Genomic DNA, 57,671 nt, shown 5'->3' with positions numbered 1-57,671 from the left:
CTCAGAATCGCAACAAGGTGCTGGAACTTGCCGAAGGGCTGACTACCTATACGCTGAATCCAACAACCAACATCCGGGGCATGGGCGTTGAAGCCCGCATCGGACAACCGTACGGAACGTTCTTCGGTCAAGGCTTCCTGCGCGATCCAAACGGCAATATCGTTTACAGTGGTGGCGTCCCGCAAATTGACCCCGTTCGTCGTATTCTAGGAAATTTCACCCCCAAATGGATTGGCGGCATCCAGAACACCTTCTCGTACAAATCACTCTCGTTGAGCACCTTGATCGACATCAAACAGGGTGGCGATATTTTCTCGCAGTCGATTAACATCGGTCGGTATACCGGGGTCCTGAAAGAAACAACTTTGGGCCGTGAAGAAGGCATCATTGGCGAAGGCGTGAAAAACATCGGAACCGCCACCGAACCAAACTACGTCCCGAACGACGTGCGGGTTTCATCAGAAGAGTGGCACCACAAATACTACTCCCTCACCAACAACGAGGGCACAATTTTCGACGGAAGCTTTGTCAAGCTGCGGGAAGTCAAACTGACCTACGTGCTTTCCGGCCAGGTATTCAAACGCCTGCCGTTCCGCGACATTGCGATTTCGGTGGTTGGTCGTAACCTGGCGCTGCTACACAGCAACGTTCCGCATATCGATCCGGAAACCAGCTTCTACAACGACGGAAACCTGCAAGGAATTGAAAACGGCCAGATTCCCACCACCCGGACCGTCGGCTTTAACATTGGCTTCAACTTATAAAATGGCTTCGATATACGGTTTTTCGTATTCGGTGGCTCACGCATCTACCCATCCTGCGTAGCCCACCGTAAGCCGAAAACAAAAAACCGTATACCGAATACCGTAAACCATCAACTTGCATGAACCGTACTTATTTTTCTTTCCGATATAAAGCCGTTGTAGCCGCGCTCTTTCTGAGTATGTCGTCCTGCACGGAGAATTTTGACGAGATCAATACCAACCCCAACAATCCGACTACGGCTTCGGCGGACCTGTTTATGCCCCACGGCATCCAGAGTGCCGTGGATGTGTACTGGGGCGGGGCGCTGGGTCAGGATATTGGCTCCGGCATCTCGCAGCACTGGGCCCGCATTCAGTACACGGACGTCGATCAATACACGATTTCGAACGATATCATCAGCAACAGCTGGCGGGATTTTTACATCGAGTCGCTGGCCGACTACCAACGGATTTACAAGATTGGCGGAGAAACCGGTAATACCAATTACCAGGCCGTGGCCGTCATTCTGCGCTCCTGGGTATTTTCACTGCTGACGGATACGTATGGTGATATTCCGTACAAAGAAGCCATTCTGGGGCTGGAAGGCACGCTTCAGCCCAAATACGACGCCCAGAAAGACGTGTATGCCGGTTTGATAGCCGAACTGAAAGGAGCCAGCGACCTGATCGATGTAACCGACAAAAGCAAAGCCATCGCTGGTGATATCCTGTTCAACGGTGACCTGACCAAATGGAAGAAATTTGCCAACTCGCTCAGTTTACGACTATTGCTCCGGATGGCAAACAAAACCGATGCCCCCATCGACGTAAAAACAGAAGCCAGCCGCATTCTCAGCGACCCGGCGAAATACCCGGTTCTGGCGTCCAATGCCGATAACGTTCAGTTGAATTACCTGGCTGCGGTTCCCAACAACAACCCAATCAATGAAAACCGTAAAACCCGTGACGACCACCGGATTGGGGCAACGTTGGTGAACAAAATGCTGGCGCTGAGCGACGCCCGATTGCCGGTATTTGCCGACCGCCCCGCCGACGGTGGGGAGTACAAAGGCGTTCCGAACGGCTTGTCTGCTTCGGATGCCAACGCCTTGGGATTGTCGAAAACATCCAAAGTAGGCACGTTCTTTACCAGCGCAACCGCCCCGGGCGTCATCATGAGTTACGCTGAATTGCTGTTCATTAAAGCAGAATTTGCTTACAATGGCCTGACCTCCGCCGGAACAACCGCCACGCTTTACGCCAACGCCATCACGGCTTCCCACGAGCAGCACAAGGTAACGGTTTCGCCCGCTTACCTGACGGCCAACGCCCTGAAAGAAGGTACCGCAGGGTACACGCAACTCATGGAGCAGAAGTGGATTGCGCTTTACGGCCAAGGGCTGGAAGCCTGGACCGAATACCGCCGGACCGGTATTCCCGCCCTGTTGCCGCCCGCACTAAACACCAACAATGGCGTAGTACCAACGCGATTGCCGTATCCGGGCTCGGAAGAATCCCTGAACTTTACCAACTTCGACGCGGCTCTGAAGCGGCAGGGGGGGCAAAACGATAAAAAACTAAAACTCTGGTTTGCTAAGAAATAATGAAAACCTGGCTATTTCCAACCCTCCTGGCCTGCCTGGCCACGGGCTTCGCGCCGGTATCGGCACAGAGTGATGACACTGCGTTGCTCAAAAAAGCCAAAAAGATCCACGAAAAAGCCTTCACGGTGGACACCCACGCCGATACGCCTATGTTGCTCTCCCGCGGTGGATTCGACGTTACGAAGGAAAACGACGCCCGCAGCACCAACAGCAAAGTGGATTATCCGCGCATGCGGAAAGGCGGTTTAGACGCGATCTTCTGGGCCGTCTACCTCGGACAAGGGCCCCGCACGCCGGAAGGTCATGAATCCGCCAAACAAAAAGCACTCGGCATTTTTGATGCGGTTCATACCACGCTGAAAAATACCGGTTCCGAAGCCGAACTCGCCATGACGCCACAAGATGCGCTGCGTATTGGAAAAACCGGAAAACGGGTCATCTTTATCGGAGTGGAAAACGGCTACCCGATGGGCCACGACCTGACAATGCTGAAAAAGTTTTACGACCTGGGTGCCCGGTACATGACCCTGTGCCATTCAAGCAACAACGACATCTGCGATTCTTCCACCGACCCTAAGGGTCCGGAGTACCAGGGATTGAGTCCGCTGGGTGAGCAGGTGGTGGGCGAAATGAACCGGCTGGGCATGATGATCGACGTGTCGCACGTTTCGGATTCGACGTTTTACGACGTAGTGCGTTTATCGAAAGTCCCCATCATCGCGTCGCATTCCGGGGCCAAGGCCGTTTGCGACCACCCGCGCAACCTCACCGATGAGATGTTGAAGGCACTGGCAAAAAATGGTGGTGTGGTTCAGCTAAACCTGCTGAGCGATTACGTCAAAACCATCCCGCCGAGCCCGGAGCGCGAAGCGGCCCTCAAAACGATGTTTGAAAAATGGGGCGTCAAAGATCGGCGGGCGATGATGGGTGCCATGAGCAAGTTGTCGGAAGAGGATCAGAAGAAAGCCCGGGCCGAGTTCATGGAAGTGAATAAAAAATACCCGGTTCAACTGGCCACTGTGAAAGATGCCGTTGACCACATTGACCACATCGTCAAGCTGATCGGAATCGATCACGTGGGCATGGGAGCCGACTTTGACGGCGGTGGGGCGCTGGCCGATTGCTTCGATGTAAGTGAGTACGCGAATTTCACCGTTGAGTTTGTTCGCCGGGGTTATTCCAAAAAAGACATCGAGAAAATCTGGAGTGGTAATTTCTTTCGGGTTATGAAAGCCGTTGAGAAGGGGGTACCGGTGGAAATGATCGGCAAATAACCCGACCGTTTCGTTCGAAGGTAACGTTTATCTAATGTTTAAAACTGAAAAGGCCCTGCTTTTGGCGGGGCTTTTTTTATGGGGATCAACGGGCTTTAAAATGCTTGAAATGTCCGCAAAAATGGTTAAGCTTGCCAGCATAGAATACCGCAATTGAATAAGCCTTGTGCCATTTACTCCATTATTCGAAAGGCTGCACCCAATGAAAGACGCGGTAAATAAACCGCCAAAGCCATGAATCAGATCGAAAACCAAGGAAGACGGAAATTTGTAGGAACGCTGACCAAAGCATCACTGCTGCTGAATGTACCGGGCTTGAACGCGCCCGCACGGTTCTGGCCGCCCGCTGCGTCGGTCACGGTGGGTCAGGTGATGGACCTGATTCTGAAAACCATTCCGAATGCGCCCTTTCCCAAAACCGTTGACACGCTGAAATCGGGGAGCCGGGATCAGAACGTGACCGGTATCGTTTCGACCATGTTTGCCACGATGGACGTGATCGAAAAAGCGGCTCAGTCAGGTGCCAATTTTATCATTGTCCACGAGCCGACGTTTTACAACCACGCTGATGAAACCGATTGGCTTAAAAACGACGAGGTTTTCCGGAAAAAACATAATTTACTAGAAAAACACGGGATTGCCGTCTGGCGGTTTCACGACTACTGGCACTCCCACCGCCCCGACGGCATTTACAAAGGGGTTGTTTCGGCGCTGGGCTGGGAGAACTATCAGGATACTCAAAAACCCAGAATCATTACCCTACCCGCCCCCATGTCGCTGAAACAGCTCATCGCCCACGCGAAAGAAAAATTAGGCATTCCGACGATGCGGGTCGTGGGCGATCCAACCCAATCCTGCCAGCGGGTATTGCTGATGCCGGGCGCGTCGGGGGGCCGCAGCCACATTCTGGCGCTCGGGCAGGATAAACCGGATGTGATTTTGTGCGGAGAAATCAGCGAATGGGAAACCGCCGAGTATGTCCGTGATGCCCGCCAGCAGGGTCAGAAACTGGCACTGGGCGTTTTGGGCCACATCATGAGTGAAGCCCCCGGGATGCAGTGGCTGGTACCCTGGCTCCAGCCCAAACTGCCCGGTGTAAAAATTTCGTACATCGACTCCCGAAATCCGTTTACGTATTTATGAAACTCGACTAGATGAAGCTGTCGTCGAAATCTTCGATGACGGTCAGGTCCGCTACATTGTACCATTCTTCCGAATCGTCATCCCGGCGGCAAAGCGCCTGAGTTTCTTCTTCATTCATGCTCGAAACCGTCATGGGATGGCCGTTGTTGACCGATTGATCTGCGTGTTTCACCGAATCGCCGTAGTGCATATGCCTTAAGGTTAGAGTTGCCGGGAGGTTATTTCCTACAAGATAACGTTCCGCTGAAGCGAAGGTTTGAATAGGACGCGATTCTAAAAGCCCCGGCGGAGCGGAATTGATTTCTCCTCCGGGGCAAATGGCACTGGGGCTTTGGCAGGATTTGAGACGCCCTACTCGATTTCAACAACCATTTCCACTTCGACCGCGTAATCCGACGGCAGTGCGGCAACTCCCACCGCCGAACGGGCATGTTTGCCTTTGTCGCCAAAAACTTTGACCAGCAAGTCGGAACAGCCATTGACCACTTTGGGATGATCGACAAAATCCGGGGTGGAGTTGACCATGCCCAGGACTTTTACAACGCGTTTCACTTTGTTCAAATCGCCAATTTCAGCCTTCAACGACGAGAGCAACCCAATGGCGGAGAGTTTGGCGGCTTCGTAGCCCTGGTCCACCGACAGGTCTTTGCCCAGTTTGCCTTTGATCCCGGAACCGTCGGCGCGGTTGGAAACGTGCCCCGACAGAAAAACGAGATTGCCACTCCGGACGGCTTTCACGTAGTTGGCCAGCGAAGCCGTGGGTTTGTCGAGAACAACGCCTGCCTCTTTCAATTTCGTTTCAACAGACTGGGCCGAAGCCGCACTGGCATAAAGGGTTAAACCAAGAATCAGCGTAACGATTTTTTTCACAAACGGTAACGGTTTTAGGGAATTAAAAGATTAATATTCAATTAGTTTACTAACTCCTCATGTCTTTCATGACCTGCTGGATGATGTCCACCCATTCCTGCGTGTATTCCCGCTTCGGGGTCGTGTCCCAGTTACCGACCAACCCATTCCCGCCGAGGTAAATACCGTCTTTGCGGGCAATGATGTTGGCCCCTTTGGTAATCAGCTTGTACGTCACCTCAGACTGCGGAATCAGACAGGCGAGCTGCCCCGAAATGGGCGTTAACTCAGGATCGTTGAATACTTCTTTAGCACCCAGGCCCATGCAATTGACTACACATTGTTCGGGCAGGGCATCAATGTCTTCCGGGCGTTTGATTTCCTGCACGGTCAGTTTTCCGCCCAGCATCATAAACATACTGAGCTGATGATGCAGGTAACTGGGAATGTTGAACATCATGTTTGAACGCCAGGTAACGTAGTTGGCCCCGAATCGATGCTCGTTCCGGTTCAGCTCTTTTCGCTCCGGAACCAGTCCGTCGAGGTGATACACCTCACTACCCATTAACGGGTTCATCGGACCGTTGGGTTTTTCGGGAAAAACGTTGTATTCATCGACCCAGGCGGCAATATCGTCGAATCCGAGCATAAATTGAAACCGTCGGAACGAAAACCGGGTAGCATTTTCCCAAATGTTGTAAAATTCGGTCGATGCAACTTTGGGGTCGCAAACCCGGGAAGCCGGTGACCAGGTGCCCGTAGCCAGGTTACTCGTCACATTGGGGGGCAGGTCTTTCGTGTAAATGGTCACTGTGCAGCCCTTTTCCTGAAGCAGCCGGGCCGTGGCCAGACCGACCGTTCCGGCACCCAGTACGGCTACTTTTTTTTCGCCGGTGCTCAAGACCAGCTCCCGCGCCAGGTTGCCGGTGCCCCAGGAGAGCGACCAGCCACTACCGCCGTGGCCGTAATTGTGCACAATCGTTTTGCTACCCAGCGATTCTTTGGCAATGCGTGGACCGGATGCCCGAAAAGGTCGCAAACCGACGGTTTCTTTCACAATCCGATCCAGCGACAGCTTCAGTTTCGGAACGTGGTGCATGGGTTGGTGGGCGAAGGCGCTGTAGCGGGGAGCGCAGGAAGTCAGACCGGAGGCAAAAGCCAGTGAACCAACGCCGGCCGTTTGCAGAAAATTTCGACGATTCATAGTCACTTACCGAATACGACAATCCGGTTTTTTGAGTTTGGTGGTTATTGAACGATAGCTGGAAAAACAAATCGAAACAAATTGCAAGCGGCCGGAATAAATCTACCATTGATTTTTAAAATGCAAAATATAGTATTGAGTATTTATGATATATATCCTAAAGATTTTAAATTAAGAACAATTTTCAATCAATGACGCTTCTGGATTTTTCAAATAGATACTGAGTGGAGAGCGCTCCAAATCAACTTTCGGACGGAGTAAGGGGTTATGAATGGAGCAGCAATGCGCTGCATCGCGTAGATACAACCTCATTAAGTCATGAATAAGCGACGTATTGGAAACTCGGGCTTGCAAGTAGCCCCGCTTGCCTTTGGCGGCAACGTATTCGGCTGGACCATTGACGAACCGACTTCATTTCAACTCCTGGATGCTTTTGTGGATGCCGGATTCAACCTTATCGACACCGCCGATTCTTACTCCCGCTGGCTACCGGGCAATCAGGGCGGGGAATCGGAAACCATCATTGGTAACTGGCTGAAACAACGCGGCAACCGCAGCCAGCTGGTGATTGCCACGAAAGTGGGCTCAGACATGGGTTCCGGCAAAAAAGATCTTTCCAAAGCCCATATCCGGAAGTCGGTGGAAGATTCGCTGCGCCGGTTGCAGACGGACTACATCGACCTCTATCAGTCGCATTACGATGATCTGGAGACGCCCATTGAGGAAACGCTGGGCACCTACGCTGAACTGGTCAAAGAAGGTAAAGTGCGCGTGATCGGCGCATCCAACCTGTCCAGCGAACGGATTATCCAGTCCTTGGAAAGCAGTCAGCAAAACGGTTTTCCGCGCTACGAAAGCCTGCAACCGGAGTACAATCTGTACGACCGCGCCGGATACGAACAGGAGTACGAAGCAATTGCCCGCGAAAATGGGTTGGCCGTGCTGCCGTATTTCTCGCTGGCCAGCGGTTTTCTGAGCGGAAAATACCGTTCCGAAGCCGATTTTTCCAAAAGCCAGCGCGGACAGGGCATGAAAAAGTACCTCAACGACCGGGGCATTGCCATTCTGGATGCGTTGGATGAAGTTGCGAAGCGGCATCAAGCCAACCCGACCCAGATAGCCATCGCCTGGCTGATTGCCCAGCCGACCGTCACCGCGCCAATTGCCAGCGCCACCCGCACGGAACAATTGCAGGACCTGATCAACGCCACGAAACTGACGCTGGATCAGGCGGATTTACAAACGCTGAACACGGCCAGTGCCGCCTGATTAGTGCAGCAGGGCTATTACAGCTTCGTTGCCCACGGCCGCGTTGGCCGGGCGAGGATGTGCGTCATTGAATACCTGTAAGTCCGTGGCTTTCAGCAGCACATTCGAGCTTTCATCAACCTGACCGTTCTTCGTGATGCGGTTCAGGTCGAGCTTCAGGTGTTTGGCCAGAAACCGGTACGCAGCTGCGCGTTTAGACGGGCCATAATCGTGCTTTTCGTTGGCCAGATGGACGTTTTCAAGCCGATCCTGGGCACCGTAAAAACCGTAGATACGCCGGATGTGGGGATATTCTACATTCGGCGTGTTTAGGGTCCAGTCACCCCCGTCCGAGATCATGATCATGGGGCGGGGAGCCGCCAAAGCCGCAATTTCAACGTTATTCGTTTCGTGCGTCGGGCGCTTGTGAATAGGCATTCCGCTTTCGCAGACACAGCCACCGAAGAAGTGCGCCGACACCATCACGACCGGAACCGACACCTTCACCCGCGAATCCAGGGCCGCTAGCAGAAACGTTTGCGTCCCCCCACCCGACTCACCCGAAACCGCCACACGGGCAGGATCTACTTCCGGCAAACTGGTGAGGAAGTCTAGCGCCCGGATGCTATTGAGCGTCTGGAGTTTAGCCGCTTCTGGAATCTTATGATCACACTGTTTCGAATCGCCGTAACCGAGCATATCGTACACAAACACCACGGCGCCCATGCGCGCCATTGAGATGCAACGCTGCTGGGTTTGCTCCACAAACCGGGCGTCCTGGTTCGCTACGTGACCGTGCGGACACAAAACCGCTGCGGTTTTGCCGGAAATGCCGGTCGGTTTGTAAAGATTCCCCGTGATGTAAAAACCGGGCAGGCTCTCAAACGCTACATTTTCAACGGTATAACCGTCCATTTTCCGAAGGCTGTGCCGGATCGGTTTGAGGAGAGCAAAGTTCGGTTTGGCGGGGAGCTTCATGCCATCCCGAATGCCCTGCCGAATCTGGGCGGCCCGTTTTTCCCAGGATGCCTGATCCGTATAAAGTTCTCCACACTGCTGGAGCGCTTTCGCGCCATCGGGCTCACTGAAGTATTTTCCCTGGCGCAGGTCGGGTCGGTCGGGATTGGGTTGGGCCAAAACGGCCAGCGGGAAGAGGGCGCAAATCAGGTAAGCAGGAACGAGAGCAAGGCGCATCACAAAATAAAGGTTTAGGGTAATGCTAAAGTAACAAAAAAATGGTGTGATTTGCCGTAAAGCCGTTTATTTGCAGCTCTCAACCAAAACCGTATCACTCATGATATTGCACCGAAGACTTCCGCAACTATTTTTCCTACTATTTCTATCGGCTTCCTATTTATCCATAGCGCAACCGGCACGTCAACCAAATTTTATCGTTATTCTGGCTGATGACCTGGGCTATGGCGACTTGAGTTGTTACGGCCATCCGACGATTCGAACGCCGTTTCTGGATCAGATGGCGACGGAAGGTACGCGGTTTACGCAGTTTTACGTCGGGGCTAACGTATGTACGCCCAGCCGGTCGGCGCTGCTGACGGGCCGATTACCGGTGCGGAACGGCATTTTTGGAAAACGGGTGGTGTTCTTTACCAATTCTGCCAACGGGTTGCCGCACAGTGAGATCACCATCGCGAAGGCGCTGAAAACGAAAGGGTACCAAACGGGTTTGGTGGGTAAATGGCACCTGGGGTCACAACCGGAATACCTACCGTTGAAGTACGGTTTCGATTCATACTTTGGCCTGCCTTATTCCAACGACATGGGCAAGGTAGGGTCTTTTGCGGGGGCTGCTTCTACCCAGGCTGTGCCCGCCAATACGAATCCACCCCTGCCACTGTATCGGGACAACAAGGTCGTGGAAACCGAACCCGATCAGCGGCAACTGACCAAACGCTACACCGACGAGGTGCTGAAATTCATCACAGCCAACAAAACCAAACCGTTCTTTATGTATTACGCCAGCCCGTTTCCGCACGTGCCCTTGTATGCTTCCGAGCGGTTTCTGGGAAAAAGCAAGCGCGGGTTATACGGCGATGTGGTGGAGGAACTCGATTGGAGCGTCGGGCAGATTCTGAAAAAACTCAAAGAACTGAAGCTGGACAAAAATACCGTTGTTGTTTTTCTGAGCGATAACGGCCCGTGGCTGATCAAAAACCGTCTGGAAGAAGTCGGTGGTTCGGCGGGTCCGCTTTTTGAAGCCAAAGGCTCGACTTACGAAGGCGGGATGCGGGTTCCGGCGATTTTCTGGGGGCCGGGTACTGTGAAAGCCAACACGGTTTCAACGGCCGTCGCAACCTCAATGGATATTTTGCCCACGATCCTGAACCTGGCCGGGGTTCCACTGCCGAACGATCGGGTCCTGGATGGACAGGACATTACGAATGTGTTGAATGGAAAGAAAGAAAAGGGCGCCGAACTGGTGTTTTATTACGATTCGGACCGGTTGTATGCCATTCGGAAAGGCCCTTGGAAAGCTCATTTTACCACGCACCCTTCTTATTCTCCCGACGCACCCGTTCCGCACGATCCGCCGTTGCTGTACAACCTGGAAGTGGATCCGGGCGAACGGTATGAGGTGGGCAAAAAGCATCCGGAAGTGATCGAGGACCTGAAAAGAGAAGTTGAGAAACACCGGGCGGGTGTTGTGGCAGTGGAACCGTTGCTGGATGCCATCGTTGAAAAGTAAGCAGAATTTCCGATTTTTGGGATTTGTCCGCAATCTGGTTTGTCCGACTTTCGCCAATGCGGATGAATCCCAAACTTTCTACTTCATGAAGAAAATACTTTTTCTGCTCTTTTGTTCGGTTACGGCGTATGCCAACGTTTCGCTGCCAGCGGTTCTGAATTCGAACATGGTACTACAGCAGCAGACCGAGCTGACCCTCTGGGGGTGGGCCGACCCCACGGAAAAAGTGACGGTTTCGGCCAGCTGGACCAGTCAGCCGGTGAGCACAACCTGCGCCGATGATGCGGTCTGGAAGGTCAGTCTGCGGACGCCCAAGGCGGGCGGGCCGTACACCATTACCATCAACGGTCACAACAAAATCGAGTTGACAAACATTCTGATTGGCGAAGTCTGGCTCTGCTCCGGCCAGTCGAATATGGAAATGAGCGCGGGTTGGGGCGCGAAAGATGCTCAGGCGGAATTGCCAACGGCTTACAACACCAACATCCGGTTTTTCAAGGTGCCGAAGCGGGCGGCCAATGCACCACAAATGGATGTGCGGGCCAGTTGGGCGGTCTGCGATTCGGTGACGCTAAAAAACTTCAGTGCGGTGGGCTACTTTTTCGGGAAGAAATTGCAGCATACCCTGAACGTCCCCATCGGGCTGATTGATGCTTCGTGGGGCGGCTCGTTCATGGATTCGTGGGTACCCGAAACCGTTGCGATGCTGTACCCCGAAACCCGACGTTCGGCGCAGACGATGCCGAAAGTGCCCTGGGCACCCAATAAACCCGGTGTACTGTACAACGGCATGATTGCGCCCCTGACAGCATTTCCAGTTGCGGGAGCCATCTGGTACCAGGGTGAAGCCAACCGGCACGATGCTCCGGCTTATTACAAACTGACACACGCCCTGGTTGATGCCTGGCGCGGCATGTGGCAACGGGAAATTCCGTTTTATTACGTGCAGATTGCGCCGTATACCTACGGCGACAAATACCAGACCGCAGCCACTCGTGAGAGTCAGGCCAAAGCGATGGATATCCCAAAATCCGGCATGATTGTAACAACCGATTTGGTTGACAACATTAAAGATATTCACCCGGCGTATAAAAAGGAAGTAGGAGGACGCCTGGCCAACTGGGCACTGGCAGAAACCTACGGCCAGAAAGTTGGGCTGTACAAAAGCCCACAATACCACTCGATGCAGGTGGATGGAACCAAAATCCGACTAACGTTCGACCACGCGCCGAACGGCTTGGTGTCGAAAGGCACTGCCGTTTCTGAACTGGAGATTGCCGGGGCCGATCAGGTTTTTTCGAAAGCGCAGGGCCGAATCCAAGGCAATATGCTGGAGGTTTGGTCGGATGCGGTGAAGAATCCGGTAGCGGTGCGGTTTGCGTTCCGCGATGCGCCAGAGCCGAATCTGTTCAGCAAAGAAGGCTTGCCGGTCATCCCATTTCGGACGGATACCTGGGATTTGGAATTGGGGGTTAAACCGTAGGCTGCTGCACAGATCAGCAGTGGTTGATACAAATACATTACTGCACATCTACCTGATTGCTGCGATTAAGGGGCGTCAGAATCGGGGTAGCAATTGTTTTGGAAGAAGCTTGAAAAGTAGAGTTGATTGGCCTGAATCCGGCGAAGGCTCTTTCACACGGGTACGGGATACCAAAGCCAATACTCCCAGTTCATTAGCGAAAAGCGCTAAGTACGCGGACGATTTAGGCTGCCCTTACCACGCCAGGGCATCATTTGGGTAGAGGTAAATCGAAACCAAAGAAGCCGAAGCTCCGGTGAATCAGCCACCGATCAATCAAAATAAATCATTATTGATCATTTTTGATCAAAATTTAACTTACTTTTGCTTTTGAATTGTAAACAACGAAAGCAAATGATGAAGAAGATGATTCTGGTTGCGGGCCCTTATCGCTCCGGCACCAACGATGACCCCGAGAAGATTGCCGCGAATGTTCAGCAAATGACCGATGTCGCCCTGCAGCTTTTTGAAAAAGGCTATCTGCCCATGCTGGGCGAATGGGTTGCGCTACCCTTGCTGGAAACGGCGGGTTCCCAACACATTGGCGATACGGTTTTCAACCGGATTTTTCACCCGGTTGCCATTGATTTGCTGGCCCACTGCGATGGCGTTCTCCGAACTGGTGGTCCCTCCCAGGGTGCCGATGAAATGATGGCGCAAGGTCATCGACTCGGAAAAGCCGTTTTCACCTGCATCGACCAAATTCAGTTCGAAACGGTTTAAGACCAGGAGCAGCATTGGTGGTCGATGCTAAAACTTCTTAGCTTTGTCGGGTTAACCAATGCTGCTCATGAAACTTTTTTGCGTCCTGGCTATTCTTGCCAGTTTGTCCTTTTTTCAGGTTGCTGGCGCGCCGGGCGACTCCCATATTGTCATCGAAACCGAACGAACGGCGTTGGTGATTCGGGTCAGTAAAGAAGGCGACCCCACCGTCGTTCATCTTGGCAAGCGCCTGCAGAATGCGACCGAATATGGTTCGTTACCAGCCAACGCCCGGCGCGGTGAAGACTACACCCAGCTTTACAACTCCGCCTACACGCCAGCCGGTGGCCGCAACTTGCTGGAACCGGCCCTTCAGGTGACCCACGCCGACGGCAATCCGTCTTCGGACCTGAAATACGTTCGGCACGAGTTGCAAAACGTAGCCGACGGCATTACCCTGACGACGGTTTTCCTGAAAGACCCGCAGTATCCGTTCGAGGTCAAGCTGTTTTACAAAGCGTACCAGAAAGAAGACGTGATCGAGCAATGGTCGAGCATTCGGCACACCGAGAAAAAAACCGTTCGGTTGCAGAAATACGCATCGGCCAACCTCTACATTCCGGCGCAAAACTATTACCTGACTCATTTTCACGGCGACTGGGCGAAAGAGATGAATCCGGAAGAAATCCAGTTATCCGCCGGCTTGAAGGTCCTCGACACCAAATTGGGTACGCGAGCCAATTTATTCCAGCCTCCCTCCTTTTTGCTGTCGCTCAACCAGCCCGCCGAAGAGGAGACCGGCGAAGTGCTGGCCGGAACGCTGGCCTGGTCGGGCAATTACAAAATCGAGTTTGAGGTGGATCCGCTCCGAAATCTCCGGCTGGTTGCGGGCATCAATCCGTATGCATCCGAGTACCACTTGGCACCCGGCAAAGAGTTGATCACCCCCGCCCTGCTGTATACCTATTCTATGAATGGGAAAGGACAAGCCAGCCGGAATCTGCACCGCTGGGCGCGAAAGCACCGCATTCCGCAGGGTGAAGGAAACCGCCTGACTTTATTGAACAACTGGGAAGCCACGTATTTCGACTTTAACGAAGATAAATTAACGGCCTTGTTCAAAGATGGCAAAAAGCTGGGCGTCGATCTGTTTCTGCTCGACGACGGCTGGTTTGCCAACAAATACCCGCGCAACGACGATCATACGGGTTTGGGCGACTGGCAGGAAAACAAACAGAAATTGCCGCACGGTTTGGGCTACCTGGTGAAAGAAGCCGAAAGCGCGGGCATTAAGTTTGGAATTTGGCTGGAACCGGAAATGGTTAGCCCCAAAAGTGAGTTGTACGAAAAACACCCGGACTGGGTAATCAAACTCCCGAACCGGAGCGAATACTACTTCCGAAACCAGTTGGTTCTGGATTTATCGAATCCGAAAGTGCAGGATTTTGTCTACAGTGTCGTTGACGGCCTTATGACCAAAAACCCAACGCTGGGCTACATCAAATGGGATTGTAACGCCGTCATTTACAACTCCTTTTCGGCCAGTAACCCCAATCAATCGCACCTGTTTGTTGAGTATGTCCAGGGGCTATACAAGGTGCTGGATCGGTTGCGGGCGAAATACCCCAACCTGCCGCTGATGCTGTGTTCGGGCGGAGGTGGCCGGGTCGATTACGGGGCCTTGAAATACTTCACCGAGTTCTGGCCGAGCGACAACACCGACGGTTTGGAACGGGTCTTCATCCAGTGGAATTATTCGTATTTCTTCCCCGCCATTGCCACCTGCAACCACATTACCGACTGGGGTAAACAACCCATCAAGTTCCGGACGGACGTGGCGATGATGGGCAAGATGGGGTACGACATTGTGGTGAGCAAACTGGACGAAAAAGAACTGGAATTCAGTCAGGAAGCCCTGAAAACGTACAGCCGCATCAAAGATGTGATCTGGCAGGGGGATTTGTTCCGGCTGGTATCGCCCCAAACAGGCGACCTGGCGTCACTGGTTTACGTCAGCGAAAAGCAGGATCGGGCGATCTGGTTTAACTACCTGGTCGGCAACCGGTACCGCGAAGGGAGTCAAGCTTCGATCCGGCTGAAGGGTCTGAATCCGATGAAGAAGTATAAAATTCAGGAATTGAACGTGTATCCGGGTACCACGTCCTCCATCAACCGCAATCCGGCGGTGTTCTCAGGCGATTACCTGATGACGGTGGGTTTCAATCCGGGTGTAGACGCCCGGCGCGCCAGTGTCGTGCTGGAAATAACCGAAAGCAAGTAACCAATAAAGCAAACACCCCGGGCTGAAGCCGGGGTGTTTGCTCTTCTATAAAACCGCTCCCCATTCGGTTAGAATGGAAAGTGAAGACCGGTAGCCTGCTCGGCATACACCCAGAGTTGTCTGGCTGCCGTTTCATTCTGAGCAGCTTCCGTAATCTGAGCCGGAGCCGGATAACCATCTAGTTCATTTTCTCCATCCGGACCATAGTAATCTCCTCCTTTCACTTCCGGGGCTGTAGCGGCATACAAAATCGGCAAAGCCCCCTGCCAGGGCTGCATCACTACTTTGTATGCCGACAGCGCCACTTGCAAAGTCTCATCCGGAATATGCCGTTGCAAATCCGTCCGGGTCACACCCGGGTGTGCAGCCGTAGAAAGACAGGCATTTCCAACCCGCTGCAACCTCCGTTGCAATTCGAGTGCAACGAGCAGGTTAGCCAGTTTACTAACCGCATACTCACGGTTCGGGTCGTACGGTTTTTCCCGTTTCAGGTTCTCATAATCGATAGCGTCTACCAATTTATGCGCTCCGCTGCTTACCGTAACCACCCGCGCCCCGCGTGTCTGCTTCAGCAAAGGATACAGCCGGCCCGTCAGCGCAAAGTGGCCGATAACATTCACCCCGAACTGGTATTCAAAACCATCTTCAGTCTGCCCGGCCGGGGGCATCATCACCCCGGCATTGTTGATCTGAACATGCAACTGCTGATGCTTTTCAACCAATGAATCCGCAAACCGCTGAATGTCGGCCAGGCTGGCCAGGTTTACGATTCCGGCTTCCAGCGAACCGGTTCCGCCAACGGTTTTTATGCGCTCCATTGCATCGTTCACTTTTTGAACATCCCGACCCGCCACAATTACGTGCGCACCGGCTTCATAAAAGGCAAGGGCCACTTCGTAGCCAATTCCGGTGTTCGCACCAGTAACCAAAACCGTCTTTCCGGATTGATCCGACATTTCTCTCTTTGTCCACATAGCTGATTTTTGGGGACAAATTTCCGGATTACGTATCCAACCGGCCTACCAAAATGAAAGCTGTATCTACAAAAATCAATCAATTCTGGCTTTTCTGAAAGCGGTGGGCGTTACGCGACTGTGTTTTTTAAAAAAGCTGGAAAAGTGCTGGGGTTCGTCAAAACCCAGGCTCCACGCAATTTCATTGACAGGCCAGTCGGTACTTTTCAATAAAATGCGGGCTTCCTGGTAAATCCGCTGGTTGATCAGTTGCGAAGTGCGCAGACCGGTGATTTCTTTCAGGGATTTGTTGAGGTGATTGACGTGGATATTCAACTGCGTTGCAAAGGCCGCGGGGGTTCGCAATACGATAGCCTGAAGGCTCAAATCAATGGGAAATTGCCGTTCCAGCAAGTCGACAAACAAAGCAGCGATCCGCTCGGAAGCTTTGGAAGCTGTCAGGGAGTTGCCCGGTGCGGGCTGTCTTTTCTGCGCTTCATGAATCACCTCCATCAACAGATTGCGCAGCAAATCGTATTTATAGGCATAATTCCCCTGAATCTCCCGCAACATCCGTCCAAAAAGATCCAGAAACCACTGAAAATCACCCTCCGAAAGCGGTACGACGGCGGCATCTGCTGACTGAAAAACCGGGTACTCCCGGATTGATCCAAACCGACTGAAGAACGCTTCCGTGAATACGCAGACAAAACCGTGGTGATTTTCGCCAATCCGCTCCCAGAAATACGGAATCATGGGATTGGTGAAAATCAGTGCCTTATCGGTTACCTCCAGACTGCGGTCGGCGTAATGAATTTTACTGGGTCCGATCAGTAAACTAACCTTGAAATAATTTCGACGGCTGTGCGCTGGTTGCTGGATCGTCTTCATATCCTCAATACGAAACAGGTTGAACTGTCCGAACTCAGGAGGCTCTGCGCCCAAAGCCTGCCCAAATAAGGTATAGAACGTTTCCAGATTTACAACGGATGCCATAGCCACAAGGTACAAAAATCAAATATACTGCGCACATAATTCCAGCGACTATTCCTGTAAGTGTACCATTCATGAGAGGTATCCTGTAAATTAATTTTACATACATAGCATGAATTTATAAACTCATTTTACATACATTTGATGAATTAATACCAAACTGCGCGGATCTATTCATGAAAGGAACTAACCTGGGCGAATTTGAAGAACTGGTGCTGCTGACCATTGCGGCCCTGGTAAACGATGCCTACAGCGTCGCCATCTGTGACGAGCTGGAAAAGCATACGGGTCGGGCGGCCAAACTGGGTGTGGTGCACGCGGTTCTGAACCGGCTGGAGGAAAAAAGCTTGGTGAAAAGCCGCATGGGCGAAGCAACGAATGCACGCGGTGGAAAACGCAAACGGTATTATGAGGTGACGCAGGCCGGGAAAGTCGCACTCATGCACGCCCGGGAAATACGCGAATCCCTCTGGCGCATCATTCCCGGCTTTAATCTGGAAGGCTCGCTATGAAAACCGTTCCCAAACCCCGTTCGGCCAGCCCCCCCCGCTGGGCGCAAAAACTGCTCCACTGGTACTGCCGTCCTGAACTGCTCGAAGATCTGGAAGGTGACTTCAACGAGTTTTTTGAACGCAACCTGAAAACCAAAGGCTCCCGGCGTGCCCGGTTGATCTATGCACTGGATGTACTGAAATTTTTCCGACCGTATACCGTCCGCAAACCATCCTACCTAACCCTCTTTGTCCATTGGCTTATGCTTGGCAGCTATTTCAAAACCTCCCGGCGCAGTCTGGTGCGCAACAAACTGTTTTCGGCCATCAACATCATCGGCCTGGCCATCAGTATGTCGGTGGGACTCCTGGTGATTTCCATTCTGACGGACCTGTTTTCCTACGACCAGTTCCACCAGAAGAAGCACCGCATTTACCGCCTGCTAACCCGAAACGAGTCGAGTGACAAGACCGTCATGAATTTTGCGTCTACATCGCTGAAAGCGGGTTATAAGCTTCGGGAAAAGGTTGCGGGCATTGAAGACGTAGCCCTTATCCGCCAGGGCTTTTACAGTGATGCGAAAGTGAACGACGAAACCATCATTCCGCTCGAAGCTACCTGGGCGGATGATTCCTTTTTTAAGGTATTCACATTTCCGATGCTCAAAGGCAATCCGGCCACAGCGCTGAAAGAACCGCATTCGCTGGTCGTCACGGAAAAAACCGCCCGGAAACTATTCGGGAATGCGGAAGCATTGGGAAAAACCGTCCGGTTCGACACCCTAAATTACACGGTTACCGGTGTGCTCCAGGATGTTCCCAAGCTGTCGCACTTTCGGTTTGAAGCCCTGATCTCGCTGCCGTCGGTGCTCGGGCAAAAAGCCATTACCGACGACGGAATCCTGGACTGGGATAACATCTACCAAAACTACGTGTACCTGACGCTCCCCGAAAACGCCAACCTTCAAGCTATCCAGGCTGGTCTCGACAAACTGAGTGAACCCGAAAACAGCCAGCTTGATGGTCAGAAAATAACGCTTTCGCTGCAACCAATGGACGACATCATCTTCGGAGAGCAATTGTCAAACGAAATTGGGGTTACAGTGCCCAAAACCGTAGCCTGGGTGCTGGTTGGGCTGGCCCTCGTTGTCATCGTATCGGCCTGTTTCAATTATACCAACCTGTCGATTGCCCGCTCCATGCGACGCTCGCGCGAGGTGGGTATTCGCAAAGTAGTTGGTGCGCTAAAAAACCACGTGCTGGGTCAGTTCATGGCCGAGTCAGTCATCATTTCAGTGCTGGCACTGGTGCTATCGTTTCCGCTGTTTCTGGTGCTACGCACCCAGTTTCTGGCGCTGGCTCCCCAATTAGCCAATGTTGCGTCCCTCAAATTGTCAACCTCGCTGTTTTTGTACTTCCTGCTGCTGGCCGTTTTGGTGGGGCTGGCCGCCGGTTTTTTACCCGCCCTGTTTCTGTCCCGCATTCAGGCTATTCAGGTCCTGAAAGATGCGTCTACCATCCAGGTTTTTCGGCACGTAAACATGCGCAAAGCGCTCATCTTCATCCAGTATACGTTTTCATTAATTTTCATCACCACCACCCTGGTGGGATACAAGCAGTACCGGGGTTTGCTTTCGTACGATCTGGGTTTTACCACCGAAAACATCCTGAACATCCGGATGCAGGGCAACAAAAGCAAGTTGCTGAAAAAGGAACTGGCCGAAATTCCGGCGGTGCGCCAGATCGCGACCTCCCGGATGATCACCAGCCTGGGAAGCTTATACGGTAGTAACCTCAAATACAAGCAGAAGAATGGGCTGGATTCGGCCCTGGCCTGGATTAATTTCGTCGATGAAAACTACGTTCCGCTGCACCGTCACCGTTTTTTGGCCGGAACCAATTTCAAAAACCGGCCAACCAGCGGTAACGAAACGGAGGTCATTGTGAACGAACAGGTGATAAAACGCTTCAACATCGCGGACCGCAACCCGGCCAATGCCATCGGCAAACAGGTAATTGTGGACAACATACCGTTGACGATCACGGGTGTTTTGAAAGACTTTCACTACGGAACGATGGATAAAAAGATTGAGCCAACGGTTTTTCGGTATTCTGCTGAAGAACCCGGTGGCTACCTGAACATTGGCATTAAATCCGAAGATTACCCGGCAGCTATAGCCAGCATCGAAGAAGCCTGGCGGAAAATTGACAAAGTCCATCCGCTCAAAGCCAAATTCTACAACGATCAGCTTGAAGAAGCCTATCGCCAGTTTGAAATTATGGTGAAAGTGATTGGATTCATTACGTTTCTGGCCATCTGCATCGCATCAATGGGCCTATTCGGCATGGTCGTATTCACCACCGAAACCCGTTTGAAAGAAATCAGCATCCGCAAAGTGATGGGAGCCAGCGAAAGCAGTTTGATTTTTCAATTGAGCAAAGGTTTTCTGCTGTTGCTCGCGATTGCCGCGCTGGTGGCCTTACCGGTGACGTACTTCTTCTTCGACCAGTTTGTCCTGACCAAATTTGTGTACCACCTGCCGCTGGGTTTCGGTGAGCTGTTCGCCAGCGTCCTGATCGTCATGGCTCTTGCCTGCCTGCTGATCGGTTCGCAGACGCTGAAAGCTGCGAGAAGGAACCCGGCGAAGGTATTGAAGAACGAGTGAGGTGATGGGTATTTCGCAGAGTTCAGCGGAGCTTCTCTGCTCAACTCTGCGAAATAGCTCACTTCTTGTACTTGCATTTCGAGTTATCGGCCACCCGGTAATACGACTTATAGTTTAAGGCACTGGGCACCATACAGCCTTTCAGGTTCAACACCTCAACATTCCGGAAGTCGATGGCGTGGCTCTCGCTTTGCAGGGCGATGTAGCCTTCTTTCAACGGCGTGTTGTCCAGTTTCTGCCAGTAATCGGCATTGTCGACATGGCCCGAAGCAAAACCGTTTTGCGGACTGATGTACCCCCCGCCGATTTTTGGTTTTTCGTAAGTCAATACCGTATCGCCCTCGATGATGTGGTGAATGATCGAGTCGCCAAGCACCACGGCGGTTATGCTCACCCACTGATCACCGTCGTAGGTTTTGGACTGCGAATCGATGCAGTGCGCCGGATTCACCTTGCCGCCCATTTCCACAATGGTGCCCGGTGTACAGAGGTTTGCCGTATGCCGCATGCCCTTGCCCAAACCACCGAGCGTCTGAATCTCCAACGAAATCGGAAAATCCTGGTCTTTTGTCAAGCTCTGGGCCGACTGCGAATGAATCATCACTCCACTATTGCGCACATTCCACGACGCTCCACCCGGCACCTGGTCGCCCAAGAACCGGTAATCAAACTTCAGAATGTAATACGAAAACGGTTCTTTGTAATAAATATGGCCGTACTTATTATCGAAGGTTTTGTACTGATCGTACATGATCCGGAGCATTCCGTCCTGCACCCGGAAGGTGTTTTTGTAATTGCTGTTCAGCTCCTCCCCGGCAATCTTAATGTCCCAGCCGCTGAGATCCTTGCCGTTGAAGAGCTTGATCCACTCCTCCTTTTTTGGGTCGTTCTTCTGGGCGAACGCGGGTTGAAGACTAAAGAGTAAAAGGGTGCAACACAGGGTCAATCGGAGAACATCAGAGGTTATCAGGGAGACTCTGCTTAACCGCCGGGCGGCCCCGTCGGCTATTCTCTGCTTAAACCGGTGCACTAATTTCTTCCTAAAAAACGCCATGAGTTTACATCTTTGAGTTGACCCAATCATAAGAATAAACGGGGTTGAGTCTACTCACCGTGGCTCTTTCGCAGCAGCTTGGTCGGCCCCAGGTCCTCAACGGCGGGCAGTCCGTTGCGGTAACTGCGGTGCATCGTGTTTTCCACCAGCGTTGGATAGGGCTTGAAGGTGATCCAGCGCAACGGTATTTTCCGCAGCCAGAACGCCCCCTCCAGCAGGCTACAAAACCAGCCCGGCGGCCGCTTGTAGCCAAACGCTTCCCGCAGCCGGTCGTTGATCAGGGCGGCAAAGACGGGTTGAACGGCAAACCGCAACGGTTTGGGCAGCCAGCCTTCCACAATCCGAACGGTGGCATCGGCCAGGCGTCGATTGACCTCGTCGTACCGAAAATGCTCGGCTTCGTAAGCATCCGTAAAGCGCCGTAGCGCTTCCAGACTCTGCGGAATGTCCGTCAGGTTCATGCGCTGGCCCACTTCCCGGAAAAACAGAAAAAAAGCCCGTTCTTCCGCCGGGCTGAGTTTGCGCCAGCCGTAGCGGTTTATCCAGTTGATCGGATAAAAAATGAAAGTGGAAAGCACAATCAGAAAATCGTCGTTCAGAATCCGGTAATGGCCGTGAATCCGGTTCATTTGTGTAATGGCCCGCAAGCCAGTATCGGTATTCAACCCGTACTGCATAAACCAGGCAATCAGAATAGCCGTATCGTCGTAACGCTTCTGGCCGTGCTTTTCAAACTCGCCGGTTCGCACGAGCAGGGCCGACGTTCTTGGATTGGCATAAGTATGAAAAAGAGCCAGTTCAAGCGCCCGCTGGGTATCAAACGGAAATTCATAACCCACCAGCAGTTGAACCATCCGCTGGTAATCCTGCTCCGGATCAAGTTGTTCCAACTCGCGCCGAACCGCCGGATTGCGGAACAATCCCGCTTTTTTTGAATAGACGTTCGGAGTCATTTTTTGACGGTTTTTCGGTGTACGATTTACTAACGCTTTCTTACTGCTTCTGCGAAGCCTCTGCACCGTTACAGCGGCCCGGCGAAAACATTAAACCGTAAACACTGAACTGATTTCAATCCAGCAATTTTTCCATACAAACGCTGGCTGATAAACCAACGTACGGACCGTAGTTTTCAATTCGACAGTAGCCCACTTTTTCGTATAAGGCAATGGCTTCGGGTTGTTTGTTACCGGTTTCGAGTTTTAGAGTGGTATAGCCCTGTTCTTTTGCCCAATTTTCCAGTTCTTGCAACACGCGCTTGGCAAAGCCCCGTCCCCGGAAAGCCGGGTCGACAAACATCCGCTTGATTTCCGCGCACCCCATGTCCGTCATCGGCCGGAAGCACCCGCAACCCACGGGCTGATCGTCTGCTGAGGCTACTACCACCCGGGCCGACGCATCCACTTGGTTAAAACCGTCGTATTGAGCCTGGTACGGCTGGTAGCGGTTCCACAAGTCTTTATCCAGCTCCACGATTAAGTTCCGAAAATCCGAATCGGCGGCTGTGGTTCTTTTCAAAATCAATGTATTCATGAATAGGCTATCAATCGTAGAAATACTGCTGTATTAATCCGATAAATGTACTTCTAAAGCGGTTATTTTTTGTAATTTAGCTCTTATTCCAAACTCACTTCTTCACTATGGCCTTATTCAAACTGCTCATCAATGGCAAAAGCTACCAGACCGAAGCCGAAGCCGACACCCCGCTTTTGTGGATTCTCCGCGATAATCTGGGGCTGTTCGGTACCAAATACGGCTGCGGCATTGCCCAATGCGGAGCGTGTACCGTACACCTGAATGGCGAAGCGACGCGGTCCTGCATCCTACCGGTTTCAGCGGTTGGCACATCCAAAGTGACTACGATTGAAGGGTTATCCAAAAACGGTGACCATCCGGTGCAGCAAGCCTGGGATGAAGTCGACGTAGCCCAGTGCGGCTATTGCCAGGCTGGCCAGATCATGACGGCGGCTGCCCTGCTCAAACGCAAACCCAAGCCAACCGACGACGAAATTGAAGCCACCATGTCCGGCAACATTTGCCGGTGCGGCACGTACCACCGCATTCGCGAAGCGGTGAAAGTGGCGGCTACTAAAAAATAATGTTTCAAGTTTGAAGTTCAATGTTTGAAGGTAGCCACACCCTAAGGTAGCGAACCCGTTAAACGTTGGACCTTAAGCCTAAAACCTCCCCTTTTCATGACTACTCACCCCAATCATAGCCGCCGGAATTTTCTGAAAATTGCCGCTGCCACCAGTGGAGGTCTGCTGCTGGGCTTCAACTGGACCGAGTCAGATGCCGCCGTTGCCAGCACACCCTTGAAAGGTGTTGCTGCCCCCGGCGTGGACTTTAACAGCTATTTATCGATCAACCCGCAGGGGATGATCACCATTTTGTCGCCCAACCCAGAAGTAGGACAGGGCATCAAAACCGCCTTTCCGATCATCGTAGCGGAAGAACTCGATGCCGACTGGAAAAACGTCGTTGTGGAACAGGCTCCGCTTGATACCGTTAAATTTGAGCGGCAGGTTGCGGGTGGTAGTGGGTCCATTCCGCACTCCTGGAAACGCCTGCGCGTGGCGGGTGCCACCGCCCGTCAGATGCTGATGGAAGCGGCCGCTAAACGCTGGAACGTTCCGGTTATGGAGTGTTCGACCAGCAAAGGCTTTGTGCTGCATACGGGAAGTAACCGAAAACTAGGTTACGGTGAACTGGCAGGCGATGCCGCAAAAATCCCCGTTCCGGCGGATGTTAAATTAAAGGAAATCAATGATTTCAAGCTGATTGGCCAAACCATCCGGAACGTCGACAACCCCGGCATCATCACCGGCAAACCGTTGTTCGGCCTGGATTTTCACCGCGAAGGGATGCTGATCGGGATGATGCAACGCCCGGCGTTCGGTTACAAATTGAAATCGGTAGACTCCTCAGCCGCCAAAGCGATGCCCGGTATTGTCAACGTGGTGACAATCGAAAACAGTGTGGCCGTGGTTGGTAAGTCAACCTGGCAGGTGAAAAAAGCCAAGGACGCACTCAAAATCGAGTGGGAAAAAGCCGACGCCCTGGAAAGTACCGCCGACCACAATCGGCTGTTCAAGGAAATGCTGGACAGTAAGAATACCACGATCCGGCGAAAAGACGGTGATGTCGAAACAGCGTTTAAAAATGCCGCCAAGGTAATAAAAGCCGAGTACCAGTGTCCTTTCCTGCCACACAGCCCCCTGGAACCGATGAACTTCTTTGCGCACGTCAAAGCCGATAGCGTGGAACTGGTCGGCCCAAGCCAGCGCCCGGAAGCCGTCCGCAGCCAGACGGCCGAACTGCTGAAACTGCCACCCGAAAAAGTAACCGTGGAGCTGACGCGCATGGGTGGTGGTTTTGGTCGGCGGCTGAACACCGATTTCGCCATCGAAGCCGTCAAAGTATCGAAAGCCGTCAATGCACCGGTGAAATTGATGTGGACCCGCGAGGACGACATGACCGGCGGTATTTACCGGCCAGCGGTGCGCTACCGCTTCGAAGCAGCTCTGGACGACAAAGGTAACCTGATTGGCTACAAACTGCGGGGTGCCAGCATCAACGCCGGGAATGCCACCCGTGAGGACAATTTTCCGTCGGGTGCTGTGGATAACCTTTTGATTGACAGCATCGACCATAAATCCCCGATCACGACCGGCCCCTGGCGCGCGCCGATCACCAACTTCCTGGCGTTTGCCGAACAAGCTTTTCTGGACGAAGTATCCCAGGCTGCCGGAAAAGACCCGGTGCAATTCCGGCTCGAACTGCTCGACAAAGCCAAGAAAAACCCGGTGGGCAAAATCACGTACGACATCGACCGGATGCGCGGGGTGATCGAACTGGCCGCCGAGAAATCGGGCTGGGGCAAAAACAAGAACGTCGCGCAGGGATTCAGCGTCTATTTCTCCCACCGCTCCTACGTGGCCCAGGTTGGCGAGGTAGTGATGGAAAAAGGCAAACCGGTCCTGAAAAAAGTGTATTCGGCAGCCGACTGCGGGATTGTTATCAACCAGAGCGGGGCGCAGCAGCAGGTGCGTGGCTGCGTGGTCGATGGCATCGGTCACGCCATGTACGGAAATATCACGTTCAAGGACGGGATTCCCGAACAGAAAAACTTCAACGACTACCGCCTGATCCGCCTAAACGAGATTCCGGAAATCGACGTCCATTTTGTCAAGAATGAGATCGAACCAACCGGCTTGGGCGAACCCTCGCTCCCACCGGCGGGCGCAGCAGTGGCCAATGCTATTTTCAAAGCCACCGGAAAACGGCTGTATAACCAGCCATTTGTACAGACGGAGGTGTTCAAAAGCGTATAACCAATTCGGCCCCTTATTTCTCCAGCCCACGGTTCAGACCGTGGGCTTTTTTAGTCCTCCATCACAACCGGATCTTCCTTTGATTCGGAGACGGTTACCCGAACAATCCATTTTCCGAATAGTTTTAATGAAAATAACCGTTCCCAATCATGAGCAGTGCTTTTTTGAAAAATGAAACCGCCGACGCTCCGGTGGTCATTCCGGCCCGCGCTCCTTTGCCGCCCGGCATGCCGAATTACGTGACGCCCCGCGGCCTGGCGCTATTGCGCACCGAGCTGGCTGACCTGGAAGCAGAACACGCTCAATTGCAGGCCACAGAAACGAGCGATGAAAACGACCGGACCCGGCAACTCGCTCTTTTGAACGGTCGGATTGCCAATTTAAACCAGCGAATTTCGAGTGCCAAAGTGGTTGATTCACAAAACTTGGGCGAGGTCCGTTTTGGAGCGACCGTTCTTCTAAAAAATCGACAGGGAACCCTGGCTGGGGCAACCCGGCAATTGACCATCGTGGGCGTCGATGAAGCCAATGCTACCCAGGGGCTAATCGCGTTTACGGCCCCCATTGCCCGGGTTGTGCAGGGGAAACGTATAGGTGACAGGGTCTCTTTCCGAACAAGGCAGGGCGAAGAAGAGCTCGAAATCCTGAACATTACGTACGAAAATCAATCGTAGGAGCTTGGTGAATAGGCTATGACAACAGGGAATTAATTAAAATCGGCCTGAAACTCCCTCAAACGCAAACATCCGTAAACCGTCGGGGGTTATGCCTTTAGCCCCCTCAAATACGGCATCTCGTTGAATGACCACATCCTATCTACTTCGATTAACGGCTGGCCTGGCGTTACTTCTATCTTTAACCAATTGCCAGAAAACACAACCCAAAATTCCGCAGGCTACCGGTTTCGACCCTGTCATTCCTCCCGACACATCCTACCTGGCGGGACCCATCACCTTTACAATTCAGGAATTACAGGAAAAAATCAACGAAGAGCTGGGAACCGTGCTGATTGGCAAAGGCTCTTCCAGCGGCAAAAAAACCGGTTTCTTCCCGTTTCGGGTTGTTCGTTCAGGGTCGGTCCGGATCCAATACACCAATAATCAGGTCAACTTTTCGGCCCCGCTGAGCCTGTTCGTCAGCACCCCTTTCGGTGACGCCGAAAAGACTACCGAAAAGCCGTTTTGTTCCCTGCACGTCAATTTTCAAAGTCCGCTGACCGTGACACCCAACTGGCGGCTGGCCAGCCAGGTGCAGTTTACCAATTACAGCTGGATCGTAGAACCCGAGATCCGGCTGCTCGGCAAAGAGATTTCATTGACCAATTTTGCCAAAAAAATTCTCGACAATCATCAATCCGCCATTGAATCTGCCATCGATTCGGCGGTGTATAAGGAACTACGGCTCGACCAAATGGTAATGCCCATCTGGCAGGATATTCAGCAACCGCTGCTCATCGACCGAACTTACGGCCTGTGGCTGCTCCCCAAACCCATCGGCGTAGAAGCCAGCGCAATTAATGGAAACGCAAAACAGATAACGACGCATTTGCGGATTGCCTTCGAAACCCAAACTAAACTGCAACCGCAGAAACCGTCGCCATCGACCGTGCCATTACCGCAGTTACAGAAACGCGATCAAGTGCCGCAAACATCGGATTTGCGGATTGTGAGTTTTATCCCGTATGCCGACATCAACCGAATGCTCGCCCGCTCGCTGAAAGAAGAAAAAAAACTATTGCTGGGGGCGCTGAAAATCAAAAAAGCTTCGGTGTACGGCGGGCAGCGGGCGCTAATCGTTAAAACCGACGTAAGCGGGTTGCTGAACGGAACAATTTACCTGCGCGGCCGCCCCACCTTCGACACCACCAGCAACACCCTCAGCGTGAAGAACCTGGACTTTGATGCCGGAACCATTGACGAACTCTCCGGCATTTCCAGTTCGCTCGTACACGACGGTCTGGTAAAAGCGCTGGAAAGTTTTCTGACGATTTCACTGGGTGGCGAAATTGAGCAACTCCCGCAAAAAATCCATCAAGCATTCGCGCAAGGCGGCACCGGAGAGAAAACCGAACTCGGCATTCAGTCGTTCCGGTTTACACCCCAGAAAATAGCCATTCGACCGGATGGTATTCAGGCGCTGATCCGGGTAGAATCCAAGGTGGCGATTAAGGTCAAGCAGTTGTAATTTTTACTGAAAACTCTGGCTGATAAATACCAGGGCATCAGTCAGCCCCGTGCGCCAGTATTCCCAGGTGTGGCCGCCATCGCGCACCCGGTATTCGTGCGGAATGTTCAGGTTGCGCATCAAGGTGTGCAGATTGGCATTGCCCTCGTGCAGCAGCAGGTCATCATCACCGCAATCGAGGTAAAACCGGACGGCTTTTTTCTGAGCTTCCGGCATTTTCTGCACCAGGTACAAAATACTGTTCTGGTTCCAGAAATCGGTAATTCGGTTGTCGCCTTCCTTCAACTCCCCCATTGCGGTTCGGTACCGGCGCAGATACTCCTGATGCGGCATCTCCCGAATTTGCCCATCGGTACGAACGGCGGCACTCAGCCCCGCACAAGCGCCAAACAGATCGGGGTGATGCAGGGCGTACAGCAGCGATCCGAAACCACCCATCGACAAACCGGCGACGGCCCTGAAGCGTTTCTCCGTCCGGCAGCGGTAGTTTTTTTCGATGTGTGGAATCAGCTCTTTGATGAAATAGTCTTCGTACTGATATTTTCCGGCGGCATTGTTCATGTAAAACGTCATTTCTGCATCCGGCATGACCACAATCATCGCGGGTATCTTTCCTTCCCGAATGGCCTTATCAACAATCGATTGCATATTTCCCGACTGAATCCAGGCCGTCTGGTCATCGCCCCCGCCGTGCAGCAGGTACAGCACCGGATAAGCCCGCTGGGAGCTTTCGTACCCGGCGGGTAAATAGAGCGCAAACTTTTTGTCTTTTTTCAGGATGTTGCTTTTGATCGTCAGATCGTCAAACACGTTACTCTCTTGCGCAACGCTCAAAAGAGGGAATAAAAGCCAGAAAGTTAAAAACCGAAACATTCGAAAAAGAAAGGAGGGAGCGCAAATTTGTAAAAAATTATGAAACAATCTGATTCCGGCAACGGTTTTTCGCAGACAACCGACACCACATGATCTACTTCGTTTTCGGCCTGTCGGTTTTGCTGCTGGGCTGGTTAATTTGGCAATACCGGCAACAGAACCGGCCCGTAGCCGTAGCTCCGCCAGAAACCGCCAGCTACCGGGATTTATTAATGCAACACGTGGCTTATTACCGCGCCCTAAGCGACGACAATAAAGCGGTTTTTGAAACCCGCGTTCAGCAGTTTTTAAGTCACACACGCGTGGAAGGGGTTGATACCCCGGTCGACGACCTCGACCGGGTACTGGTGGCCAGCAGCGCGGTCATCACCATATTTGGCTTTAAGGACTGGTCATTTTACCGATTAACAACGGTGTTGCTGTACGACGACCGTTTTAATACCGACTTTGAAACCACCGGCAAAGACCGCAACATTCTGGGCATGGTAGGCGAAGGCGGGGCGTTGCAAAGTACGATGGTGCTATCCAAACCGGCCCTGCATGAGGGGTTCGCCAACGAAAGCAGCAAGGAAAACACGGGCATTCACGAGTTTGTTCACCTGCTCGACCAGATCGACGGCTCCACCGACGGCGCGCCCGAATACCTGCTGGACCGTGGCCACATCAAGCCGTGGCTGCAACTGATTCACGCCAGCATCGGTGAGATCAAGGCCAATCATTCGGACATTAATCCGTACGCGACGACCAATGAAGCCGAATTTTTCGCTGTCGTTTCCGAGTATTTCTTCAAGCGCCCGGATTTGTTGCAGGAAAAACACCCGCAGCTATATGCCCGGCTGGAAGAGATTTTTCAGCAGCGCCCGCTGGAGGATGAACCTGTCACTGATTCCCGCTAACCTTTGCACCAACTCAATACCGTATCCGATACCGCACCAGCAGCAAGCCGTTGTCGTAGGGCTTTGCGTCAATGCGTTCCAGGCCGACCTGCGTTTGACTGGACCCGAACAACCGAACGCCTTCGCCCAGCACCACCGGATTAAGCTTGACTACCAATTCGTCGATCAACTGAGCATCCAACAGTCTTCCGGCCAACTCGCCACCACCGCACAACCAGAGCGGTTTTCCAGCTACGGCTTTGAGCTGCCGCACCACATTTTGCTCATCATCACTTACCAGCTGAATCAACTCATTTTGCTCGAAAGAGATTGATTTTGAAAAAATGTAGTTTACCAATTCCGAATTGACCTGCGTGTAAGCGGGCTGCCCTTTTTGCAAGCCAAAGGCATAGCCCCATTCGTACGTGTTGCGCCCCATCAAAACCGCCCCGTAAGTTTTAATCCGCTCCAGAAAATCCGTCACAAACTCCCCTTCCGTCAGAAAGCCATCAATGGAACCATCCGAATGGGCAATATAGCCATCGAACGATGCCGCCACATCATAAATAAGTTTTCGCATAGGACATTTCGGTTTATAAACTCCGGCTACTTACTGCCCGATTTTTCCTTTAACCGGCCTGAACCCCACATCCACATTGATCGAAATCTCGCGCTACGTTTACTCTTCAAGTTAGTAGTTGCCCGGAGCTTTGCGCGCTTAGCAGCCCGAAGTAGTCGTAAAATAACACTGGCCGGAATCAGCCACGCAGCGCGCACCCATTTCGGCCAGCCAACTCAAACCGTTGCGTTTTTACCGTACCGACGTCGAATACAACTGGTTGAACAACATCTTGAAAGTACCGTGTGCCTGCGCGCGGAACGTGATTTCCGGCCCGAAGGCATAGAATTTCCCCGCCCCCACCGGAGCCATAAAAGCGGCCACGCCATCCTGCAAATACGCCTGTCCCCAGGCCCAGCCACTGCGCAACGGTTTGTCGGTGGCAAACCAGGCCAGCGGTTTTACCAAGCCTTTCGCTACCGCATCCGGGGCCAGTTTGAAAACCGGGCTGGCATCAAAATACACATCCGTTTGCTGCGAAAGCCCCCAGGTAGCCTGCTGTGTAGAGTCCAGATTTACCCGCAACACACTGCCAGGAATGTAGTATTTTTCGTTGGGCAGGGGGCGTTCCTGGCCGTTGCTGCTCATCTCCACCAACGCGTTTTTCACCGGTAATCCCAGGTGATACGCCAGGTTGGTACTGCTGCCGATGGCAACCACACTCCCACCGGCTTCCAGGAATTTCTTCAGTTGCGGAATCGACTTTTCGGCGGTGATCCGGCCCAGCCATGGGCGGAATTCAGCGGGCAGTTCCTCCGCTTTGGGTTCCCGGCTGTTGTAGCCTCCCCCTGCTGCCGGGCCGCTGCTCACGGGCGGAATGGCCCGGGTTACAAACACAATCACGTCGTATTTCTTCCGCAAGTCACCGGCATCAATGTCCTGTGCGTACACCACCTCCATCGGAAAGTGATATTGCTCCATCAGCCAGCGAACCCAGCCCGACGGCATCGATCCGCCGTAGGTGTCCCACAGCGCAATCCGCATGGGCGATACGCTGACCAGCGCACCAGTTGGACGTTTATTAACTCCCTCAACAACCAGCCCTAGGTTGTTGGCCGATTTTTCCAGCAGCGATTTCGCTTTGGCCGATGCCGGAACAAAAAAAGTCCCCGCCGATTTGCCGTTGATTCCGGCGGGCAACCGAAATACATCGACGCCCGCTTTCAGCAGGTCATTGACAGCAATGAAGGCATTGTTGGCTTGCGCACTCAACGTATAACCCGCCACCGAACCATCGTTCATTTTACCTTTCGGTGTCAACAGTTCACCATAGGGCAGTTTCCTGAAAGGCCCGTCAAAACCGTCCAGAATCCGGTCTACCTCCACGCCCATCTGGTAAGCCAGGGTCCAGCCAGCGGCATCATACGGACGAATCGGTGGGCCACCCGGATACTGAAAATCGTTCGGATGATCCTGCGGTTCAAACATATCCAGAATGTGTGGCCGAAACGACTGATCGGTTTTCACGATGTACGAGCCCGTGGGATACTTTTTGCCCGCAACGGTAAAATCAGCCGTGGCTTCCTGCACCTGAATACCGGTTTTGATCAATGCATTGAGGAACTTGATTGCCGTGGCAAAATCCGGCTGATTGGCCGGGATGATGAAACCCCGTGGATCGCGCTGAGCCGGATCTTTCAGCACCGCATCGTAATACTTCGTCGGCAATTCTCCGCCCCGCGCCAGGGCAACGGGTTGGCCCGGCGTGTTCTTTTTCAAATCCGCCTGATACGCCTGATTGATCGCATCGACCCGCCGGGGCGACAGCGTCCAGTAATCTGTGTTGCCGTGCTCGATGGCGTTCCGGCCCATCTTGTAAATGTTGTACAGCAATTGGTCGCGGTGCCGGGCGGCATAATCGAGCGTCGCGTAATTGAGCGACAGCGAATAATCAATCGATTGCTTAAAATGCCACTTCTGGGGCGTCACCGGAAACGGCGTATTGCCGTTGGGAATCAGGCGCTGCGGCACCAGCGGCACGGTTTCGGGCGTTGGGTTGCCAATAATTTCGGTCAGCAGGCCGATCATGTTGTGAAAGTGCGTTGTCGTTCGCAAGCCGCCGTTGTACCAGGTCGAAAACACCGAACCACCCAGGCGCGTAAATCCAGGCTTATTTTCGGCATTCAGCCGGTTAATCATGGCCGCTCCCAGGGCATCAATTCCGGTAATCATGAGCGGTTCGAACACGTAGTTGAACGGATCGCGGTACGGCGGCCCCGCCAGCACCGAACCCGCCGGGCCGCGCTGGTGGTGATTGTACATGATTTGCGGAATCCATTCGATAAACAACTGACGGCCGATATTCTGCGATTCTTTCATGTTCATGATGAAGAAGTCGCGGTTGTTGTCATGGCCGACGTATTTCTGATAAAGACGGGGTACATTTTCCAGCACCCGCTTTTCGGGTTTCGGCTCCCGCATGTACCAGTTGCTCACCAGCTCCTGACCGTCGGGATTGGCGTGAGTCAGTAGAATAATCACGTTGTCCAGAATCCGCAGGGTTTCGGCATCTTTGCGGCTCACCAGTTGCCAGGCGGTTTCGATTAACTGCATCGTACCGACGGTTTCGGTGGCGTGGAGTCCGCCGTCGATCCAGACCACGGCTTTTCCTTCGGCTGCCATCGCCTGCGCCTGTTCGTCAGTGATGCCTTCCGCACGGGCCATTTTGGTCGAAATTTCCTTGTACCGGTCGAGCTTTTTGAGGTTTTCGGGCGACGATACAATGATCATGTACTGGTGGCGTCCTTCTTCCGTCAGTCCAATATCCACCAGTTTGGTGCGGTCTGATGCCGCCAGCTTTTTAAAATACGCTTCGGTCTGGGTGTAGGTAGCGAGCTGGTAATCGTCGCCGATGTTGAAACCAAAATGTTCTTTGGGCGAAGGAATGGCTGAGGTGGCACCCGACTGCGCCCGTACAACCGCCAGATTAACCGACAAAAAGAATACGAGTGCCGGTAAAAAACGTCTTATCATGAAACCAGGGTTAGTTTGTTGGATTAAGACGAAATAAGCTGATTTTCCACTCACGTCGGCTCAACAACCAAATAAAATTTTACTACTTATAACAATAGCCATACCGTATAGCACAAACTTCAGAATCCCTGCATTCCGGATTTCCATTCAGAGCCAACTCACTCAATCTTTTTCAATTCTTCCTGCCGATCTTCCCGTAGACTGACTTTCCTGAAATCAGGGTGGGTGTTCAATTCAACGCTATACCCCTGAATTTTATCTATTTCCACGGTAATGTCGGTGGCCGTAAAGCCGAATATGTGGCCCCCCGATTGGTGGTCATTCGCCAGGTAATGAAAATGAAAACCGGGTACATTGACCCTGGCCAGATACACCGGCAGCAAAAAACCGATTACGACGCCATCGGTTTCGCGCAGATTGAAGAGGTATTGGTTTTTGGCCAGGTGTTCTTTCAGCGTTCCGTACGGTTTTTGGGCCGGACCAGGTGCCCGCGCATTGAGGGTCGAAAAGTGACCTTTCATCCGGATGGCGTACATTTCATTGGGCGAAAGGGCCGCCAGCAACTCTTCTTCAAGCTGGTCGAGTGTACTGGCTTTACGGGTGAAGCTGGAATCGGCTTGGAAGAACTTCACGAAGGCAACCGAGGTACTGTCCTGATCCGGCATTTCCCGAATACGTCCGTCGTAGCTTACCCGGTATATTTTGCCCTGATCCATTATCAGTTCACCATCGACCCGATTGAAAGTTCCGATTCCGAAATCTCCTTTGGTTTTCAGCGCTCCCAGGGTCTGTTCCCCATCAAACGCACCGGCTAACAGAGCGTCGATGATGGAGTATTGGTACATAAAATCCGTTTTCGGTGATTGAACCGATTCGGACGGAGCACATCCCTGAACAAGAAGGATACTATTCACCAGTACCCACAGCCACTTTGTGACTCGCGGAGCCTTTGTGTTCGATTTCATGGTTAAAAGGAAGGGGTTAGGAACTCGGCTTTGCAAACCGGCTGATACTGGAGGTTTTTAGCGTTTGGGGCCCACCGAATCGTAAACAATTACTTTCTCCCACAAATGCGAATAATCGTCCACAAACTTGAGGTGGATGGGATGCTTTTGGTAAATTTCCTCCTCCATCAGGTTATCAAAGAAACATAGCCAGGAAACCGCGTACGAGCGTTCGATAACGTCCCGGGTCGTCGGTGCGGGTTCGCCGATGTGTACCAGCCGGATCGTTGGCACTTTTGCCAGCTTATTCAGTCCTTCAATCAGTTTAGCTTTGTCGGCGGCACTGCCTGGATTTTTCAGGTAGAAATAAACGTGATGCACAAATAACTCCTTCGGTGCACTTTCGACCAAACCCAGGCCCAGCCCAGCACCCAAGCTACTTTTTACAAATTTTCTGCGGGATTGATTTTTCATACTTTTTGTTCGTTATCGATTTTTTAGCTGCTCAGCCACCGATTAAGTTGATTAGCCACGATTGGGTTCACGAATATATTCGGCTGAAGATGATATACGTATGCGTAAGGTGAAAGAGTAGAAAAATAAAGGCGGCCAGCCCGAAGATCCAGCGGCTAAAGGGTAAGTTGAAATAAAATGAACGGCCAATCAGGCCAATGCCCGCCAGCCAGAATGCGGGCGTGTAAGCGGGAGCCATAAAGCCCACCATACTGGAACTCCACAGACTATTCGGGTGAAAGATCAGCACCAGCCACGATCCGTAATACAAGAGACTTCCCAAGCCGTACACCCAAACTCCTGCCTTTTGGGGTAGCGTCGATACTTTTAACGGCATCAGAAACGCCAAGGTGAACACCACGATCCGGCTGCCGTTTTCGCCATACGCAACGACCGGTGGAATCGACGCCCAGAAAACGTCCGGCTGATACGGCTTCGGGAGGCTGTCGGTTAGAGCCAGATTCCAGATCATGACTGGTAAAGTCAACAGAAAACAATTGACCAGGTAATACGGAACGGTTTTAGCTTTCATTCAGAGTCGGGGCAGGATCATTCAGAAACGGTGCTTTCAGACGGTAAAATTACGTTACTTTTGCCAAATGGAAATTTCCCACGACTTAACGCCCGTTCTCTCGAACCTGGGTATTGCGGCCCTGAATCCTATGCAGCAAGCTGCCCGCGAAACGGTTTTACGCGAACAGGCGGCTTTGTTGCTGGCCCCCACCGGTTCCGGAAAAACGCTCGGTTTTTTGTTGCCCGCTTTGCACTTGCTCCGACCCGACCTAAAAACCGTTCAGTGTTTGATTCTGGCCCCCACTCGCGAACTGGCCCTGCAAATTGAAGCGATCTGGAAAAAAATGGGCACGGGTTTCAAATCCAATGTCTGCTACGGCGGCCATCCGATGACCACCGAAATCCAGAATTTAAGCCAGCCCCCCGCCGTGTTGATTGGCACACCAGGCCGCATCGCCGACCACCTATCCCGCCATACCTTCGACCCGGCGGGTATTCATACGCTGGTGCTCGACGAATTTGACAAATCGTTGGAACTGGGCTTCCACGACCAGATGGCGTTCATTATGGGGCATTTACCAAATCTGGAAAAACGGGTGTTGGTTTCGGCTACCTCTGGTATTATCATTCCGGATTTTACGGGTGTTCGTTCACCGGTCCGGATCGACTTCCTGCCCGAAGAAGACCGCACCGATGGGCTGACTCTCAAGCTGGTCATTGCGCCTGAAGATGACAAATTCAATACACTGGTGCAGCTGATTAGTTCGCTCCAATCAGAATCCGCGCTGATTTTTTGCAACCTGCGCGAAACCGCCGAACAACTCAGTACGGCGCTGAACCAGCGGGGCATTCAAACGGCTTTTTACCACGGCGGCCTGGAGCAGGACGACCGTGAGCGGGCGCTGATCCGGTTTCGCAATGGCAGCGTGCGGTACCTGATTACAACGGATTTGGCAGCCCGGGGACTAGACATTCCCGAAATGAAACACGTGATTCACTACCAGTTGCCGCTGCACGAACACGAGTTTGTCCACCGCAATGGCCGCACCGCCCGGATGCACGCAACCGGCACGGCCTACCTGCTCCTGAGCTACCACGAAAACCATCCTCCCTACCTCCCCGATTCGCTTGAGGAAGTGCCTCTGGCCGAGCATTTTCCCCTCCCCGCTCCCCCCGATTTTCAGACCATTTACATCAGTGGCGGGAAGAAAAACAAGCTCAACAAAGTAGACATTGTCGGTTTTTTCTCCCAGAAAGGCGGTCTTGAAAGAGGGGATCTGGGACTAATCGAAGTCAAGGACTTTAGTTCGTTTGCCGCCGTCCGAACGGGAAAAGTAGCCGACTTACTGATCCGGATAAAAGATGAGAAAATGAAAGGCAAAAAATACAAAATTGCCGTCGCCCGCTGACGGACACCCATTTTACAATCGGGTTACGGTGCCTCCCAGAACAACTCCCGGTGGTTCTTCTTTAGGTGTATCAATTGATACAACTCAAATTACACATTACATGAAGCCGCTGGCGTAACGCATGATTCCTTCGGCATGGCACTGGTTGTTCCGGAAGCAAAGGACGCCCAAGCCTATGCGTCCAATGAATTAAAGAGGGCATTTAGATGATCGTAACAAGGTGAGAGGTAAAACCAGGGAGTAAAGACGGCGAAGTCAATTTTTACTCTCTGGTTTTACCTCTTCTGTCTTTCTATTGCTTGTCTACGCGCGTAAAATCCAGATCGTGGAAATCGTAGCTGAAGTCGGTCAGGGGTGAAATGGCCTTCATTTTCATGGAAACCGGTTTACCTTCATAATCCAGCCCGAACATCACAAAAGCGTCGGCTTCCAGACTCCGGTCGTTCCACTTCACCACAAACGTATTGCCCTTGTAAAAAAATAACTCACCAGTCAGCCGGGGTGAGCGCTTGGCCGTAAACAGCAGTTTATTGTTCGCTGTTTTGATCAATACGTCACCCAGCCAGTTGTCGCGGTAGGTTCCGGTGTAAAAACTGATGGGCGGTTTGGCGTCGGTTTTTCGTTGTTCAGCGGCTACGGTTTTCCATACTTCATTGGTTACCTGGTCGGCGTGGGCGGTATTTTCGCGCATCCGGTCGCTGTATTCCTTCAACCGGTCGGTTCCGCTCACGCCGAAATAGCTGTCTTTGATCTGGTTGGTAATGGCCATAAAGGCCGCTCCGACCTGCTGGTTGGTCAACACAATGATGCCTAGTTTCAATTCCGGCAGCAGCGTCACCTGCGTCACCATACCCGGCAAACCGCCCGTGTGTGTCACCTGCTTGTAACCCTTCACATCACTCAGCCCCCAGCCCAATCCGTAGGAGCTGAAGTGGGTGTTGTAGGGGCCGGGGTTACGTACCGGAATGATGGTTTGTGGGGCCCACATCTCGTCCTGCACGGTTTTGCTAAACAGCGTTTTTGATAAGCCGTCACCGTACTGGCCGCCGTTGAGTTGCATGATTACCCACTTGCTCAGGTCGTTGATGCTGCTGTAAATTCCACCGGCGGAATTGCCCACGTCGAGCCGCCCCCGTTTGATAATCTGCAACTTGCCATCCACTACGGCATGGGCGTCGATGATATTTGTTTGGCTTGTTGGCAATCGCGAAAACGATCCGCGGCTATTTTCCATCTGAAGCGGCTGCATGATGCGGGTTTCCACAAACTCCTCCCAGCTTTTTCCCGATACCCGTTTCACGACTTCACCCGCTACCATGTACAACAAATTGTCATAGTCGTATTTGGTGCGGAAACCCGAAACCTGTTTCAAATACCGTAGGTTGTGAATGACATCATTCAGTGTAAAATCGCTGGAATCAGGAAAAAACATCAGATCACCCGCACCCAGGCCCATGCCACTGCGGTGGGTCAGCAAATCGCGGACGGTGAATTCTTCGGTTACGTAGGCGTTGTAGAGCCGAAACTCCGGGATGTAATCAATGACCTTATCATCCCAGGTCATTTTTCCTTCATCGATCAGCATACCGAGGGCAGCCGCCGTAAATGCCTTGCTGTTGGAAGCGATACCAAACAACGTGTTGCCATCTACTTTCTGGCTCGACTTCAGCGACCGGACACCGTAGCCCCTGGCATGAATCACCTTGCCGTCTTTCACCACGGCCACCGCAATACCCGGCACCTGAAAAGTTGTTAGGGTTCGCTCCGCCAATTGATCAATCTGGGCGGAGGTAAGAGGCTGAGCCAAAACCGTTCGAAAAACGAAAAACTGGATCAGCAAAAAAGCGAGGAAAGGTAGCCGTGAATTCATATGGGAAGGTTTGACAATTGTTAAAGATAACGGTTTTGCCAAAATCCACGCAAGTCCAACGGACTTGACTTTGGATACCCTCGGGTTGCACCAGGGCTCCGTACCACTCATCCTTCACACCCACGGCGGCCTTTCCTCAAAAATCAGTTACTTGCCGCCGGGCCGGGTGGGCCGCACCTCGATCTTGCTGGGCAGCGTCCGGGCGGGCATGTGAATCAGGTCAGCAACGATCTGGCCAATATCTTCGGGCTGAATTTTCCAGGCGTCTTTCTCGCTGGGTTCGTGGTTGTTGAAGTAAGACGCTACCGACCCGGGCATGATCGTGGATACTTTTATGCCTTCGTTGCGTAAATCGAGCATCAGCGCCTGTGTAAACCCAACCAGCCCAAACTTGCTGGCGTTGTAGGCCGTTCCATTTTCAAAGAAATTGGTGCCGGCCAGACTCGCAATGGAGATAAAATAGCCCTCCGACTTTTTCAATTCGTCCAACGTCGCCTTGATGGAATAAAACACCCCGGTCAGGTTGATGTCGATGGTTTCGGTCCACTGCTCAGGGGTCAGTTCCTGGATGGGCGCAAAATGACCGACGCCCGCGTTGGCGATGACATAATCCAGGCGGCCCCATTTCTGCACAATTGCGTCAACGGCCCGCTGCTGCGAAACCAGGTCGCGCACGTCGGCGGCAATTCCGAGGGCATACCCATCGTTGATTTTATTCAGCGAAGCTGCGGCTTCTTCGGCGTTTTCCTGCGAGCGGCTGGTAATAGCCACGCGAATACCGTCTTTGATCAGCACTTCGGCAATGCCGTATCCAATACCTTTTGATCCGCCGGTGACGAGGGCGGTTTTAATTGCTTCTGCCATAATTCTGTTGAGAGAAATGATGCTTATTGCGTAATCGTGCTCTTGAATAACCCGCTGCATCGTTTGAAAGTTTGACGTCCGGCCAATAGAATGAGGCCGGGTGCGGTATCTTGATCCAGTTTTCGGAGGCAAATTTTACGCATCTGGCTCCTTTGCCCAACTATTGATGAAACCGCTTTTTAACTAGTTTTGAACTCGTATTTGCTTTTTACCTCGCTGCTTAATCCCTTAAATCGATGAAACCGTTCCTGTTGCTGCTGCTCGCCGTCTTCGCCCAACCTACTCATGCTCAAACGATTCTGTCGAAGGTATACGCCTGGAGCAAAGCGCCGGTTGCCAGGTACACGGGCTATGAAGACCGAACACTCATGGAAGGCACCACGCGGGATTTCAACGATTTTAGTATCCACGGCATCACCCTTCTGGCCAATCAACCCGAGCCGCCATCTCAGGTTCTGGATGACGAACTACTGCTGATTGTCAAAGAAGGCCCGTTAACGGTTACGCTCGGCGAAAAAACCAAAACGCTGGGTCCCGGCAGCGTTGTGCTGGTGATGCCCGGCGATGCCCACCGGTTTTCTAACAAGACGAACCAGCCCGTTACCTATTTTGTCATGCGCTATGCCTCCAAGGAAGTGCCGGATCTCGACCTGACCCGGATGGCAGGTGGCTCGTTCTGGGTTGACTGGAATACCGTGCCGTACAAACCACACGACAAAGGTGGCATCCGACGAATGTTCGATCAGTCGACGGTGATGTGCAAGCGCTTTGAAATGCACGTTACGACCCTGAATCCAGGCTTATGGAGCCACCCGCCCCACACTCACCGGGCCGCCGAAATTTTGTTACTGATCGAAAATACCGCCCAGGAAAGCATTGACGGAGTCCTTCATCCGGCCCAGGTCGGCGACATTATTTTTCTGGAGTCCAACGTTCCCCACGGCATTCAGAACACCAGTTCCAAGCCGTGTACTTATTTTGCGTTTCAGTTTGAATAACGGTTTTCCTCAGCCACGTGTGAGTTTGCGCAGAATTCCCACGCTTTGCTCCAGCTCAGCTTCGGTACTCGACGCAAATCCCAATCGCGTGCTGTTAAGCTTTTTCCCGGGCGGATTATGCGCCAGTCCGTTGGCAACTGTCAAATTTTCACGCCGGGCTTTTTCGGCCAGTTCGCTCACGTTAATATCCGGGTCCAGCGTTGCCCACACCGCCAGCCCACCCTCGGGTTGTTTGAACGTCACTACATCGGTCAATTCACTGCTCAACAGGGAACAAAAATAAGTACACCGGGCCGCGTAAACCTGGTGCGCTTTTTTCAGGTGGCGTCGCATATCGCCGTTGCGAAACAGTTGTCCCACCGCAAACTCAAGCATGGAGTCACCCTGCCGGTCGATAATCCGGCGCAAGCGGGCCAGTTCGTCAATAACCGACTCGGGGGCAACCAGATACCCGATTCGAAACGCCGGAGCCACCGACTTCGACAACGATCCCACGTAAATCACCATACCATTTGCATCAGCACTCGCCAGCGGCAGAATGGGTCGGCGGAGGTAGTGAAACTCGTAATCGTAATCATCCTCCAGAATCACAAAACCGTATTGGGAACTCAGTTGCAGCAGCCTTTGCCGACGGTCGGACGGCATGCTAACGGTGGTCGGATAGTGGTGATGGGGCGTCACATAGACAACCCGAACCGGCTGACGCCGACAGATTTCGGCCAGAGCCTCGACATCAATGCCGTACTGGTCAACGGGCACCGTGAGCAGGTTGGCTCCGGCTTGCACAAAATTCATGTTTGCACCCGACCAGTTGGTTTCACCCACTACGGCGGTCTGGCCCGGTTCCAGCAAGAGTGTACTGGCCAGGTGAATACCCATGATGCTACCTCGCACCACCAGGATGTTGTCCGGCGTTGTATGAAGCGCCCGGGTTTCGTTGAGATACCCCGAAAGTTCTTCGCGCAGCAGGCGATTGCCTTTCGGATCGCCATAGCCAAAATGCTGCTGCGGATTACCCCAGCGGAAATACGAGCGATAGGCACGAGCCAGCTCGTCCATTGGCGCCAGACGAATATCTGGAAACCCGTCGTCCAGCCGCAGACCGTCATTTATGAGCAGCAAAGGGCGGGCCAGGTGCGGCTTTTTAGCAAACTGGAAACCGGCCACCTGCTTTACGGGCTGAGAATTCGTCTCTTCTCCAAAGGATTGGGGCAAAACGACAGGAAGCTGGTCAGCCACAAACGTACCACTGCCTGTCCGCGACGCTAGCCACCCCTCCGCCAGCAATTCGTCATAAGCGGCTATCACGGTTTTACGGTGGAGCTGAAGCAGAGTTGCCAGCTGGCGACTGCCCGGCAATTTTTGGCCGGTTTGCAGAACGCCTTCGCCAATCAGCCGCCGGAGTTGCCCCGCCAGTTGCAGAAACACAGCCCTATCGGCGGTTTTATCGACGGTAAGTAATGATTTGAAAGGAAGCATAAGCGGACTACCTATTTTTCAAAAACCGGATGATTTAGACCATCCGGCAATATAGCACCTTTGGAAAGTCAAAGAAAGGTTTTCAGTGGGCTGACGCATTGAACCATAAACTGAAGACCGTATACCACCAACAGAAAACTACTCGCTATGCAAACACTACGCACCACCTCCAGTCGCTCGGCCAAACGTACCCATTACGACACCGAATCCATTTACAGCATCCTGGACGAAGCCCTTTTTTGCACCATCAGCTACGCCATCGACGGCCAGCCCTGGTCGTTGCCCACCGCTTTTGCCCGCGACGGCGACCGGCTGCTAATTCACGGATCGGTAGGTAGTCATTTTATTCGGGAAGTTGAAAAAGGAATTCCGGTTTGCATTTCGGTGACCCTCCTCGATGGGTTGGTCCTGGCCAAATCGGGCTTCAGCCATTCGGTCAATTACCGCTCGGTGATCATTTTTGCCACGGCCGAAAAAGTGGAGGACTACGATCAGAAAGTGAAGGCACTGGCGCTCATCACGGACCAGTTGATTCCGAATCGCTGGGCCGACCTGCGCCCAGAAACCGTCAGTGAGATTCGGAAAACGACGGTATTGGCATTTTCACTGGAAGAAGCGTCGGCCAAAATCCGGACTGGTGGCCCCAACGACGAACCCGAAGACAAAGACCTGCCGATCTGGTCGGGCGTTATCCCACTCGAAACCGTGCGCCGGACCGCTATTCCCGATGCGTCAAGCCTGGCGTTGCCGTTGCCGGATTACCTGCAAGTAACCGCCTAAACCGCTATTTTCTTCTATGCCCCAGCGGATAAGGAACGCTTCAGCGGGGTTTCGCTTCGGAAGCTTCCGGATTGTAGCTAACAAAGAAACTAATCCAGGTCCGGCGGGCCAATCGGAAGAAAAATGGCGTGAGCACCACCAGCGTTGGCAGCAGCACCACCAGGTAATAATTGAGCTGATCAATCGAGAAAAACAGACTAAACAGCACAAACGTTGCAATGATGTAGGCCACATAATAGGCATAACTCACGTACATCGCCCCCACGAAAAAACCGGGTTCAGCCTCGTAACGCAGCTTGCAATGACTGCATTGTTCGTGCATATCATCAAAGCGTTTCAGGTTGTACGCACTGCTCGTAACGAAAAAATCACCCTTCTGACAACGAGGGCATTTATTGAAAAGAATGCTGTAGAGTTTCGTACCTTTTAACATGATGCAGCCCTGGTGAATTTACTAGCATTACAAACTAAAAGGCCTTTAAGGCCTTTTAGTTTGTAATAAATAGAGTACGGACCGGTCAAATTGCTTCTGGATTCCGAATACGTGAACCTATTTTGGCAAAACCGATGCCGCCGGTTCGTCCAGAAACCAGTGCACCTCGCCTTCCGTCTTGCGAATCAGTTGTGCGGGGTGATTTTCAATGTCTTCCGCGCCATTCAAAACGGCATTGACCGCTTCGGCTTTTCCTTCTCCGTAAACCAGAAACGCCAGACGACGGCCCAGATTGATCAGCGGAGCAGTCATCGTAATCCGGTACACATCCTGATCCTCCAAATAAACGGCTTTCACCGAAACCGACGTGTCGTGCAACACCGGCGTGTGCGGAAAGAGCGAAGCGGTGTGCGAATTGTCACCCAATCCGAGCAGGATCAGATCAAAGCGCACCTGTTCGGCCTGGAAACGGTTTTGAATCGTTTCTGCGTAGCGTTGGGCGGCTTCGGCGGGTGGCAGGCTGGTATCAACCGCAAAAATATGCTCCGCCGGAATCCGCAACGGTTCAAACAGCGCTTTTTTGACCATCAGGGCGTTATTGTCGGGATGGTCGGCGGGCACGTTGCGCTCATCGCCAAAGAAGAAATCGACTTTATCCCAGTCAATCCGGCTGCTGTACTCCGGGGATGCCAGCAATTCGTAGAGCTTCTTGGGCGAACTACCACCCGATAGCGAAACCAAAAACCGGCCGTTTTCGGCAATCGACTCTTTGGCGCTTTCCACGAAAAAATCGGCCAGCGCCACCAGTGTCTGGTCGGCGGTTTCGTAAATATGCAGAATAGGCTGGCTCATGCGTGTTTACTGCTAAGTGGAAGTGTAAACCAGTGAAAACCGTCCTGCGCAATAAGTGCTTCGGCATTTTCCGGTCCCCAGGAACCGGCGGGATAGTTCGGAAAACTAAGGCTTTTTTTGTTGCCCCAGGCATTCAGAATCGGCATGATCAACTCCCAGGCGGCTTCCACCTGGTCACTGCGCATGAACAGCGTCTGATCACCCAGCATGGTATCAAGCAGCAGGGTTTCATATGCTTCGGGCGGTTTGCCGGCGTAGGTGCCGCTGTAGTCAAACACCAGATCAACGGGGTTGAGCGTCATGTCCAGACCGGGGCGCTTGGCCTGCATCTGGAGCCGAATGCTCATTTCGGGCTGAATACTGAAAATCAAGCGGTTTTGCTGCCAGTTTTCGGCTGATTCTGCCGGAAAGATGGAATGCGGAACGTTTTTGAACTGGATTGAAATGACCGATGCCGACTGGCTCAGGTGTTTTCCCGTCCGAACGTAAAACGGTACGCCCTGCCAACGCCAGTTGTCGACGAAAAACTTCACGGCGGCAAATGTTTCCGTATTTGATTCGGGATCAACCTCCTCTTCCTGCCGGTAACCCGGCACTTCCTTGCCTTCAATCCAGCCGTGGGCGTACTGGCCCCGAACGGCTGAAAATCGAATGGCATCGGCGTCAAACCGGCGCATTGACCGCAACACGTCCACCCGACGGTTTCGCACCTCATCGGCGTCGAGGTTGATCGGCGGTTCCATCGCAATCAGACACAGGAGTTGCAGAATGTGGTTCTGGATCATATCGCGCATGGCCCCCGCCCCGTCGTAATAACCGCCCCGATCTTCAACGCCCAGCTGTTCGGTCACCGAAATCTGGACGTGATCGATGTAATTACGGTTCCAGATGGGTTCCAGCAGCGAGTTGGAAAACCGGAATGCCATGATGTTCTGCACGGTTTCTTTGCCGAGGTAATGGTCGATGCGGTAAATCTGCTTTTCGTCAAAGATTCCCTGCAACTGCGCATTCAACGCCCGCGCCGACTCCAGATCATGCCCGAACGGTTTTTCGATCACAATCCGAGTCCGCGATAGTCCATCTTTCGGACATTTGTTGGCAATGTTTTCCGCGATGATCGGGAAGAAATTGGGAGCCACCGCCAGGTAATAAATCAGGTCCGCTTTCTCGCCCCATTCCGCTTCATAGGTCTGGAAGCGTTCACCCAATTCGTGGTACGTTTTCGCATTTTTCAGGTCCGAAACCTGGTAATAAATATTCTTGCTGAATACGTCCCATTGCTCGTTTTGGGATTGTCCGCTGCGGGAAAACTTGTCGATGCCTTCCCGAAGTTTTTCCCGGAACTGCTCGTCGGTAAGTTGCGTGCGGCCCGTTCCAATGATTGAAAAATGAGCGGGCAACCAGCCATCCAGGTACAAGTTATACAAGGCCGGGGCCAGTTTGCGCCAGGCCAGGTCACCGGTTCCCCCGAAGATCACAAATACGGTGGGCTGCGGTTTTAGAGTCGATTTCATGGTTTACTTGGTAACGGCGTCCAGTGGGTATGGAAAACGCCTTCTTTGTTAATCAGTTCGTAGGTATGAGCGCCGAAGTAATCGCGTTGCGCCTGAATCAGGTTGGATGGCAGGTTTTCGGTCCGGAACGAATCGAAATACGTCAAAGCCGACGCCAGGGCCGGAATGGCCAATCCTGCTGTAATGGACGAAGTAACAACTGCCCGCATGCTGCCCAGGCTCCGGGAAACCAGCTCCTTGATGGACTCATCGAGCAGCAGATGCTCCAGACTCGGTGCCTTTTCGTAGGCATTGTAAATGTCGCTCAGTAAAGCCGCCCGGATGATACAGCCACCCCGCCAGATTTTCGAAATTCCGGCCAGATCAAGGTTATACCCGTACGCAATCGAAGAACGATACAGCAAATCAAGGCCCTGCGCGTAGGTCATGATGATACTGAAATACAGAGCCTCTTCCACCGATTCTAAGAAGTCCTCCTTGTTGACGTTGAGCGCAGCAGGTTCACCGCCGTAAATGCCCGATGCCCGCACCCGCAACGTTTTGTACTTGGACATATCGCGCATGGCCACCGCCATGTCGATGGTCGGAATGGGCACTTCCAGGTCCATCGCCACCTGCGAGGTCCATTTGCCGGTTCCTTTCGATTTGGCCTGATCTTTAATCAAATCCAGCAGGTACTGATCCGCGCCGTCTTCCTTGAAATTAAAAATGTCGCGCGATACTTCGATTAGAAACGACTGCAAACGGCCTTCATTCCATCCTTTAAACAGCTGGTGAAGTTCCTCATTGTCAAGCAATAACCCTTTGCGCAGAATTTCGTATGTCTCGGCAATAAGTTGCATGACCCCGTACTCAATCCCGTTATGCACCATTTTGACAAAATGGCCCGATGCGCCCGGTCCGATATAGGTAACGCAAGGATCTCCGTTTACCTTGGCGGCAATGGCATCAAAGATGGGTTTCAGCGTCAGGTACGCCTGTTTGTCGCCACCCGGCATCATACTCGGCCCTTTGCGTGCGCCTTCTTCACCGCCCGAAATGCCCATTCCAAAGAAGTGGAAGCCTTTTTCGTCCAGGTATTTATCCCGAAGAATGGTGTCGGTAAAATGCGAGTTTCCACCGTCGATGATAATGTCGCCGGGTTCAAGCAGCGGCAGTAACTTTTCGATGACGTTATCGACCGGTTTTCCGGCGGGCACCAGCATCATGATGGCCCGGGGCGTAGACAAGCTCTGGGTCATGGCCGCCAGGTCCGTAAACCCTTTCACGGGTTTGCCTTCGCCTTCTTTTTCAAAACCAGCAACCTGGTCGGGATTGATGTCGTAACCAGCCACGGGAAAACCGTGATCGGCCATATTGAGCAGCAAATTGCGGCCCATCGTTCCCAGGCCGATCATTCCAAAATTATACTTCGTTTCTGCCATTGAACTAGTGCAAGTTTAGCGGTTCTTAATTCAGCTTTTCCAGGATGGATTTCGTTGTTTCAAAGGATTGATGATGGAACGCCTGGATACCCAGTTTCCGGGCCGTTTCTACCAGCATCAGGCGGTCATCGAAATAGAAACATTGCTCCGGGCGCGCCTGCGCAACGCCCATTGCCAGTCTGAAAATACCAGGGTCCGGCTTCCGCATTCCCACCTCACAGGAAGAAATGAAAGCGTCGAAACACTGGTGCAGCCGGTGTTTTTTGATACGGTATTCGTTGAGTTCGCGTCCTTCGTTGTTGATGGATAGAATCCGAATCTGTGGATTGCTTTTTTTCCACTCAACCAACCACTGGAGCATGTGGGGCAATTCCAACGACTGCGCAAACATAAACGATTTGAAATCCTCCCGGGTAAAATCGCGCGGTTTGTTGAAAACAACGGTGTCCAAATATTCGTCAAGCGTAATGCGCCCGATCTCGTACGTGTTGAAGATAAAATCATGCAACACGTCCATTTCCGCGTAATCAAACCCGAACGTTTCGGCCGCCCGCTGCCGGGATTCGTGCCCCCACCCATTGGTGAGCAACACGCCCCCGACATCCAGAAAGAGAACTTTAATGGGAGTCAACTCCATACCTTAAGCGTGTTCGAGCGCTTTGCGCTGGGTGGCAATGGCCGCCAGCAGCTTGTCGTACGGCTTGTTGAATTTGTCGATGCCTTCGTCTTCGAGCTTTTGGGTAATCTCGTTGATGTCGATTCCGGCAGTTTTGAGTTTTTCGAGAATCTCCGTGGATTTATCCAGATCGTTTTCCAGGCGGTTTTCGGCCACGCCATGATCCCGGAACGCTTCCAGTGTTTCCATCGGAACGGTATCAACGGTTTCTGGCCCGATCAGTTCTTCCACGTATTTGGTATCCGGAATTGCCGGATTTTTGCTGCTTGTACTGGCCCACAGCAACCGTTGCGGTTTCGCACCCTTTTCTTTCAGCTTGGCAAACCGTTCGCTGCTGAACACGCGCTTGTAAATTTCGTAAGCCTTGCGGGCCGAAGCAATCGCAACCTCGCCTTTCAGATCGCCCAGGCCTTTTTCGTCCAGCATGGGGTCCACCATCACATCGATCCGGCTGAGGAAGAAACTGGCCACCGACGCAATGTGGTCAATGGGCTGACCAGCCGCCACGCGCGCTTCCAGACCGGAGATGTACGCATCCGTTACGGCTTCGTAGCGATCCAGCCCAAACAGCAGCGTCACGTTGACGTTGATACCTTCACTGATGGCGGTTTGGATGGCGGGCAGGCCCGGCTCCGTTCCCGGAATTTTGATCATGACATTTTCCCGATCCACGGCTTTCCAGAGTTCGCGGGCCTGCCGGGTGGTTCCCTCCGTATCAAGTGCCAGGTGCGGAGATACTTCCAGACTCACGTACCCGTCGGCACCCCGAATTTCTTCTTCGTAAACGGGCTTAAACAAATCAGCCGCCCGCTGAATATCGCTGACGGCCAGTCCGTAAAATATATCTTCGTCGCTTTTATTGTCTTTAGACAGTGTCTTGATGTCTTCATCGTAATCAGAACTGCTGCTGATCGCTTTCTCGAAGATAGCCGGGTTCGACGTGATACCCCGAACGCCATCTTCGTCGATCAGTTTTTGCAATTCTCCGGAATCCATGATTTTCCGGTCGATAAAATCCAGCCAGATGCTCTGGCCAAATTCGTGGATTTGTTTGACGCGATTTGCCATTTTTTCGTTTAAGGTTTAAAGTTCAAGGTTCAACGACTACGCTACCAGCGAAAAAGCCTTATACGGTAGACGTCAAACCTTGAACGGCAAAAGTTATTTACTTTCTAATTCAATCACTTTATTCAACCGGCGGAGGTGTCGTTCGGCCCCGCTGAAGCGGGCTTCCAGAAAAGCCTGGACGAATTCTTCGGCCACCCGATTGCCTGTAATACGTCCGCCGAGGCAAATTAAGTTCATATCGTCGTCTTCTACACCCTGATGAGCCGAAAAATGGTCGTTAATTAAAGCCGCCCGCACGCCCGGAATCTTGTTGGCGACAATAGCCGCGCCCACCCCGCTGCCACAAACGGCCACACCCCGCTCCACGTCCCGCTTCGACACAGCCTGCGCGAGCGGAATAATTTTGTCGGGATAATCGTCCAGGGAATCATATTCGTGAGCGCCGTAATCGACCACTTCGTAGCCTAATTTGGTCAGATGCGATTTCAAATCTTCTTTGAGTTCGAAGCCACCGTGATCGGCGGCAATGCCTATTTTCATGAGTACACGGGTTATAGTTTTCGGTTTATCGGTTTTCAGTAACCGGTTTTCAGCGCGATTCTTAAGCTGATCAGGATTGGCAAACCCGAACAGCGTGCAGCAACCATAGCGTCAACCCACTGTAAACCGCATCCTGAAAACCGTAGACGATAAATTACAAACCGAAAAGCGGTTAATGCAACAGTGCTTTGGCCCGCTTGACCACATTTTCTACCGTGAAACCAAATTTCTTGAACAGGTCGCCCGCCGGTGCTGATTCGCCAAACGAGGTCATGCCCAGAATATCGCCTTCATCGGTAACGTATTTTTGCCAGCCCAACTCCGCGCCCGCTTCCACCGCCAGGCGTTTTCTGTGCTTTTTGGGCAGCACTTTTTCTTTGTAAGAAGCATCCTGACGATCGAACAGTTCCCAGGAGGGCATGCTCACCACGCGGGCCGCAACCGATTCCTTTTTCAATTGCTCCTGTGCCTGCAGCAACAACGATACTTCCGACCCTGTACCGATCAGAATGACATCGGGTTCTTTGTCAGAATCGGACAGAATATACGCGCCTTTTTCCAGTTCCTTCGCGCTGGTGTATTTTTCCTGGTCAAGCACGGGCAAGCCCTGCCGGGTCAGAACGATGGCTACCGGGCCACCCGGATGGCCGATGGCCACCCGCCAGGCCTGAGCGGTTTCGTTGGCATCAGCCGGGCGAATCACCACCACGTTCGGAATGGCGCGCAACGCCATCAGGTGTTCAATGGGTTGGTGCGTGGTACCGTCTTCACCCAAGCCGATACTATCATGTGTAAACACATAAACTGGGCGAATTTTCATGATGGCCGCCAGCCGAATCGTGGGTTTCATATAGTCTGAAAACACCAGAAAAGTGGCCCCGTACGGAATAATGCCTTTGGTAACGGCCAAACCGTTCAGAATGGCACCCATTGCGTGCTCCCGAACACCAAAATGGAAAATACGCCCTTCCCGGTTGTCTACTGTAAATGACTTGTAATTTTTCAGATCGGTATTCGTTGACGGGGACAAATCAGCCGATCCGCCGATGAGGTGCGGCAAATCATCGGCGATGGCGTTCAGCACTTTCCCTGATGCCTGGCGGGTTGCCAGCTTTTCTTCACTTGCCGGAAAAACGGGAATCTTTTCCTCCCATCCCTTCGGCAATTTTCCATTGGTGACCCACTCAAATTCTTCGGCCAGCTCGGGGTATTTTGCTTGGTAAGCCTTATACAGATCGTTCCATTTTTCTTCTTTCTTGGCCCGCTCCTTGCCAATCTCGCGGTAGTAATGAAGCACATCGGGGGGCACCACAAACGACTGATCAGGATCAAAGCCGAGGTTTTCTTTCACCAGCCGCACTTCCTCATCTCCCAGGGGCGAACCGTGGGCTTCAGCGGTGTCGGCTTTGTTGGGGCTACCGTAGCCAATGTGCGTCCGGACTTTGATCAATGACGGGCGGCTTGTTTCTTCCTGGGCTGCTTTCACGGCCTGGTACAACGCTTCCAGATCATTGCCGTCGGGCACTACCTGCACATGCCAGCCGTACGCTTGAAACCGCTGGGCCACGTCTTCCGTGAAGGTCAAATCCGTTGTTCCTTCAATCGAAATATGGTTGTCGTCGTAAAAGTAGATCAGGTTGCCCAGCTTCAGATGGCCCGCCAGCGAAGCGGCTTCGGAGGTGATTCCCTCCATCATATCGCCATCGCTGCAAAGGGCGTATATTTTATAATCGAAGAGCGGAAAATCCGGCTTGTTGTACCGGGCCGCCAGGTGGTATTGCCCAATGGCAAACCCAACGCCGTTGGCGAACCCCTGCCCCAGCGGTCCGGTCGTGATTTCAACGCCTTTCGACAAACCGTATTCCGGGTGGCCGGGTGTCTGACTGTCGAGTTGCCGAAACTGCTTGAGGTCTTCCATGCTCAGGTCATAGCCCGTCAGATGGAGGTAACAATACTGCAACATACAACCGTGGCCAGCCGACAGAATAAACCGGTCGCGGTTGGGCCAGTCGGGATTTTGGGGGTTGTAATTCATGGCTTCCGTCCAGAGAATATGGCCAATTGGAGCCGCACCCATCGGTAAGCCGGGGTGGCCAGACTTGGCTTTCTGCACGGCATCGGCCGCCAATACCCGAACGGTATTGATGCTTAATTGCTCAATGGATTGGGTTGTGCTTTTCATTGAAAACGGGGGATTGTGATACACGTAGCGTAGACTTAGTTAACCCGTCGCCAAAGGCTTTGTTTAGTAATTTCGCAGAGGTGAGCGAAGCGAAAGAAGAGAAGCGGAGTAATTTTTTCGCTAAAAAATGCTGATTTCAGCCGCTCACCTCTGCGAAATTACGCTTCTTTCGTATTTTCAGGTTTCCGAATACAACTCCCTCTTATGAAGCGAATTTTCCTCTTTAGCCTCATGCTGTTCGGGCATCTGGTCGTTAGTGCTCAATCGTTCACGCTCGAATCCGTCCGTAGTTATCCTTTCCCTTCCGATCTGACGGCATCAGCCCAGGGATCAAAAATTGCCTGGGTGTTCAACCAGAACGGAAAACGGAATGTATATGTAGCCGAAGGACCAGAATTTGTGCCCCGGATGCTCACTAATTATACGGAGGACGACGGCCAGGAAATTTCCAGCCTGGCGATTTCGGCAGACGGAAAATGGGTTATTTACGTACGCGGGGGCGATCATGGCTCCAACTGGGACGAAGCACTACCGGTCAACACCACCTCTGCGCCCAACCCCATCAAAGTGCAGGTCTGGAGTGTCCCGTTTGCGGGTGGTCAACCCAAATCGCTGTCGGAAGGCGACGAACCGCTGATTTCCCCTAAAAATGACCAGGTCGCTTTTATTAAATCAAATCAGGTCTGGACGGCCCCCATCGATGGTTCATCGCCCGCCAAAAACCTCTTTACTGCCCGGGGCGAAAACGGATCGATTCAGTGGTCGCCCGATGGCTCAAAACTGGCGTTCATTTCGGGCCGGGGTGATCACGCCTTTGTCGGGGTGTATAGCAATGCTGAAACTCCCATTCAGTGGATGGCTCCCTCCTTTTCCCGCGACCGCTCTCCGCGCTGGTCACCCGACGGGAAAAAAATTGTGTTTGTCCGCACACCCGGATCGGGCGGTGCGCCGGATTCCGTGCTGGTACGAAAACACCAGCCGTGGTCCATCTGGACCGTTGATGTAGCAACAGGCAACGCCAGCCCACTCTGGCAGGCCCCCAAAACCCTGGCCGGATCGGTGCCGAACACCCACGGCGGTGTCAACCTGCACTGGGCCGCCCACGACCGCATTGTTTTTGTTTCGTACCAGGACGGCTGGCCGCACCTGTATTCCCTGCCCGCATCCGGCGGAAATCCGTTGTTGTTAACCCCCGGTTCGTTTATGGCCGAACATATCCAGTTGAGCGCTGACCGTAAATGGCTGGTTTTTAGCGGCAACACCGGCCCCGATAAGCTGGATATCGACCGGCGGCACGTGGTTCGCGTTCCTGTCGACAAAGCTGCTGTAGAAGTACTGACGCCGGGAGCCGGTCTGGAGTGGACCCCGGTTGTTACGGGCGACGGGACAAGTATCGCCCTGATCAGCGGTACCGCCCACCGTCCTCCGCTACCTGCCGTAATGCCGTTCTCGAAAGGCACTCCAAAGCTGCTGGCCCAAAACCTCATTCCCACCAATTTCCCGGAAAAACAACTGGTCACGCCCAAACAGGTTATTTTCAAAGCACCGGATGGCATGACCATTTACGCGCAACTCTTTGAACCTGCCAACGGTTCGGGCAAAAAGACCGGCAATAATGTCCCCGCTATCATTTATGTCCACGGCGGTCCGTCGCGGCAGATGCAGCTGGGCTGGAATTATTCGGACTATTATTCGAATGCTTACGCTTATAATCAATATTTGGTCAGCCTCGGTTTTACGGTTTTATCCGTCAACTACCGGTTGGGCATCGGATACGGGCACGCCTTTCACCAGCCCGCGAGAGGTGGTTCAGCCGGCGCTTCGGAGTACCAGGATATCAAAGCCGCTGCCGAGTGGCTCGCCCAACAACCCCAGATTGACGCCAGCCGCATCGGCGTGTACGGCGGTTCCTACGGCGGTTACCTGACAGCCCTGGCGCTGGCCCGCGATTCTAAACTCTTTGCCGCCGGGGTTGATATCCACGGCGTTCACAACTGGACCACCAGCCGTTCCCCGCTTCCGTCCAATCCCGCCGAACCGATTCCGGATGCTGAAAAAGCCGTTAAAGTAGCTTGGGAATCTTCGCCGGTTTCGGCGGTCCGTACCTGGACCTCACCCGTTCTGATCATCCACGGCGACGACGACCGCAACGTTCGGTTCAACCAAAGCACTGATCTGGTTCGCCGGCTCGACGCGCAGGGCGTCCCGATGGAAACACTGGTCATTCCCGACGATACCCACCACTGGATGCGCCACGACAATGCGCTGAAGGTTGGGCAGGCAACCGCCGATTTCTTTAAGCGGAAATTGCTAAAACCAGCCAAGTACTAATTTCACGCGGTCAACTTTATCAAGTTCGTTTCCAACGGTTTGGTGAGCAAATGCATCCTGACACAAAACAGGATTTATAACAGCTCCAATCATCCATGAACCAAATCATTCGCTTGTTTTCCATTTGCCTTGTCCTTTTGTTTTCCGCTTGCGACAAAAATAATTTAAAACCAGACATCATTACCATGCAGGTAGCCGACAAATACAGGGATTGCATGAGCGTTGGTCCGCAGAAGTGCCTGTGGGTCAAGATGGAAGACGAAGCAAACTGGTCTAACCACTACTTCGGCATTGAAGGTTTTACGTACGAAGAAGGCTACCAATACACCTTGACCGTCAGACGGAAACACATCAAGAACCCCAAGGCCGACGGGCCCAGTATCCGCTACATTCTGGTGAACGTCGTTGAAAAAACCAAAGTATAAATGCATTACATCGGTCAGTCACTCAGACTGGCCGATTTTATTTCGTCATCAAAGTTCATGACCCGTTCGTTACTCTTTCTTTTTTTTCTTGTTTCTTTCTTCACTGCTCAGGCCCAGCGGTGGCAGGGACAGATTGGCAGCAACCTGGCGACGTTACCGGGCCGTTCGCTCGAACTGACAACGGCTTGGAGCCCCCATCTCGATCAGTGGGCCATTACGTTCAGCGCAGGCTATACCCACGAAAACTCATTTGGCGGCTTCCGCAATGGATTCATCTGCAATTGCGGGGTCAATGATCTGAAAACATCGGGCGCTTTCTTCAAGCTGGGATCGCGTTGGGATGTGATTCGCAGGCAAGGGCGCGTGACCAAAGTGGGCCTCCCGATCGGCCTTAGCCTGATTGGTTCCCAATACCGCCAGCAAGGTACCATCGAATCCTTCAGCACGGGCAAATCCGTATATCGTCAGGTATCGGCAGACGGTTTTGTGACAGGCCTTGGCATCACGGCGGCCATGAACATCCGGTTTTCGGCCCGCTGGAATCTGGATCTGGGTGTGCAAAAGTTTATCGGTTTTCAGAAACGGACCGATTACTTTCTGTTTGATACGTACATAGCACACCAGCCCGGCATTGGCCTGACCAACTGGGAGAGTTTCTGGCCCGGTTTACAGGGAATTATTGGTTTGAATTATCGGTTGGGACATTAGTAGGCTTTTTTTATTCGTCATCCTATCCCAATTTGCGTTTCAAATCCCAATTTTCTATGTCAACACCCAATTCTTCGGTGCGGGTCCTCGTTGTCGGTTGCGGCAACATGGGAGCTTCGCACGCTATAGCGTATTCAACCCAGGACGGTTTTGAAATCTGCGGTATTGTTTCAACCGGAAAAAGCAAGGAAGCGCTCAACGAGCGACTCGGCGGTGGTTATCCGTTGTTCAGTGATCTGACCACGGCATTGCAGGAAACCAAACCCGACGCCGTCTGTATCTCAACCTATCCCGACACCCACGAAGCCTTTGCGATTCAGTCGCTGGAGAGCGGCTGCCATGTTTTCATTGAAAAACCGTTGGCGGATACCGTCGAAGGAGCCGAGCGCGTGGTGGCTGCCGCCGAAAAAGCCGGAAAGAAAGTAGTTGTCGGGTATATTCTGCGTCACCATCCCTCCTGGGAAAAGTTCGTCGAAGTGGCTCAGGGTCTGGGCCGTCCGCTCGTGATGCGGATGAACCTGAACCAGCAGAGCCACGGATACATGTGGACGGTTCACCGGAATCTAATGAAAAGCCTCAGCCCTATTGTGGATTGTGGAGTGCACTACATTGACGTGATGTGCCAGATGACGCGTTCGAAACCCGTGCAGGTCAACGCCATCGGTGCCCGGCTGACGGAAGAAATTCCGGCCGGAAATTATAACTACGGCCAGTTACAAATCCGGTTTGAAGACGGTTCGGTGGGCTGGTACGAAGCCGGTTGGGGGCCGATGATGAGCGAAACCGCTTTCTTCGTCAAAGACGTAATCGGTCCGAAAGGTTGCGTTTCGATTGTAGCCAAAAACGCCGGAGGAGTGGGCAAATCCGACAACGTCGACGCGCACACCAAAACCGAATCCCTCCGCGTTCACCACGCGGCACTCGATAAAGATGATCAGTTTGTTCAGGAAGATACCTGGATCGATATGCAGGACGAGCCGGATCACCAGGAGTTGTGTAACCGCGAGCAACGGTTTTTCCTGAAAGCGATTCAGGAGAATGTTGATTTGACGGATCATTTGCAGGATGCCGTCAACAGCCTTCGCATCGCCTTCGCCTGTGACGAATCCGTACGGACAGGGCAGCCGGTGATGCTGTAAGAACCGAACCGCTGAGCAGGATTTAAAATCCTGCTCAGCGGCTTAATCAACCAGTTACCAATCTCACTTCATCGTTCATGAAACGGTTTTCTCTCCTCCTTCTTCTGGCCTTTACAGCCCTGACAACCCAGGCACAGGAAGCGGCCAAACCGGCGGCTCCCGCCATTTACAACCCCAAAGCTGACGCGCAACAGGAGATCAAAAATGCCGTGGCCAAAGCGGGAAAAGAAGGAAAGCACGTTTTGCTGCAAATTGGCGGCAACTGGTGTTCCTGGTGCATCCGGTTTCATAACCTTACCCATTCTGACACCACCTTAAGTCGTTTGCTGAACGCGAATTACGAAGTGTTACGCGTGAATTACAGTCCCGAAAACAAGAACGAAGCCACGCTGGCCCAACTGGGTTATCCCCAACGGTTTGGCTTCCCGGTTTTTGTCATTCTGGATGGCCAGGGCAACCGGCTGCACACGCAGAACTCGGCTTACCTGGAAGAAGGCAAAGGCCACAGCCCAAAGCTCGTCGCCGAATTTTTGCAAGGCTGGTCGCCCAAAGCCCTCGATCCAAACGCTTACCTCCCCAAAAAAAGTAAATAACGTTCCAGCCGGGCTTTTAACGTTTACCACCGGCAGCGCAAGAGGACCAGGCTACAAAAGCGGCCATTCGATTCGTCATCAACGCGATCAATTGGCAGAACACCAGTAGTCAGGCAAATGAGGTGAATGTCTATCGGGGTAACGTAAAATTTGAGAACCGATCACCCTCCTTTTCGTCCTTTATGCGTTTTCTTTCCATCCAGCTTCTGCTATGGCTGGCTGCCAACACGGTTTTTGCGCAACGTGCCCACGAACTCCGCCGGTTTCAATTACAGGAAGTAAAACAGGGCGTTGCCGTGGATGCGTCCCATTTTTACGTCATTAACAACACATCGATCACCAAGCACGCCAAAACCGATGGCAAGTTGGTAACGGCCTGGAACGACTCCACCGGCTTGCTGAAACACATGAACAGTGGCGTGGTACTCGACGGGAAACTGTACGTGGTTCATTCCAATTATCCGGCGGTTCCGATGCTCAGCTCAATTGAAATTTTTGACGCCAAAACGCTCCGCCACCTGGGCAACCACAGCTTGGGGTTCCAGCCCGGTTCCGCGACCTGGGCCGACTTCCACGGTGGATTCTGGTGGGTCGCCTTCGCCAATTACTCCGACAAGGCCTCCGCCGAAGGTCGCGATAACCGCTGGACCATGTTGGTTAAATTCAATCAACAATGGGAACGACTGGAATCGTGGAGTTTTCCCGCCAGCGTTCTCCAGGCCTTTTCCCCCAAAAGCACCTCGGGCGGAACCTGGGGAAAAGACGGGTTTCTGTATTGCACCGGCCACGACAAACCGGAGCTGTACATTCTAAAGCTACCTGATCGCGGCTCCACCCTGCAATACGTCAAAACCGTCCCGACCATCAGCGAAGGCCAGGCCTTTGCCATCGACCGGACCGTCCGTGACAAACTGATCCTCTACGGCATCACACGACATGATAACTTCGTGATTGTTTCGGAGGTGAAGTAACGGTTTTCAGTTTACAGTAAGCCGTCTTAAACTGAAAACCGTAAACTTTTACCCGTTCATCAACTCCTCGATTTCCTCCGCTTCCACCGGAATGGAATCCATGAGGTCGATGTTGCCGTTTTCGGTAATCAGGATGTTATTTTCCAGCCGGATGCCCAG

General features: G+C 52.7%; 52 protein-coding genes (2 of these 52 cut by a window edge). 25 read left to right on the top strand and 27 right to left on the bottom strand.

Going from position 1 to position 57,671, the window contains the following annotated elements:
- The 4 genes from ACYVH9_RS24380 to ACYVH9_RS24365 all read left to right on the top strand — a co-directional run.
- A protein-coding gene (locus ACYVH9_RS24380; RefSeq protein WP_460639034.1) for a SusC/RagA family TonB-linked outer membrane protein crosses the window boundary here: on the top strand, positions 1–764 show its 3' end. It extends 2,332 nt beyond the left edge of the window; only the last 764 of its 3,096 coding nucleotides appear in the window; its start codon lies beyond the left edge, outside the window; its stop codon occupies positions 762–764.
- 119 nt (positions 765–883) lie between these two features.
- A complete protein-coding gene (locus ACYVH9_RS24375; protein WP_460639033.1) occupies positions 884–2,347 on the top strand; it encodes a SusD/RagB family nutrient-binding outer membrane lipoprotein in 1,464 nt (487 codons plus the stop codon).
- Positions 2,347–3,621 (top strand): dipeptidase, encoded by a 1,275-nt coding sequence (locus tag ACYVH9_RS24370; protein WP_460639032.1) that lies wholly within the window; start codon positions 2,347–2,349, stop codon positions 3,619–3,621. The genes ACYVH9_RS24375 and ACYVH9_RS24370 overlap by 1 nt, the downstream gene beginning before the upstream one ends.
- A gap of 234 nt (positions 3,622–3,855) precedes the next feature.
- The gene (locus tag ACYVH9_RS24365; RefSeq protein WP_460639031.1) at positions 3,856–4,764 is read left to right on the top strand and encodes a Nif3-like dinuclear metal center hexameric protein; all 909 of its coding nucleotides are present in this window, start codon (positions 3,856–3,858) and stop codon (positions 4,762–4,764) included.
- Between the two features lie 7 nt (positions 4,765–4,771).
- Here the strand turns inward: ACYVH9_RS24365 and ACYVH9_RS24360 are convergent, their stop codons facing one another.
- The 3 genes from ACYVH9_RS24360 to ACYVH9_RS24350 form a co-directional block, all read right to left on the bottom strand.
- Positions 4,772–4,954, bottom strand: a complete 183-nt coding sequence (locus ACYVH9_RS24360; protein ID WP_460639030.1) for a hypothetical protein — start codon at positions 4,952–4,954, stop codon at positions 4,772–4,774.
- A gap of 161 nt (positions 4,955–5,115) precedes the next feature.
- Positions 5,116–5,634, bottom strand: coding sequence for a RidA family protein (locus ACYVH9_RS24355; RefSeq protein ID WP_460639029.1), 519 nt, complete (start codon positions 5,632–5,634; stop codon positions 5,116–5,118).
- Between the two features lie 49 nt (positions 5,635–5,683).
- Positions 5,684–6,817 carry an FAD-dependent oxidoreductase gene (locus ACYVH9_RS24350; RefSeq protein ID WP_460639028.1) on the bottom strand — a complete coding sequence of 378 codons (1,134 nt, stop codon included), beginning with the start codon at positions 6,815–6,817 and terminating at the stop codon, positions 5,684–5,686.
- 318 nt (positions 6,818–7,135) lie between these two features.
- Here ACYVH9_RS24350 and ACYVH9_RS24345 point away from each other — a divergent pair, with 318 nt between their 5' ends.
- Entirely contained in the window at positions 7,136–8,086 is a 951-nt protein-coding gene (locus tag ACYVH9_RS24345) for an aldo/keto reductase (RefSeq protein WP_460639027.1), read from the top strand.
- Here ACYVH9_RS24345 and ACYVH9_RS24340 read toward each other — a convergent pair whose 3' ends face one another.
- On the bottom strand, positions 8,087–9,259 hold the full coding sequence (locus ACYVH9_RS24340) for an alpha/beta hydrolase family protein (protein ID WP_460639026.1): 1,173 nt from the start codon (positions 9,257–9,259) through the stop codon (positions 8,087–8,089).
- Between the two features lie 100 nt (positions 9,260–9,359).
- Here ACYVH9_RS24340 and ACYVH9_RS24335 point away from each other — a divergent pair, with 100 nt between their 5' ends.
- The 4 genes from ACYVH9_RS24335 (at position 9,360) to ACYVH9_RS24320 (ending at position 15,274) form a co-directional block, all read left to right on the top strand.
- Positions 9,360–10,769, top strand: a complete 1,410-nt coding sequence (locus ACYVH9_RS24335) for a sulfatase family protein (RefSeq protein ID WP_460639025.1) — start codon at positions 9,360–9,362, stop codon at positions 10,767–10,769.
- 85 nt (positions 10,770–10,854) lie between these two features.
- On the top strand, positions 10,855–12,252 hold the full coding sequence (locus tag ACYVH9_RS24330; protein WP_460639024.1) for a sialate O-acetylesterase: 1,398 nt from the start codon (positions 10,855–10,857) through the stop codon (positions 12,250–12,252).
- A gap of 396 nt (positions 12,253–12,648) precedes the next feature.
- Entirely contained in the window at positions 12,649–13,014 is a 366-nt protein-coding gene (locus ACYVH9_RS24325) for a DUF4406 domain-containing protein (protein ID WP_460639023.1), read from the top strand.
- A gap of 67 nt (positions 13,015–13,081) precedes the next feature.
- Positions 13,082–15,274 carry an alpha-galactosidase gene (locus ACYVH9_RS24320; RefSeq protein ID WP_460639022.1) on the top strand — a complete coding sequence of 731 codons (2,193 nt, stop codon included), beginning with the start codon at positions 13,082–13,084 and terminating at the stop codon, positions 15,272–15,274.
- A gap of 68 nt (positions 15,275–15,342) precedes the next feature.
- On the opposite strand, the gene ACYVH9_RS24315 is transcribed toward ACYVH9_RS24320, so the two are convergent.
- Together ACYVH9_RS24315 and ACYVH9_RS24310 are read right to left on the bottom strand one after the other, a co-directional pair.
- The gene (locus ACYVH9_RS24315; RefSeq protein ID WP_460639021.1) at positions 15,343–16,248 is read right to left on the bottom strand and encodes an oxidoreductase; all 906 of its coding nucleotides are present in this window, start codon (positions 16,246–16,248) and stop codon (positions 15,343–15,345) included.
- 75 nt (positions 16,249–16,323) lie between these two features.
- On the bottom strand, positions 16,324–17,223 hold the full coding sequence (locus tag ACYVH9_RS24310; RefSeq protein ID WP_460639020.1) for a helix-turn-helix domain-containing protein: 900 nt from the start codon (positions 17,221–17,223) through the stop codon (positions 16,324–16,326).
- Positions 17,224–17,396: 173 nt separating this feature from the next.
- Here ACYVH9_RS24310 and ACYVH9_RS24305 point away from each other — a divergent pair, with 173 nt between their 5' ends.
- Together ACYVH9_RS24305 and ACYVH9_RS24300 are read left to right on the top strand one after the other, a co-directional pair.
- On the top strand, positions 17,397–17,732 hold the full coding sequence (locus ACYVH9_RS24305) for a PadR family transcriptional regulator (RefSeq protein WP_460639019.1): 336 nt from the start codon (positions 17,397–17,399) through the stop codon (positions 17,730–17,732).
- Positions 17,729–20,377 (top strand): ABC transporter permease, encoded by a 2,649-nt coding sequence (locus ACYVH9_RS24300; protein ID WP_460639018.1) that lies wholly within the window; start codon positions 17,729–17,731, stop codon positions 20,375–20,377. Before ACYVH9_RS24305 ends, ACYVH9_RS24300 begins: the two co-directional genes overlap by 4 nt.
- 58 nt (positions 20,378–20,435) lie before the next feature.
- Here ACYVH9_RS24300 and ACYVH9_RS24295 read toward each other — a convergent pair whose 3' ends face one another.
- The 3 genes from ACYVH9_RS24295 to ACYVH9_RS24285 form a co-directional block, all read right to left on the bottom strand.
- The gene (locus ACYVH9_RS24295; protein ID WP_460639017.1) at positions 20,436–21,323 is read right to left on the bottom strand and encodes a 3-keto-disaccharide hydrolase; all 888 of its coding nucleotides are present in this window, start codon (positions 21,321–21,323) and stop codon (positions 20,436–20,438) included.
- 158 nt (positions 21,324–21,481) lie between these two features.
- On the bottom strand, positions 21,482–22,384 hold the full coding sequence (locus ACYVH9_RS24290) for an oxygenase MpaB family protein (RefSeq protein ID WP_460639016.1): 903 nt from the start codon (positions 22,382–22,384) through the stop codon (positions 21,482–21,484).
- A gap of 115 nt (positions 22,385–22,499) precedes the next feature.
- Positions 22,500–22,961 carry a GNAT family N-acetyltransferase gene (locus ACYVH9_RS24285; protein WP_460639015.1) on the bottom strand — a complete coding sequence of 154 codons (462 nt, stop codon included), beginning with the start codon at positions 22,959–22,961 and terminating at the stop codon, positions 22,500–22,502.
- 107 nt (positions 22,962–23,068) lie between these two features.
- Here ACYVH9_RS24285 and ACYVH9_RS24280 point away from each other — a divergent pair, with 107 nt between their 5' ends.
- The 4 genes from ACYVH9_RS24280 to ACYVH9_RS24265 all read left to right on the top strand — a co-directional run bounded on the left by ACYVH9_RS24280 (position 23,069) and on the right by ACYVH9_RS24265 (position 27,946).
- Positions 23,069–23,527: a (2Fe-2S)-binding protein gene (locus tag ACYVH9_RS24280; protein WP_460639014.1), complete on the top strand. Its 459-nt coding sequence runs from the start codon at positions 23,069–23,071 to the stop codon at positions 23,525–23,527.
- 96 nt (positions 23,528–23,623) lie between these two features.
- Positions 23,624–25,762, top strand: a complete 2,139-nt coding sequence (locus tag ACYVH9_RS24275; protein WP_460639013.1) for a xanthine dehydrogenase family protein molybdopterin-binding subunit — start codon at positions 23,624–23,626, stop codon at positions 25,760–25,762.
- 149 nt (positions 25,763–25,911) lie between these two features.
- A complete protein-coding gene (locus tag ACYVH9_RS24270) occupies positions 25,912–26,436 on the top strand; it encodes a GreA/GreB family elongation factor (protein WP_460639012.1) in 525 nt (174 codons plus the stop codon).
- Between the two features lie 127 nt (positions 26,437–26,563).
- Entirely contained in the window at positions 26,564–27,946 is a 1,383-nt protein-coding gene (locus ACYVH9_RS24265; protein WP_460639011.1) for a DUF4403 family protein, read from the top strand.
- A gap of 3 nt (positions 27,947–27,949) precedes the next feature.
- Here ACYVH9_RS24265 and ACYVH9_RS24260 read toward each other — a convergent pair whose 3' ends face one another.
- Positions 27,950–28,780, bottom strand: coding sequence for an alpha/beta hydrolase (locus tag ACYVH9_RS24260; RefSeq protein ID WP_460639010.1), 831 nt, complete (start codon positions 28,778–28,780; stop codon positions 27,950–27,952).
- 128 nt (positions 28,781–28,908) lie between these two features.
- Between ACYVH9_RS24260 and ACYVH9_RS24255 the strand changes: the two genes are divergently transcribed.
- A complete protein-coding gene (locus ACYVH9_RS24255; protein WP_460639009.1) occupies positions 28,909–29,715 on the top strand; it encodes a M90 family metallopeptidase in 807 nt (268 codons plus the stop codon).
- A 13-nt stretch (positions 29,716–29,728) separates the two neighbouring features.
- Here ACYVH9_RS24255 and ACYVH9_RS24250 read toward each other — a convergent pair whose 3' ends face one another.
- The 5 genes from ACYVH9_RS24250 to ACYVH9_RS24230 form a co-directional block, all read right to left on the bottom strand.
- On the bottom strand, positions 29,729–30,274 hold the full coding sequence (locus ACYVH9_RS24250; RefSeq protein WP_460639008.1) for a dihydrofolate reductase family protein: 546 nt from the start codon (positions 30,272–30,274) through the stop codon (positions 29,729–29,731).
- Between the two features lie 231 nt (positions 30,275–30,505).
- The gene (locus ACYVH9_RS24245) at positions 30,506–33,286 is read right to left on the bottom strand and encodes a M14 family metallopeptidase (protein WP_460639007.1); all 2,781 of its coding nucleotides are present in this window, start codon (positions 33,284–33,286) and stop codon (positions 30,506–30,508) included.
- A gap of 158 nt (positions 33,287–33,444) precedes the next feature.
- Positions 33,445–34,251 carry an acetolactate decarboxylase gene (budA, locus tag ACYVH9_RS24240; RefSeq protein ID WP_460639006.1) on the bottom strand — a complete coding sequence of 269 codons (807 nt, stop codon included), beginning with the start codon at positions 34,249–34,251 and terminating at the stop codon, positions 33,445–33,447.
- A 57-nt stretch (positions 34,252–34,308) separates the two neighbouring features.
- Positions 34,309–34,704 carry a Dabb family protein gene (locus ACYVH9_RS24235; protein WP_460639005.1) on the bottom strand — a complete coding sequence of 132 codons (396 nt, stop codon included), beginning with the start codon at positions 34,702–34,704 and terminating at the stop codon, positions 34,309–34,311.
- A gap of 67 nt (positions 34,705–34,771) precedes the next feature.
- Positions 34,772–35,275, bottom strand: a complete 504-nt coding sequence (locus ACYVH9_RS24230) for a hypothetical protein (RefSeq protein ID WP_460639004.1) — start codon at positions 35,273–35,275, stop codon at positions 34,772–34,774.
- Between the two features lie 67 nt (positions 35,276–35,342).
- On the opposite strand from ACYVH9_RS24230, the gene ACYVH9_RS24225 reads away from it, so the two are divergent.
- Entirely contained in the window at positions 35,343–36,665 is a 1,323-nt protein-coding gene (locus tag ACYVH9_RS24225) for a DEAD/DEAH box helicase (protein WP_460639003.1), read from the top strand.
- A gap of 292 nt (positions 36,666–36,957) precedes the next feature.
- Here the strand turns inward: ACYVH9_RS24225 and ACYVH9_RS24220 are convergent, their stop codons facing one another.
- Positions 36,958–38,535, bottom strand: coding sequence for a serine hydrolase (locus ACYVH9_RS24220; protein ID WP_460639002.1), 1,578 nt, complete (start codon positions 38,533–38,535; stop codon positions 36,958–36,960).
- Between the two features lie 147 nt (positions 38,536–38,682).
- Positions 38,683–39,399: an SDR family oxidoreductase gene (locus ACYVH9_RS24215; protein WP_460639001.1), complete on the bottom strand. Its 717-nt coding sequence runs from the start codon at positions 39,397–39,399 to the stop codon at positions 38,683–38,685.
- A 236-nt stretch (positions 39,400–39,635) separates the two neighbouring features.
- On the opposite strand from ACYVH9_RS24215, the gene ACYVH9_RS24210 reads away from it, so the two are divergent.
- Positions 39,636–40,397 (top strand): cupin domain-containing protein, encoded by a 762-nt coding sequence (locus ACYVH9_RS24210; protein ID WP_460639000.1) that lies wholly within the window; start codon positions 39,636–39,638, stop codon positions 40,395–40,397.
- Between the two features lie 9 nt (positions 40,398–40,406).
- On the opposite strand, the gene pdxR is transcribed toward ACYVH9_RS24210, so the two are convergent.
- Complete coding sequence (pdxR, locus tag ACYVH9_RS24205) at positions 40,407–41,876, bottom strand: MocR-like pyridoxine biosynthesis transcription factor PdxR (RefSeq protein WP_460638999.1); 1,470 nt, start codon at positions 41,874–41,876, stop codon at positions 40,407–40,409.
- A 147-nt stretch (positions 41,877–42,023) separates the two neighbouring features.
- On the opposite strand from pdxR, the gene ACYVH9_RS24200 reads away from it, so the two are divergent.
- Entirely contained in the window at positions 42,024–42,656 is a 633-nt protein-coding gene (locus ACYVH9_RS24200; RefSeq protein ID WP_460638998.1) for a pyridoxamine 5'-phosphate oxidase family protein, read from the top strand.
- A 40-nt stretch (positions 42,657–42,696) separates the two neighbouring features.
- On the opposite strand, the gene ACYVH9_RS24195 is transcribed toward ACYVH9_RS24200, so the two are convergent.
- The 8 genes from ACYVH9_RS24195 to tkt all read right to left on the bottom strand — a co-directional run bounded on the left by ACYVH9_RS24195 (position 42,697) and on the right by tkt (position 51,345).
- Positions 42,697–43,089 carry a DUF983 domain-containing protein gene (locus tag ACYVH9_RS24195; protein ID WP_460638997.1) on the bottom strand — a complete coding sequence of 131 codons (393 nt, stop codon included), beginning with the start codon at positions 43,087–43,089 and terminating at the stop codon, positions 42,697–42,699.
- A 117-nt stretch (positions 43,090–43,206) separates the two neighbouring features.
- On the bottom strand, positions 43,207–43,941 hold the full coding sequence (pgl, locus tag ACYVH9_RS24190) for a 6-phosphogluconolactonase (RefSeq protein ID WP_460638996.1): 735 nt from the start codon (positions 43,939–43,941) through the stop codon (positions 43,207–43,209).
- On the bottom strand, positions 43,938–45,455 hold the full coding sequence (gene zwf, locus ACYVH9_RS24185; RefSeq protein ID WP_460638995.1) for a glucose-6-phosphate dehydrogenase: 1,518 nt from the start codon (positions 45,453–45,455) through the stop codon (positions 43,938–43,940). The genes pgl and zwf overlap by 4 nt, the downstream gene beginning before the upstream one ends.
- Positions 45,452–46,879, bottom strand: a complete 1,428-nt coding sequence (gene gndA, locus ACYVH9_RS24180) for an NADP-dependent phosphogluconate dehydrogenase (protein WP_460638994.1) — start codon at positions 46,877–46,879, stop codon at positions 45,452–45,454. The genes zwf and gndA overlap by 4 nt, the downstream gene beginning before the upstream one ends.
- A gap of 25 nt (positions 46,880–46,904) precedes the next feature.
- Complete coding sequence (locus ACYVH9_RS24175; protein WP_460638993.1) at positions 46,905–47,516, bottom strand: HAD family hydrolase; 612 nt, start codon at positions 47,514–47,516, stop codon at positions 46,905–46,907.
- A gap of 3 nt (positions 47,517–47,519) precedes the next feature.
- Positions 47,520–48,623: a transaldolase gene (gene tal, locus ACYVH9_RS24170; protein ID WP_460638992.1), complete on the bottom strand. Its 1,104-nt coding sequence runs from the start codon at positions 48,621–48,623 to the stop codon at positions 47,520–47,522.
- A gap of 93 nt (positions 48,624–48,716) precedes the next feature.
- Positions 48,717–49,163 carry an RpiB/LacA/LacB family sugar-phosphate isomerase gene (locus ACYVH9_RS24165; RefSeq protein WP_460638991.1) on the bottom strand — a complete coding sequence of 149 codons (447 nt, stop codon included), beginning with the start codon at positions 49,161–49,163 and terminating at the stop codon, positions 48,717–48,719.
- A gap of 172 nt (positions 49,164–49,335) precedes the next feature.
- Positions 49,336–51,345 carry a transketolase gene (tkt, locus tag ACYVH9_RS24160; protein WP_460638990.1) on the bottom strand — a complete coding sequence of 670 codons (2,010 nt, stop codon included), beginning with the start codon at positions 51,343–51,345 and terminating at the stop codon, positions 49,336–49,338.
- Positions 51,346–51,549: 204 nt separating this feature from the next.
- Here tkt and ACYVH9_RS24155 point away from each other — a divergent pair, with 204 nt between their 5' ends.
- From ACYVH9_RS24155 to ACYVH9_RS24130, 6 genes are all read left to right on the top strand, one after another.
- Complete coding sequence (locus tag ACYVH9_RS24155; RefSeq protein ID WP_460638989.1) at positions 51,550–53,676, top strand: S9 family peptidase; 2,127 nt, start codon at positions 51,550–51,552, stop codon at positions 53,674–53,676.
- 95 nt (positions 53,677–53,771) lie between these two features.
- Positions 53,772–54,101, top strand: coding sequence for a DUF4377 domain-containing protein (locus ACYVH9_RS24150; RefSeq protein WP_460638988.1), 330 nt, complete (start codon positions 53,772–53,774; stop codon positions 54,099–54,101).
- 57 nt (positions 54,102–54,158) lie between these two features.
- Positions 54,159–54,809, top strand: a complete 651-nt coding sequence (locus ACYVH9_RS24145; RefSeq protein ID WP_460638987.1) for a hypothetical protein — start codon at positions 54,159–54,161, stop codon at positions 54,807–54,809.
- 56 nt (positions 54,810–54,865) lie between these two features.
- Positions 54,866–55,948 (top strand): Gfo/Idh/MocA family protein, encoded by a 1,083-nt coding sequence (locus ACYVH9_RS24140; protein WP_460638986.1) that lies wholly within the window; start codon positions 54,866–54,868, stop codon positions 55,946–55,948.
- Between the two features lie 77 nt (positions 55,949–56,025).
- On the top strand, positions 56,026–56,541 hold the full coding sequence (locus ACYVH9_RS24135; RefSeq protein ID WP_460638985.1) for a thioredoxin family protein: 516 nt from the start codon (positions 56,026–56,028) through the stop codon (positions 56,539–56,541).
- A 182-nt stretch (positions 56,542–56,723) separates the two neighbouring features.
- Positions 56,724–57,512, top strand: coding sequence for a hypothetical protein (locus ACYVH9_RS24130; RefSeq protein WP_460638984.1), 789 nt, complete (start codon positions 56,724–56,726; stop codon positions 57,510–57,512).
- Between the two features lie 48 nt (positions 57,513–57,560).
- Here ACYVH9_RS24130 and ACYVH9_RS24125 read toward each other — a convergent pair whose 3' ends face one another.
- On the bottom strand, positions 57,561–57,671 hold the 3' portion of the coding sequence (locus ACYVH9_RS24125; protein WP_460638983.1) for an aminopeptidase P N-terminal domain-containing protein. 1,185 nt of this gene lie beyond the right edge of the window; only the last 111 of its 1,296 coding nucleotides appear in the window; the start codon falls outside the window, past its right edge; the stop codon is at positions 57,561–57,563.

This window comes from Larkinella harenae (assembly GCF_054780515.1).
The sequence above is the reverse complement of the archived record's forward strand: the minus strand, read 5'-3'. Positions and strand labels throughout refer to the sequence as shown.

Excerpts from the sequence above, each read along its gene's own strand:
- ACYVH9_RS24255 (WP_460639009.1), top strand. The coding sequence starts at position 28,909 with ATGATCTACTTCGTTTTCGGCCTGTCGGTTTTGCTGCTGGGCTGGTTA.
- ACYVH9_RS24375 (WP_460639033.1), top strand. The coding sequence starts at position 884 with ATGAACCGTACTTATTTTTCTTTCCGATATAAAGCCGTTGTAGCCGCG.
- ACYVH9_RS24230 (WP_460639004.1), bottom strand. The coding sequence starts at position 35,275 with ATGAAAGCTAAAACCGTTCCGTATTACCTGGTCAATTGTTTTCTGTTG.
- ACYVH9_RS24315 (WP_460639021.1), bottom strand. The coding sequence starts at position 16,248 with ATGTGGACAAAGAGAGAAATGTCGGATCAATCCGGAAAGACGGTTTTG.
- gndA (WP_460638994.1), bottom strand. The coding sequence starts at position 46,879 with ATGGCAGAAACGAAGTATAATTTTGGAATGATCGGCCTGGGAACGATG.
- ACYVH9_RS24235 (WP_460639005.1), bottom strand. The coding sequence starts at position 34,704 with ATGAAAAATCAATCCCGCAGAAAATTTGTAAAAAGTAGCTTGGGTGCT.
- ACYVH9_RS24345 (WP_460639027.1), top strand. The coding sequence starts at position 7,136 with ATGAATAAGCGACGTATTGGAAACTCGGGCTTGCAAGTAGCCCCGCTT.
- ACYVH9_RS24195 (WP_460638997.1), bottom strand. The coding sequence starts at position 43,089 with ATGTTAAAAGGTACGAAACTCTACAGCATTCTTTTCAATAAATGCCCT.
- ACYVH9_RS24270 (WP_460639012.1), top strand. The coding sequence starts at position 25,912 with ATGAGCAGTGCTTTTTTGAAAAATGAAACCGCCGACGCTCCGGTGGTC.
- pgl (WP_460638996.1), bottom strand. The coding sequence starts at position 43,941 with ATGAGCCAGCCTATTCTGCATATTTACGAAACCGCCGACCAGACACTG.
- ACYVH9_RS24245 (WP_460639007.1), bottom strand. The coding sequence starts at position 33,286 with ATGATAAGACGTTTTTTACCGGCACTCGTATTCTTTTTGTCGGTTAAT.
- ACYVH9_RS24130 (WP_460638984.1), top strand. The coding sequence starts at position 56,724 with ATGCGTTTTCTTTCCATCCAGCTTCTGCTATGGCTGGCTGCCAACACG.
- ACYVH9_RS24365 (WP_460639031.1), top strand. The coding sequence starts at position 3,856 with ATGAATCAGATCGAAAACCAAGGAAGACGGAAATTTGTAGGAACGCTG.
- tkt (WP_460638990.1), bottom strand. The coding sequence starts at position 51,345 with ATGAAAAGCACAACCCAATCCATTGAGCAATTAAGCATCAATACCGTT.
- ACYVH9_RS24335 (WP_460639025.1), top strand. The coding sequence starts at position 9,360 with ATGATATTGCACCGAAGACTTCCGCAACTATTTTTCCTACTATTTCTA.
- ACYVH9_RS24135 (WP_460638985.1), top strand. The coding sequence starts at position 56,026 with ATGAAACGGTTTTCTCTCCTCCTTCTTCTGGCCTTTACAGCCCTGACA.
- ACYVH9_RS24150 (WP_460638988.1), top strand. The coding sequence starts at position 53,772 with ATGAACCAAATCATTCGCTTGTTTTCCATTTGCCTTGTCCTTTTGTTT.
- ACYVH9_RS24350 (WP_460639028.1), bottom strand. The coding sequence starts at position 6,817 with ATGAATCGTCGAAATTTTCTGCAAACGGCCGGCGTTGGTTCACTGGCT.
- ACYVH9_RS24210 (WP_460639000.1), top strand. The coding sequence starts at position 39,636 with ATGAAACCGTTCCTGTTGCTGCTGCTCGCCGTCTTCGCCCAACCTACT.
- ACYVH9_RS24265 (WP_460639011.1), top strand. The coding sequence starts at position 26,564 with ATGACCACATCCTATCTACTTCGATTAACGGCTGGCCTGGCGTTACTT.
- ACYVH9_RS24200 (WP_460638998.1), top strand. The coding sequence starts at position 42,024 with ATGCAAACACTACGCACCACCTCCAGTCGCTCGGCCAAACGTACCCAT.
- ACYVH9_RS24305 (WP_460639019.1), top strand. The coding sequence starts at position 17,397 with ATGAAAGGAACTAACCTGGGCGAATTTGAAGAACTGGTGCTGCTGACC.
- ACYVH9_RS24285 (WP_460639015.1), bottom strand. The coding sequence starts at position 22,961 with ATGAATACATTGATTTTGAAAAGAACCACAGCCGCCGATTCGGATTTT.
- tal (WP_460638992.1), bottom strand. The coding sequence starts at position 48,623 with ATGGCAAATCGCGTCAAACAAATCCACGAATTTGGCCAGAGCATCTGG.
- ACYVH9_RS24300 (WP_460639018.1), top strand. The coding sequence starts at position 17,729 with ATGAAAACCGTTCCCAAACCCCGTTCGGCCAGCCCCCCCCGCTGGGCG.
- ACYVH9_RS24155 (WP_460638989.1), top strand. The coding sequence starts at position 51,550 with ATGAAGCGAATTTTCCTCTTTAGCCTCATGCTGTTCGGGCATCTGGTC.
- pdxR (WP_460638999.1), bottom strand. The coding sequence starts at position 41,876 with ATGCTTCCTTTCAAATCATTACTTACCGTCGATAAAACCGCCGATAGG.
- ACYVH9_RS24360 (WP_460639030.1), bottom strand. The coding sequence starts at position 4,954 with ATGCACTACGGCGATTCGGTGAAACACGCAGATCAATCGGTCAACAAC.
- ACYVH9_RS24220 (WP_460639002.1), bottom strand. The coding sequence starts at position 38,535 with ATGAATTCACGGCTACCTTTCCTCGCTTTTTTGCTGATCCAGTTTTTC.
- ACYVH9_RS24275 (WP_460639013.1), top strand. The coding sequence starts at position 23,624 with ATGACTACTCACCCCAATCATAGCCGCCGGAATTTTCTGAAAATTGCC.
- ACYVH9_RS24330 (WP_460639024.1), top strand. The coding sequence starts at position 10,855 with ATGAAGAAAATACTTTTTCTGCTCTTTTGTTCGGTTACGGCGTATGCC.
- ACYVH9_RS24320 (WP_460639022.1), top strand. The coding sequence starts at position 13,082 with ATGAAACTTTTTTGCGTCCTGGCTATTCTTGCCAGTTTGTCCTTTTTT.
- ACYVH9_RS24310 (WP_460639020.1), bottom strand. The coding sequence starts at position 17,223 with ATGGCATCCGTTGTAAATCTGGAAACGTTCTATACCTTATTTGGGCAG.
- ACYVH9_RS24215 (WP_460639001.1), bottom strand. The coding sequence starts at position 39,399 with ATGGCAGAAGCAATTAAAACCGCCCTCGTCACCGGCGGATCAAAAGGT.
- ACYVH9_RS24280 (WP_460639014.1), top strand. The coding sequence starts at position 23,069 with ATGGCCTTATTCAAACTGCTCATCAATGGCAAAAGCTACCAGACCGAA.
- ACYVH9_RS24175 (WP_460638993.1), bottom strand. The coding sequence starts at position 47,516 with ATGGAGTTGACTCCCATTAAAGTTCTCTTTCTGGATGTCGGGGGCGTG.
- budA (WP_460639006.1), bottom strand. The coding sequence starts at position 34,251 with ATGAAATCGAACACAAAGGCTCCGCGAGTCACAAAGTGGCTGTGGGTA.
- ACYVH9_RS24325 (WP_460639023.1), top strand. The coding sequence starts at position 12,649 with ATGAAGAAGATGATTCTGGTTGCGGGCCCTTATCGCTCCGGCACCAAC.
- ACYVH9_RS24225 (WP_460639003.1), top strand. The coding sequence starts at position 35,343 with ATGGAAATTTCCCACGACTTAACGCCCGTTCTCTCGAACCTGGGTATT.
- ACYVH9_RS24145 (WP_460638987.1), top strand. The coding sequence starts at position 54,159 with ATGACCCGTTCGTTACTCTTTCTTTTTTTTCTTGTTTCTTTCTTCACT.
- ACYVH9_RS24250 (WP_460639008.1), bottom strand. The coding sequence starts at position 30,274 with ATGCGAAAACTTATTTATGATGTGGCGGCATCGTTCGATGGCTATATT.
- ACYVH9_RS24340 (WP_460639026.1), bottom strand. The coding sequence starts at position 9,259 with ATGCGCCTTGCTCTCGTTCCTGCTTACCTGATTTGCGCCCTCTTCCCG.
- ACYVH9_RS24290 (WP_460639016.1), bottom strand. The coding sequence starts at position 22,384 with ATGACTCCGAACGTCTATTCAAAAAAAGCGGGATTGTTCCGCAATCCG.
- zwf (WP_460638995.1), bottom strand. The coding sequence starts at position 45,455 with ATGAAATCGACTCTAAAACCGCAGCCCACCGTATTTGTGATCTTCGGG.
- ACYVH9_RS24140 (WP_460638986.1), top strand. The coding sequence starts at position 54,866 with ATGTCAACACCCAATTCTTCGGTGCGGGTCCTCGTTGTCGGTTGCGGC.
- ACYVH9_RS24370 (WP_460639032.1), top strand. The coding sequence starts at position 2,347 with ATGAAAACCTGGCTATTTCCAACCCTCCTGGCCTGCCTGGCCACGGGC.
- ACYVH9_RS24165 (WP_460638991.1), bottom strand. The coding sequence starts at position 49,163 with ATGAAAATAGGCATTGCCGCCGATCACGGTGGCTTCGAACTCAAAGAA.